The 47351-nt window shown below is 71.8% G+C and carries 42 protein-coding genes, 3 pseudogenes and 1 riboswitch; of the genes and pseudogenes, 11 read left to right on the top strand and 34 right to left on the bottom strand.

The genetic code is table 11. From position 1 onward, the window contains the following. Positions 1-104: 104 nt before the first annotated feature. The 12 genes and pseudogenes from ACWDZ4_RS30980 to ACWDZ4_RS30925 all read right to left on the bottom strand — a co-directional run bounded on the left by ACWDZ4_RS30980 (position 105) and on the right by ACWDZ4_RS30925 (position 8978). Positions 105-881: a DUF3159 domain-containing protein gene (locus ACWDZ4_RS30980; protein ID WP_451511700.1), complete on the bottom strand. Its 777-nt coding sequence runs from the start codon at positions 879-881 to the stop codon at positions 105-107. Between the two features lie 3 nt (positions 882-884). Then, positions 885-1283: an OB-fold nucleic acid binding domain-containing protein gene (locus ACWDZ4_RS30975; RefSeq protein WP_451511699.1), complete on the bottom strand. Its 399-nt coding sequence runs from the start codon at positions 1281-1283 to the stop codon at positions 885-887. A 97-nt stretch (positions 1284-1380) separates the two neighbouring features. Further along, positions 1381-2067: a response regulator gene (locus ACWDZ4_RS30970; protein WP_451511698.1), complete on the bottom strand. Its 687-nt coding sequence runs from the start codon at positions 2065-2067 to the stop codon at positions 1381-1383. A 49-nt stretch (positions 2068-2116) separates the two neighbouring features. Continuing rightward, positions 2117-4660, bottom strand: coding sequence for an ATP-binding protein (locus ACWDZ4_RS30965; protein WP_451511697.1), 2544 nt, complete (start codon positions 4658-4660; stop codon positions 2117-2119). A gap of 197 nt (positions 4661-4857) precedes the next feature. Further along, positions 4858-5577 (bottom strand): annotated as a pseudogene (locus tag ACWDZ4_RS30960) (ABC transporter ATP-binding protein); the annotation flags it as partial. 72 nt (positions 5578-5649) lie between these two features. Beyond that, a pseudogene (locus tag ACWDZ4_RS30955) lies at positions 5650-5870 on the bottom strand (potassium-transporting ATPase subunit C); the annotation flags it as partial. Beyond that, positions 5860-6734, bottom strand: a pseudogene (locus ACWDZ4_RS30950) (potassium-transporting ATPase subunit KdpA); the annotation flags it as partial. The pseudogenes ACWDZ4_RS30950 and ACWDZ4_RS30955, both read right to left, overlap by 11 nt. Before the next feature lie 8 nt (positions 6735-6742). Further along, positions 6743-6832 (bottom strand): K(+)-transporting ATPase subunit F, encoded by a 90-nt coding sequence (gene kdpF / locus ACWDZ4_RS30945; protein ID WP_063789431.1) that lies wholly within the window; start codon positions 6830-6832, stop codon positions 6743-6745. Beyond that, complete coding sequence (locus ACWDZ4_RS30940) at positions 6829-7107, bottom strand: hypothetical protein (protein ID WP_451511696.1); 279 nt, start codon at positions 7105-7107, stop codon at positions 6829-6831. The genes kdpF and ACWDZ4_RS30940 overlap by 4 nt, the downstream gene beginning before the upstream one ends. A 41-nt stretch (positions 7108-7148) precedes the next feature. Next, on the bottom strand, positions 7149-7922 hold the full coding sequence (locus tag ACWDZ4_RS30935) for a DUF3710 domain-containing protein (protein ID WP_451511695.1): 774 nt from the start codon (positions 7920-7922) through the stop codon (positions 7149-7151). Position 7923: 1 nt separating this feature from the next. Then, the gene (gene dut / locus ACWDZ4_RS30930; RefSeq protein ID WP_451511694.1) at positions 7924-8439 is read right to left on the bottom strand and encodes a dUTP diphosphatase; all 516 of its coding nucleotides are present in this window, start codon (positions 8437-8439) and stop codon (positions 7924-7926) included. After that, the gene (locus ACWDZ4_RS30925) at positions 8436-8978 is read right to left on the bottom strand and encodes a PaaI family thioesterase (protein WP_451511704.1); all 543 of its coding nucleotides are present in this window, start codon (positions 8976-8978) and stop codon (positions 8436-8438) included. Before ACWDZ4_RS30925 ends, dut begins: the two co-directional genes overlap by 4 nt. A gap of 124 nt (positions 8979-9102) precedes the next feature. Between ACWDZ4_RS30925 and ACWDZ4_RS30920 the strand changes: the two genes are divergently transcribed. After that, on the top strand, positions 9103-9561 hold the full coding sequence (locus ACWDZ4_RS30920) for a DUF3093 domain-containing protein (RefSeq protein WP_451511693.1): 459 nt from the start codon (positions 9103-9105) through the stop codon (positions 9559-9561). A gap of 9 nt (positions 9562-9570) precedes the next feature. Here ACWDZ4_RS30920 and ACWDZ4_RS30915 read toward each other — a convergent pair whose 3' ends face one another. From ACWDZ4_RS30915 to ACWDZ4_RS30900, 4 genes are all read right to left on the bottom strand, one after another. Next, the gene (locus tag ACWDZ4_RS30915; RefSeq protein ID WP_451511692.1) at positions 9571-10425 is read right to left on the bottom strand and encodes a hypothetical protein; all 855 of its coding nucleotides are present in this window, start codon (positions 10423-10425) and stop codon (positions 9571-9573) included. Positions 10426-10437: 12 nt separating this feature from the next. Next, entirely contained in the window at positions 10438-10734 is a 297-nt protein-coding gene (locus ACWDZ4_RS30910) for a DUF4193 domain-containing protein (RefSeq protein ID WP_451511691.1), read from the bottom strand. Between the two features lie 393 nt (positions 10735-11127). Beyond that, positions 11128-12366, bottom strand: coding sequence for a sensor histidine kinase (locus ACWDZ4_RS30905; RefSeq protein WP_451511690.1), 1239 nt, complete (start codon positions 12364-12366; stop codon positions 11128-11130). 6 nt (positions 12367-12372) lie between these two features. Beyond that, positions 12373-13026: a response regulator transcription factor gene (locus ACWDZ4_RS30900; protein WP_344490397.1), complete on the bottom strand. Its 654-nt coding sequence runs from the start codon at positions 13024-13026 to the stop codon at positions 12373-12375. Between the two features lie 343 nt (positions 13027-13369). Between ACWDZ4_RS30900 and ACWDZ4_RS30895 the strand changes: the two genes are divergently transcribed. Continuing rightward, on the top strand, positions 13370-13543 hold the full coding sequence (locus ACWDZ4_RS30895) for a hypothetical protein (protein WP_451511689.1): 174 nt from the start codon (positions 13370-13372) through the stop codon (positions 13541-13543). 123 nt (positions 13544-13666) lie between these two features. Here ACWDZ4_RS30895 and ACWDZ4_RS30890 read toward each other — a convergent pair whose 3' ends face one another. Together ACWDZ4_RS30890 and ACWDZ4_RS30885 are read right to left on the bottom strand one after the other, a co-directional pair. Further along, a complete protein-coding gene (locus ACWDZ4_RS30890; protein ID WP_451511688.1) occupies positions 13667-14467 on the bottom strand; it encodes an inositol monophosphatase family protein in 801 nt (266 codons plus the stop codon). Between the two features lie 33 nt (positions 14468-14500). Continuing rightward, positions 14501-15640, bottom strand: coding sequence for a ferrochelatase (locus tag ACWDZ4_RS30885; protein WP_451511687.1), 1140 nt, complete (start codon positions 15638-15640; stop codon positions 14501-14503). Between the two features lie 108 nt (positions 15641-15748). Between ACWDZ4_RS30885 and ACWDZ4_RS30880 the strand changes: the two genes are divergently transcribed. Together ACWDZ4_RS30880 and ACWDZ4_RS30875 are read left to right on the top strand one after the other, a co-directional pair. Continuing rightward, positions 15749-16993 (top strand): MFS transporter, encoded by a 1245-nt coding sequence (locus ACWDZ4_RS30880; protein ID WP_451511686.1) that lies wholly within the window; start codon positions 15749-15751, stop codon positions 16991-16993. Continuing rightward, entirely contained in the window at positions 16956-18272 is a 1317-nt protein-coding gene (locus ACWDZ4_RS30875) for a D-arabinono-1,4-lactone oxidase (protein WP_451511685.1), read from the top strand. Before ACWDZ4_RS30880 ends, ACWDZ4_RS30875 begins: the two co-directional genes overlap by 38 nt. 37 nt (positions 18273-18309) lie before the next feature. On the opposite strand, the gene ACWDZ4_RS30870 is transcribed toward ACWDZ4_RS30875, so the two are convergent. Further along, on the bottom strand, positions 18310-19251 hold the full coding sequence (locus ACWDZ4_RS30870) for a hypothetical protein (protein ID WP_451511703.1): 942 nt from the start codon (positions 19249-19251) through the stop codon (positions 18310-18312). A 439-nt stretch (positions 19252-19690) separates the two neighbouring features. On the opposite strand from ACWDZ4_RS30870, the gene sepH reads away from it, so the two are divergent. Further along, complete coding sequence (gene sepH, locus ACWDZ4_RS30865) at positions 19691-20764, top strand: septation protein SepH (protein WP_451511684.1); 1074 nt, start codon at positions 19691-19693, stop codon at positions 20762-20764. Between the two features lie 71 nt (positions 20765-20835). Here sepH and ACWDZ4_RS30860 read toward each other — a convergent pair whose 3' ends face one another. Next, the gene (locus ACWDZ4_RS30860; RefSeq protein ID WP_451511683.1) at positions 20836-21663 is read right to left on the bottom strand and encodes a sulfurtransferase; all 828 of its coding nucleotides are present in this window, start codon (positions 21661-21663) and stop codon (positions 20836-20838) included. A gap of 244 nt (positions 21664-21907) precedes the next feature. Here ACWDZ4_RS30860 and ACWDZ4_RS30855 point away from each other — a divergent pair, with 244 nt between their 5' ends. Then, positions 21908-22684: a VOC family protein gene (locus ACWDZ4_RS30855; protein WP_451511682.1), complete on the top strand. Its 777-nt coding sequence runs from the start codon at positions 21908-21910 to the stop codon at positions 22682-22684. Here the strand turns inward: ACWDZ4_RS30855 and ACWDZ4_RS30850 are convergent. From ACWDZ4_RS30850 to ACWDZ4_RS30835, 4 genes are read right to left on the bottom strand one after another with little or no spacing between them, the layout of a single operon-like run. Further along, the gene (locus tag ACWDZ4_RS30850) at positions 22659-23345 is read right to left on the bottom strand and encodes a thymidine kinase (protein ID WP_451511681.1); all 687 of its coding nucleotides are present in this window, start codon (positions 23343-23345) and stop codon (positions 22659-22661) included. The genes ACWDZ4_RS30855 and ACWDZ4_RS30850 overlap by 26 nt on opposite strands. 44 nt (positions 23346-23389) lie before the next feature. Continuing rightward, the gene (locus ACWDZ4_RS30845) at positions 23390-24577 is read right to left on the bottom strand and encodes an alkaline phosphatase family protein (protein ID WP_451511680.1); all 1188 of its coding nucleotides are present in this window, start codon (positions 24575-24577) and stop codon (positions 23390-23392) included. After that, positions 24577-25164: a DUF5998 family protein gene (locus tag ACWDZ4_RS30840; protein WP_451511679.1), complete on the bottom strand. Its 588-nt coding sequence runs from the start codon at positions 25162-25164 to the stop codon at positions 24577-24579. Before ACWDZ4_RS30840 ends, ACWDZ4_RS30845 begins: the two co-directional genes overlap by 1 nt. A 52-nt stretch (positions 25165-25216) precedes the next feature. Beyond that, complete coding sequence (locus ACWDZ4_RS30835; protein ID WP_451511678.1) at positions 25217-28129, bottom strand: bifunctional acetate--CoA ligase family protein/GNAT family N-acetyltransferase; 2913 nt, start codon at positions 28127-28129, stop codon at positions 25217-25219. Positions 28130-28278: 149 nt separating this feature from the next. On the opposite strand from ACWDZ4_RS30835, the gene ACWDZ4_RS30830 reads away from it, so the two are divergent. After that, positions 28279-28560, top strand: coding sequence for an HPr family phosphocarrier protein (locus tag ACWDZ4_RS30830; RefSeq protein WP_093803258.1), 282 nt, complete (start codon positions 28279-28281; stop codon positions 28558-28560). Positions 28561-28722: 162 nt separating this feature from the next. On the opposite strand, the gene ACWDZ4_RS30825 is transcribed toward ACWDZ4_RS30830, so the two are convergent. From ACWDZ4_RS30825 to ACWDZ4_RS30810, 4 genes are all read right to left on the bottom strand, one after another. After that, positions 28723-29412 carry a GntR family transcriptional regulator gene (locus ACWDZ4_RS30825; RefSeq protein ID WP_451511677.1) on the bottom strand — a complete coding sequence of 230 codons (690 nt, stop codon included), beginning with the start codon at positions 29410-29412 and terminating at the stop codon, positions 28723-28725. 170 nt (positions 29413-29582) lie between these two features. Next, positions 29583-30395, bottom strand: a complete 813-nt coding sequence (locus ACWDZ4_RS30820) for a M23 family metallopeptidase (RefSeq protein WP_451511676.1) — start codon at positions 30393-30395, stop codon at positions 29583-29585. A gap of 13 nt (positions 30396-30408) precedes the next feature. After that, positions 30409-30606, bottom strand: a riboswitch (cyclic di-AMP (ydaO/yuaA leader). 234 nt (positions 30607-30840) lie between these two features. Continuing rightward, the gene (locus ACWDZ4_RS30815) at positions 30841-32208 is read right to left on the bottom strand and encodes a M16 family metallopeptidase (RefSeq protein WP_451511702.1); all 1368 of its coding nucleotides are present in this window, start codon (positions 32206-32208) and stop codon (positions 30841-30843) included. Positions 32209-32228: 20 nt separating this feature from the next. Next, positions 32229-33608: a M16 family metallopeptidase gene (locus tag ACWDZ4_RS30810; RefSeq protein ID WP_451511675.1), complete on the bottom strand. Its 1380-nt coding sequence runs from the start codon at positions 33606-33608 to the stop codon at positions 32229-32231. Between the two features lie 215 nt (positions 33609-33823). Between ACWDZ4_RS30810 and ACWDZ4_RS30805 the strand changes: the two genes are divergently transcribed. Then, entirely contained in the window at positions 33824-36277 is a 2454-nt protein-coding gene (locus tag ACWDZ4_RS30805; protein ID WP_451511674.1) for a DNA gyrase/topoisomerase IV subunit A, read from the top strand. Between the two features lie 57 nt (positions 36278-36334). Here the strand turns inward: ACWDZ4_RS30805 and ACWDZ4_RS30800 are convergent, their stop codons facing one another. Further along, positions 36335-37390 carry a CobW family GTP-binding protein gene (locus ACWDZ4_RS30800; RefSeq protein ID WP_451511673.1) on the bottom strand — a complete coding sequence of 352 codons (1056 nt, stop codon included), beginning with the start codon at positions 37388-37390 and terminating at the stop codon, positions 36335-36337. Positions 37391-37529: 139 nt separating this feature from the next. Between ACWDZ4_RS30800 and ACWDZ4_RS30795 the strand changes: the two genes are divergently transcribed. Next, a complete protein-coding gene (locus tag ACWDZ4_RS30795) occupies positions 37530-39221 on the top strand; it encodes an ATP-binding protein (RefSeq protein ID WP_451511672.1) in 1692 nt (563 codons plus the stop codon). After that, the gene (locus tag ACWDZ4_RS30790) at positions 39218-39898 is read left to right on the top strand and encodes a DUF7342 family protein (protein WP_093798633.1); all 681 of its coding nucleotides are present in this window, start codon (positions 39218-39220) and stop codon (positions 39896-39898) included. The genes ACWDZ4_RS30795 and ACWDZ4_RS30790 overlap by 4 nt, the downstream gene beginning before the upstream one ends. 105 nt (positions 39899-40003) lie before the next feature. Here ACWDZ4_RS30790 and ACWDZ4_RS30785 read toward each other — a convergent pair whose 3' ends face one another. From ACWDZ4_RS30785 to ACWDZ4_RS30775, 3 genes are all read right to left on the bottom strand, one after another. Next, positions 40004-41596 carry a solute symporter family protein gene (locus tag ACWDZ4_RS30785; RefSeq protein WP_451511671.1) on the bottom strand — a complete coding sequence of 531 codons (1593 nt, stop codon included), beginning with the start codon at positions 41594-41596 and terminating at the stop codon, positions 40004-40006. Between the two features lie 56 nt (positions 41597-41652). Beyond that, complete coding sequence (locus ACWDZ4_RS30780) at positions 41653-42105, bottom strand: DUF485 domain-containing protein (protein WP_451511701.1); 453 nt, start codon at positions 42103-42105, stop codon at positions 41653-41655. Between the two features lie 977 nt (positions 42106-43082). Next, positions 43083-45203: a DNA gyrase/topoisomerase IV subunit B gene (locus tag ACWDZ4_RS30775; protein WP_451511670.1), complete on the bottom strand. Its 2121-nt coding sequence runs from the start codon at positions 45201-45203 to the stop codon at positions 43083-43085. A 433-nt stretch (positions 45204-45636) separates the two neighbouring features. On the opposite strand from ACWDZ4_RS30775, the gene ACWDZ4_RS30770 reads away from it, so the two are divergent. Next, complete coding sequence (locus ACWDZ4_RS30770; protein WP_344490462.1) at positions 45637-45867, top strand: DUF7455 domain-containing protein; 231 nt, start codon at positions 45637-45639, stop codon at positions 45865-45867. A gap of 108 nt (positions 45868-45975) precedes the next feature. On the opposite strand, the gene ACWDZ4_RS30765 is transcribed toward ACWDZ4_RS30770, so the two are convergent. Next, on the bottom strand, positions 45976-46806 hold the full coding sequence (locus ACWDZ4_RS30765; RefSeq protein ID WP_451511669.1) for a S1 family peptidase: 831 nt from the start codon (positions 46804-46806) through the stop codon (positions 45976-45978). Between the two features lie 143 nt (positions 46807-46949). Next, a partial coding sequence (locus ACWDZ4_RS30760; protein WP_355724612.1) for a sigma-70 family RNA polymerase sigma factor occupies positions 46950-47351 on the bottom strand: 402 nt, incomplete at its 5' end.

The raw sequence follows: 47351 nt of genomic DNA, 5'->3' as shown, positions 1-47351 counted from the left end.
CGGGTACTTCCTCACCCACTCGATGAGCGGCCTGCTCGACACCGACGAGGGCGGCGGCATCTACCACGCCCTGCTCGGCACCCTGGAGCAGGTCGCCGGGGCGATCAGGTCTCGCGCCGCGCCGCGGCGGCCGCGGCAGCCTTGCGCTCCTTCTCGGTCTTCTCCTGCGCCTCCATCTCGGCGAACACGTCGATGGGCGGCGGCGCCTTCGCCAGGAAGACCCAGGTCAGGTAGACCGCGAGCAGGAACGGCGGGATCTTCAGCGCGACCAGGACCCAGCCGAGCTGGGTGGTGTCCGCCCACCAGTACAGCGGGAAGAGGATCGCGCACTTGCCGAGCAGGATCAGGCCCCAGGCCCAGCTCGCCTTGGCGTACGCCTTCTTGCGCCCGGGGTTGCGCGTCCGCCAGGAGAGGTTCTCCTTGAAGATCGGGCCGAGGATCAGGCCGATCAGCGGGACACCCGCGAGCGTGGTCACGATGTACGCGAGGGCCAGGCCCAAGGTGTAGATCATGCCCGGCAGGTAGAAGTCCTTGGCGTTGCCGGTCATCATCGCGAAGACGACGCCGAAGGCGACTCCGAAGACCCCGCTGAAGGCGTGCTTGACGGTGTCCCGGCGGATCAGCCGTACGGCGACGAGCAGCAAGGACACCGCGAGGGCGGCGATGGCCGAGACGTGCAGGTCCTTGTTGATCGTGAAGATGGTCACGAACAGCAGACCGGGGAGCACGGTCTCCGCCATGCCCCTGAGGCCGCCGAAGGCCTCGAAGAGGGCGGCCTCCGTGACGGCCTTCGCGTCCTGGGCGCTCTGGGCGCTCTGGACGTCCTGAGCGGCTGCTGCGCTGTCGTGATCCGTCGCGGTCGGCTTGTCGAGAGACGTCACCGGCTACTCCTGTCCGAGCGGTCGGAGTTCGTATTTGGGATTGAAGAGCACCCGGCGGCCGTGGCTCATGGAGATCCGGCCCGAGGCGATGAGCCTGCGGCCCGGTTCTATGCCCACGATGGAACGGCGGCCCAGCCACACCACGTCCAGCGGCGCGGTGCCGTCGAACAGCTCCGCCTCCAGGGCGGGCACACCGGCCCGGGGACGCAGGGTGACCGTGCGCAGGGTACCGGTCACCTTCACCACCTGGCGGTCGTCGCAGTCGCAGATGCGTGAGCACCCCGCGGCCTGGGCGTCCTCCTGGAGCTCCGCGGAGTGCAGGTCCTCCTGCGAGGTGGACAGCCGGTCGAGCATCCGGCGGAACCGGCCGGCGGGCTTCTCCGAACGTGATACGGCACTCATACCCGAAGGGTACCGGGGAGCGGGCCCGCCCGGATCACACCGGAACAGCCCCGCATCACACCGGAACAGCCCCGCATCGCACCGGCCCGGCCCCGGATCACCGCTCGAAGCGGTATCCCATGCCGGGCTCGGTGACGAAGTGCCGGGGGTGCGAGGGGTCCGCCTCCAGTTTGCGGCGCAGCTGCGCCATGTAGACCCGCAGGTAGTTGGTCTCGGTGCCGTACGAAGGGCCCCAGACCTCCTGGAGGAGCTGCTTCTGGCTGACCAGGCGGCCCGTGTTCCGTACGAGCACTTCCAGGAGGTGCCATTCGGTGGGCGTCAGCCGTACGTCCCTGCCGTCGCGGTGCACCTTCTTCGCGGCCAGGTCGACGGTGAAGTCGCCGCCCGCGTCGACGAGCACGTCGTCCCCGGCGGCGCCGGCCGGCTCGGCCCTGCGGACCGCGGCGCGGAGCCTGGCCAGGAGTTCGTCCATGCCGAAGGGCTTGGTGACGTAGTCGTCGGCCCCGGCGTCCAGCGCCTCGACCTTCTCGTCGGAGGTGTGGCGGGCGGAGAGCACCAGGATCGGTACGCGGGTCCAGCCGCGCAGCCCCTTGATCACCTCCACGCCGTCCATGTCGGGCAGACCGAGGTCCAGGACGACCACGTCGGGTTGGCGCGCGGCGGCGAGCCGGAGCGCGGTGGCTCCGTCCGGGGCCGCGTCCACCTCGTACTTGCGCGCCTTCAGGTTGATCACGAGGGCGCGTACGATCTGCGGCTCGTCGTCGACCACGAGCACCCGGGTCATGTGGTGCCTGCCTTTCTGCGGGACGTACGGAACAACACGGGCGCCCGGGTCATGAGGTGACCCGGGCGGAAAGACCGGGGCGTGCCGGGGCGTGTCCCGGGACCGCCTTGAGGGTGAGGACCATCGTCATGCCGCCCCCGGGCGTGTCCTCGGCGGTCAGCGTGCCGCCCATGGACTCGACGAAGCCGCGGGCGACGGCGAGGCCGAGGCCGACTCCGGCGCCGCGCGGGGCGTCGCCGTACCGCTGGAACGGCTCGAAGATCCGCTCCTTGCCGTCGTCCGGCACGCCGGGTCCGCGGTCCGCGACGCGCAGCTCGACGCGGTCGCCGAGCGCGCTCGCGGCGACGGAGACGGGGGCGTCGCCGGGACTGTACTTGACGGCGTTCTCGACGATGTTGGCGACGGCGCGTTCGAGGAGTCCCCGGTCGACGGCCACCATCGGCAGGGTCTCCGGGATGTCGAGGCCGACGCTCTCGGCCGGTACGCCGACGAGGGCCATCGGGACGACCTCGTCGAGGTCGGTCTCGCGGATGAGCGGGGTGACGGTGCCGGTCTGGAGCCTGGACATGTCGAGGAGGTTGCCGACGAGGTGGTCGAGGCGGTCCGCGCCGTCCTCGATAGCCGCGAGCAGTTCCGCCTCGTCGGCCTGCGACCAGGCCACGTCGTCGGAGCGCAGGGACGACACGGCGGCCTTGATGGCGGCCAGCGGTGTACGCAGGTCGTGGCTGACGGCGGCGAGCAGGGCGGTGCGGATGCGGTTGCCCTCGGCGAGCTTGCGCGCCCCCTCGGCCTCCCCGACCAGGCGCTGCCGGTCCAGTACGACGGCGGCCTGGGCGGCGAAGGCACCGAGCACCCGGCGGTCCTCGGCGGGCAGCACGCGGCCGGAGAGGGCGAGCGCCATGTGGTCGCCGATGGGCATGTCCACGTCGGCGTCCTCGGGGCGGCCGAGCGGCCTGGGTCCGACGCCGGCGGCGCAGGTCCAGGGGTCGACGTCGCTCGCGCGCTCCAGCAGCGCCACCGAGTCCATGGCGAAGGTCTCCCGTACCCGCTCCAGGAGGGCGTCCAGGGTCGTCTCGCCGCGCAGGACGCTGCCCGCGAGGAAGGAGAGGATCTCGGACTCGGCGCGCAGCCGGGCGGCCTGGTGGGTGCGGCGGGCGGCCAGGTCGACCACGGAGGCGACCGCGACGGCCACCGCGAAGAAGATCACTATGGCGACGATGTTCTTCGGATTGCTGACCGTCAGGGTGTGGGTGGGCGGCGTGAAGTAGTAGTTCAGCAGGAGCGAGCCGACGGCGGCCGACGCGAGCCCGGGCAGCAGTCCGCCGAGCAGGGCGGCGACGACGGTGAGGAAGAGGAAGAGCAGGACGTCGTTGGCGAGCCCGGGACCGTTCTCCATGCTGGTGAGCAGCAGCGAGAGCAGGACGGGCGCGGCGGCGCCGACCAGCCAGCCGGAGACGATCCGGGCCCGGCCGAGGCGGGCGCCGCGGGCGACGGGCAGGCCCCGGCCCTTGGCGACGTGGTCGTGGGTGACGATGTGGACGTCCAGGTCGGGCCCGGACTCGCGGGCCACGGTGGCGCCGACGCCGGGGCCGAAGACGTACTGCCAGGTCTTGCGGCGGCTGGAGCCGAGCACGATCTGGGTGGCGTTGACGCCGCGGGCGAACTCCAGCAGCGAGGAAGGGACGTCGTCGCCTATGACGTGGTGGAAGGTGCCGCCGAGGTCCTCGACGAGGGTGCGCTGTACGGCGAGTTCCTTGGGCGAGGCCGAGGTCAGCCCGTCGCTGCGGGCGACGTAGACGGCGAGGATCTCGCCGCCGGAGCCCTTGGCCGCCATGCGCGAGGCGCGGCGGATGAGCGTACGGCCCTCGGGTCCGCCGGTGAGGCCCACGACGATGCGCTCGCGCGCCTGCCAGGTGGAGCGGATGTTGTGCTCGCCGCGGTACTGCTGGAGGTACTCGTCGACGCGGTCGGCGACCCACAGGAGGGCCAGTTCTCGCAGCGCGGTGAGGTTGCCGGGGCGGAAGTAGTGGGACAGGGCGGCGTCGAGCTTGTCCGGCTTGTATATGTTGCCGTGGGCCATGCGGCGGCGCAGCGCCTGGGGCGACATGTCGACCAGCTCGATCTGGTCGGCGCGGCGGACGACCTCGTCGGGTACGGTCTCCCGCTGCCGTACGCCGGTTATCGACTCGACGACGTCGCCGAGGGACTCCAGGTGCTGGATGTTGACCGTGGAGATGACGTCGACGCCCGCCTGGAGCAGTTCCTCGACGTCCTGCCAGCGCTTGGCGTTGCGCGATCCGGGGACGTTGGTGTGGGCGAGTTCGTCGACGAGGGCGACGGCGGGACGGCGTTCGAGGACCGCGTCGACGTCCATCTCGGCGAAGACCGTGGAGCGGTACTCGATCGCGCGGCGCGGGATGTCCTCCAGGCCGTGCAGCATCACTTCGGTGCGCGGCCGGTCGTGGTGCTCGACGAAGGCGACGACGCAGTCGGTGCCGCGCTCGACCCGGCGGTGGGCCTCGGAGAGCATGGCGTACGTCTTGCCGACACCCGGCGCCGCGCCGAGGTAGATCCGAAGCTTGCCGCGTCCCATGGCCCCATTGTCTTCCAGCGAGGTGCTGCGGCCCGGTGGGCCGGCTCTGGTGAAGCTACAGCCCTGGAATGCGGCAAAACGGGCGAGGGGCGGGGATCAGAGGTGCGTATTGACACAACTCTGACGCCCGTCGGCGCCCCTCCGACTCGGACGCGCCGGACTCGGACGCGCCGGACTCGGACGTGCCGGACTCGGACGTGCTCGACGAGGTGGCCGTCGCCGAGTTCGAGCACCCGGTCGGCGAGGCCCAGGAGCTGGGCGTCGTGCGTGGCGGCCAGCGCGGTGACGCCTTCGCTCCGTACGGCCGCCCGCAGCAGCTCCATCACGGCGAGACCGGTCTCCGCGTCGAGCTGTCCGGTGGGCTCGTCCGCGATCAGCAGCGCCGGCTTGTTGGCGAGCGCGCGGGTGATGGCGACACGCTGCCGCTGGCCGCCGGAGAGCTCGCCGGGACGCTGCGCCGCGTGGTCGGCGAGGGCCGGCAGCGGCTCGACGCGCTCCTCGCGCACCTTGGGGTCGGTCCTGCGCAGCCGCATGGGTACGCCGACGTTCTCGGCGGCGGTGGGGACGGGGATCAGGCCGAAGGGCTGGAAGACGAAGCCGATGCGGTCGCGGCGCAGTGCGAGCGGGCCGTCCTCGCCGAGGCCCGCCGGTTCCGTGCCGTCGACGACGATGCGGCCCCGGTCGGCGGTGTCGAGGCCGCCGACCAGGTTGAGCAGGGTCGTCTTGCCGGAGCCCGACCGGCCCTTGAGCGTGACGAGCTCACCGCGCGGCACGCTGAAGGAGACGCCGCGCAGCGCGTGGACGGCCGCCGCCCCCGTGCCGTAGGAGCGGTGCAGATCCGTCACCTCGACCATGGGCCCCGCGGCCGGGCCGGCGGCCACGGCCGTGCCGGTGCTGCCCCTGGTGCTCTCGCTCATACGTGCTCCCCGTGCGGTGGTCCGGCCGGGCGTCAGTACGGTCACGGCGCGCCCGGCCCCGCAACGGTCACGTCAGCCCCTGGCCGCTGCCCCGGCCACGAGCTCCTTGAGTGCGATGTCGAGCCCGAGGACGTTCACCGGGGCTCCCCCATGAAGCCGAGGGTCCGCCCTTCGGTGTGATCCTCGGCCAGCTTCTCCACCCGCCCGGCGTCCAGGCCGTTCCTCTCGGCGACGCGGGGCGCCCGGAGGGCGGCGTACTGGGGAGAGATGTGCGGGTCCAGTCCCGAGCCGGACGGCCGCCATCGCGGCGAGGATCGCGTAGCTCTGACGCGGGTTCCCGGCCCTGCGGCCGAAGGTGCGGGTGAGCGCGAACGGGACGACGAGGATCAGGAGGATCTCGAAGAGGTTCGAGAAGGGGGTCGGGTTCTCGAAGGGGTGGGCGGAGTTGGCGTTGAAGCAACCGCCGCCGTTGGTGCCCAGCTCCTTGATGACCTCCTGCGAGGCGGCGGCGCCGCCGTTCCACTGCCGGCTGCCGCCCATGAACTGCCCGACCTCATGGATCCCGGCGAAGTTCTGGATGACGCCGCACGCCACCAGCACGAGCGCGCCGACCACCGAGAGGGGCAGCAGGATGCGCACCACTCCGCGCACGAGATCGGCCCAGAAGTTGCCGATCTCCCCGGTGCGGAACCGGTGAAGCCTCGTACGAGAGCCACCGCGACGGCCATGCCGACCGCCGCGGAGACGAAGTTCTGCACGGCGAGGCCGCCGGTCTGCACGACGTGGCCCATGGCCTGCTCGCCGGAGTACGACTGCCAGTCGGTGTTGGTGACGAAGGACGCGGCGGTGTTGAACGCCTGGTCCGGGTCGATGGAGGAGAAGCCGAGCGAGCCGGGGAGCAGGCCCTGGACACGCTGGAGCAGGTAGCGGAAGAGGACGCTCACCGCGGAGAAGGCGAGGACCCCGCGCAGGTACGCGGGCCAGCGCATCCGCGCGGTGGGATCGGCGCCGACCGCGTGGGGGATCCACTTCTCCACCCGCAGATGGGCCGGTGCGCAGTAGACGCGGGCCATGTGGTCGCCGAGGGGCCGGTACACCAGGCCGAGCGCCACGACGAGCGCGAGGAGCTGGAGCACGCCGGCGAGGACAGGACTCATCACGGGGCTCAGAACCTCTCCGGGTACACGAGGGCGAGGACGAGGTAGCCCAGCAGGGAGACGGCCACGACCAGCCCGACGATGTTCTCGGCAGTCACAGCTTCGCCACCCCCTTGGCGACGAGTGCCACCAGCGCGAGGACCGCGGGCGTGGTGACGACGAAGGCCAGGTCGGCCATCGGGTGCTCCTGGATGCGATACGGATTCTCCGACCCCCCGAGGAAACCCCTCCCCCGCCGGGCCGGGCCGTCCGTTGACGCCTCCCCTACGGCCGGGGGCGCCGCGTTGACGAGATCCGTACGGAACGGTCCGAACGATCCGTACGGAACGCGAAAGCCGGTGGGCCGCACCCCCGATTCGGGAGTACGGCCCACCGGCCCGTCCGCTGTGGTTCAGTCTCTGCGCACCAGGACGATCAGCGCACCTCGGTGATCTCGGGACCACGCTGCAGCTGGCCCATCCCGCCGGAGAAGCGCGAGCCCTCCTGCTCCTCCTGCTGGACGCCCTCGGGCACCATCTGCGCGTCGTTCGGCAGCTTGAGGACGATCGGGTCACGCGGCGCCATCGGCCCCTCGCCCCGTACGACCACGGTGTCCTTGAAGACGTGCTCCAGCACGCCCGCGGCCTCCGGGTGCACCGCGCCCTGGCCGGAGATCACTCCGCGCAGGAACCAGCGCGGCCCGTCGACACCGACGAAGCGCACCATCTGCACGCCGCCCGTGCCGTCCGGCAGCTGTACGGGCACCTGGGCCCGCAGCTCCCAGCCCAGCGGTCCCTCGACCTCGTCGATGACGCCGCCCTGCTGGGTGATGCCCGAAGCGATCTCCTCGCGGACCTCGCCCCAGATGCCTTCCTTCTTGGGTGCCGCGAAAGCCTGGAGCTGGACGGCGCTGTCGCGCAGCACGACCGTCGCCGCGACGATCGCGTCGCCCGCGACCTCGACCCGCAGTTCCATGCCCTCGACTCCGGGCACGAACATTCCGCCCAGGTCGACCCGGCCCTCGCCGGGCTCCATGACCTCGGACACGTCCCACGGACCGTCCGGGCGGGGCGCCGGCGGCAGGTTCACCCTGCTGCGGACCGACCCGTCGCCGTCGGCGGCCTCGTCAGGCTCGACGTCGTCGACGACCTGCTCGGCCTCGCCCGCCACGTCCTGGGCGGATTCGCTCTTCTTGCGACGTCCGAACACGTCACTGTCCTTCCCGGTCGGATACGACCGATGCGTATCGATTCCCACCCGTCCGGCCGTCCACGGCGGCATGACCGCCGGTGGAACCGAAGCCCCCCTCGGCCCGCGCCGATCCGGGAAGCTCCGCGACCTCGTGGAAGCGCACCTTCTCGACCTGCTGGACGACCAGTTGGGCAATCCGGTCGAAGCGCTCGAACCGCACACTCTCGCGCGGGTCGAGATTGACCACGATCACCTTGATTTCCCCACGGTACCCGGCATCCACCGTCCCCGGGGCATTCACGAGGGCGACTCCACAGCGGGCGGCGAGACCGGAACGCGGGTGCACGAAGGCCGCGTACCCGTCGGGCAGCGCGACAGACACCCCGGTGGGGAGCACCGCGCGTTCGCCGGGGGCGAGTTCGGCGGCTTCCGTGGTGACCAGGTCGGCTCCCGCGTCACCCGGATGTCCGTACGAGGGCAGCGGTACGTCGGGGTCGACCCGGCGGATCAGCACGTCGACAGGGCTACGGGTCACGGGTTCACCTCGAAGGCGCGGGCGCGCCGGGCCTGGTCGGGGTCGGCCATCGCCGCCCGGATCTCCTCCGGGCGTCCGTTCTCGATGAAGTGGTCGACCTTGACTTCGATGAAGAGGGCGTCGGCGCGGACGGCCACGGGTCCGCCGGGGCCGCCGATCCGTCCGGTCGCCGTGGAGTAGATCTTGCGGCCGTGCACCGCGGTCACCTCGGCGTCGAGGTGCAGCACGGTGCCGACCGGCACGGGACGTACGAAATCGGTCTCCAGCCGGCCGGTCACCGCGATCACCCGCAGCAGCCAGTTCAGCGAGCCGAGCGTCTCGTCGAGCGCCGTGGCCAGTACGCCGCCGTGCGCGAGTCCGGGAGCGCCCTGGTGGGCGGCCTTGACCGTGAACTCGGCCGAGACCTGTACGCCTTCACCGGCGCGGGCCTGGAGGTGCAGCCCGTGGGGCTGGCCCCCGCCGCAGCCGAAGCAGTGCGCGTAGTGCGCGCCGAGGAGCTCTCCGGGCGGTGGTGCGTCGGGGTGCCTGACCGGGGCTATGGCGTCGGCCGGGGGGATCAGGGCCGCGGGCCCGGGGGCAGCCTCCCGGGGGTTCTCAGTACTCACAGGCGCAGACCTTACCCGCGCGGGTACGCGCAGGTCGCGCCGTGTCAAGCTTGGTTTCATGCAGCCTTCAGCCCCGCAGTACGCAGAACGCCTGACCGCACCCCGTTCCTGGTGGATCATCGCCGGGCTCCTCGGCATCGCGGGCGGACTGATGCTGCTGCCCCTGGGCGTGCTGCCGATGCTCGGCGGGCTGATCGGCGCCGGCGCGCTCGCCACCGCGGGTGTGAGCGCGTACGGCTCCCAGCGGATCCGGGTCGTCGGGGACGCGCTGATCGCGGGCGACGCCCGCATCCCGGTCTCCGCGCTCGGCGAGGCCGAGGTGCTGGACGCCGAGGAGGCCCGCGCCTGGCGGTCCCACAAGGCGGATACGCGCGCCCACATGCTGCTGCGCAGCTACATCCCGGGAGCGCTGCGCGTGGAGGTCACCGACCCGGCCGATCCGACGCCGTACCTCTACCTCTCGACCCGTGATCCCGAGGGCCTGGCCGCGGCTCTCGCGGCCGTACGGGCGGGCTGAGCGGGGCCGCTAGCCCTCCAGCTCCTTGCGGCCTCGCCCGGGCTCGACCGGGGGCTGCTCCAGGGGCGGCAGCTCGGGCAGCGCGTCCCAGGGGATCTGGGTGCGGCGCAGGTCCGCGCGGATCCGGTCGGCGAGCTTTCTGGTGTCGCGGCGGTTCATCACGGCGCCGACGGCGGCGCCGACCATGAACGGCATGAGGTTCGGCAGGTTGCGGACCATGCGCTTCATGATCTGCTGCCGCAGCTGGCGCTTCATCTGCGTGCCCAGCCCGGTGCTGTACGTGGCCGGTCTGGTCACGTCGATCCCCCGCTCCTGCGACCAGGAGTTGAGGTAGGCGATGCTGCGCTGGGCGAGAGTGCCGGGCGGCCGCATGCCGTAGACCTCGTGGAGCTCCGCGATGAGCTTCAGCTCTATCGCGGCGACGCCGGTGACCTCGGCGGCCAGCTCGGCCGGCATGGCGGGGGGTACGGGCAGCATGGCGGCCGCACCGATTCCCGCCCCCACGGTGGAGGTGCCGTTGGCCGCGCCCGCCACCAGCCTGTCGGCGATCTGTTCCGGGCCGAGACCCGGGAACTGCTTGCGCAGGGTCGGCAGGTCACGTACGGGAACGCGCGGCGCGCTCTCGATGATCCGGTCGGCGAGGAAGCCGACGACGGCCTTCGCGCTCTCGCCGCCCCTCCGTACGCCCTGCCGGACAGCCGCCAGGCGCCGGGCCCTGGCCGGGGACCCTTCCGCCACTTCGAGCGAGGCCGTCAGGCCCCGCTCGTCGTCACGTGCGCCGACGGCCGCGCTCACGTCTTGCTGCGCCTCCGGCGAGTCCTTCCTCCGGAAGCGCTTCTTCCTGGACGGTGTCGCGCCTGCCACGGCCGGCCCGACCTAGTCGCAGTCGCGGCAGATCGGCTGACCGTTCTTCTCCCTGGCCAGCTGGGAACGGTGATGCACGAGGAAGCAGCTCATGCAGGTGAACTCGTCGGCCTGCTTGGGCAGGACGCGCACGGCGAGCTCTTCGTTGGAAAGGTCGGCGCCGGGCAGTTCAAGCCCCTCCGCCGCCTCGAATTCGTCCACGTCAACGGCCGATGTCGACTTGTCGTTCCGGCGTGACTTGAGCTCTTCAAGACTGTCGGAATCCACGTCGTCGTCGGTCTTGCGTGGGGTGTCGTAATCCGTTGCCATTGTCGCTCTCCCCCTCTGGGTGGTTGCGGTGTCTCAGCGCACGTAACGCGTGAGAGGCCGGACTTGTGCCCGACCTGAGGCGGAGATTTTGCCTCACATCAAGGTCTGTTACTCAATCGACACCCAACCGATCTCCTCCGGAGTGGTCGGTTTGGATGGCGATCGGGACCGTACACGGTCCGAATGTCGCACTTCACGGGCGCCACCCCGTGTACTTCCCGTGATACCACCCCCAGGAAACCCGGACTTTTCCCTGTTTTCCGGGGGAGTTGGCGATCACGGAGTGTAGAGGGCCGGAAATTCGAGCCTGTGATCGATCACACACAGGCCCCTCCGGACCAGGTCTTGAAAATTCCGCTTAAAGCGAACGGATTCACGCCTGCGCGAAACGCCTCAGATCGGAAGAGTGACGCGCATCATGAGGCCGCCGCCCTCACGGGGCTCCGCGATGATACGGCCTCCGTGAGCCCTCGCGACGCTGCGCGCGATGGACAGGCCCAGGCCCACGCCCTTGTCGCTGCCGGTGCGCTCCGTACGCAGGCGCCTGAACGGCTCGAAGAGGTTGTCGATCTCGTACGCGGGAACCATTGGGCCCGTGTTCGAGACCACCAGGAGCGCCTGGCCGGGCCGGCTCTCGGTGGTGACCTCGACCCAGCCGTCCTCGGGGACGTTGTAGCGCACGGCGTTCTGCACCAGGTTGAGGGCGATCCGCTCCAGCAGTACGCCGTTGCCCTGGACGACGGCGGGTGCCTGCTCCCCGCGGATCTCCACGCCCTTGGCCACCGCCTCGCCGCGCGCCTGGTCGATGGCGCGCGAGGCGACCTCGGCCAGGTCCACCGGCTTGCGCTCGATGATCTGGTTCTCGCTGCGGGCGAGCAGCAGCAGACCCTCCACCAGCTGCTCGCTGCGCTCGTTGGTGGCCAGCAGCGTCTTGCCGAGCTGCTGGAGCTCGGGGGGCGCCTCCGGATCGGACAGGTGGACCTCCAGCAGCGTCCTGTTGATCGCGAGCGGTGTGCGCAGCTCGTGCGACGCGTTGCCCACGAACCGCTGCTGGGCGGTGAAGGCCCGCTCCAGGCGGTCGAGCATCTCGTCGAAGGTGTCGGCGAGCTCCTTCAGCTCGTCGTCGGGGCCGTCCAGCTCGATCCGCCGGGTCAGGTCCGTGCCGGCCACCCTGCGGGCCGTACGCGTGATCCTGCCGAGCGGCGACAGGACGCGTCCCGCCATCGCGTAACCGAAGGCGAAGGCGATGATGCTGAGCCCGAGCAGGGCGAGCAGCGAGCGGCTGAGCAGCTCGTCGAGCGCCTGCTGGCGCTGGTGGTTGACACAGGCGTTCATGGCCGCGTTGAACTGCTCGGGCGGGGCGTTGTCGGGCAGGCCCAGACCGCACACCGCGCTCTCGACCTTGCCGCTCACGATCTTGAAGGGGAGCTCGCTGCCCACCGCGAGGGCCTGGGCCGCCAGCAGGTAGATGATCGAGAGCAGCAGGATGCCGGCGATCAGGAACATGCCGCCGTACAGCAGAGTGAGCCGTATCCGGATCGTGGGGCGCAGCCAGGGGAAGGAGGGCTCGTGCTCCCTCGGGTCCCAGGTCGGTTTCGGCGGCGCCGCGGGCGGCGCCGGAGTCGGTGCCATCGCGCGTCAGATCCGGTAGCCGGAGCCGGGCACCGTCACGATGACCGGTGGCTCGCCGAGCTTGCGGCGCAGGGTCATCACCGTGACGCGCACGACATTGGTGAACGGGTCGGTGTTCTCGTCCCAGGCCTTCTCCAGCAGCTGCTCGGCCGACACGACGGCGCCCTCGCTGCGCATCAGCACCTCCAGCACCGCGAACTCCTTCGGCGCCAGCTGGATCTCCTGGCCGTCGCGGAATACCTCGCGGCGGTTCGGGTCGAGCTTGATGCCGGAGCGCTCCAGGACGGGCGGTAGCGCGACCGTCGTACGGCGCCCGAGGGCCCGTACCCGCGCGGTCAGCTCGCTGAAGGCGAAGGGCTTGGGGAGGTAGTCGTCCGCGCCGATCTCCAGGCCCTCGACGCGGTCGCTGACGTCACCGGAGGCGGTGAGCATCAGCACACGGGTGGGCATGCCGAGCTCGACGACTCTCCGGCAGACGTCGTCACCGTGGACCAGCGGGAGGTCACGGTCGAGCACGACGACGTCGTAGTCGTTCACCCCGATACGTTCCAGAGCGGCCGCGCCGTCGTACACGACGTCGACGGCCATGGCCTCCCGGCGCAGTCCGGTGGCCACCGCATCGGCGAGCAGCTGCTCGTCCTCGACGACGAGTACGCGCACGTCGCATTCCTTCCGCTGACTGCCCATGCGGGCAGGGGTGTGTCCCATCGACTGTGTGCTGCCATCCTGCCCCTTTCGGCCATAAACCGGCGGTAAGGCGGTACACCGGGGAAGGGGCCCGGGAGCCCGCACGAGCGAACCCGGTCAGGCATGCGTGGGGATTTCCATGATTCCTGGGCCAGTTGAGGTTTTCCCGGGGCGGCCGATGGGGAGGACGACTGCACACCCGCGATCACGCCCTGTATGTGGCATGCCACACCCCGCTCTGTCCCTCTGACGGAGAGTGATCACCCCACCCTCGGCACACCCCCGTGCCACCGACCCATGACGAGGGGGCGCACCCATGGACGCTTTCACCGCAGGCCTGCTGCAGCGCATAAAGGCCACGGAAACAGACCTCACGATGGCTCTCGAAACGGGCGACGACTTCCTGGCGGAGGTGGAGCAGGCGGAACTCGAGGACCTGCGCCGCCTCGCCGCGGAGCACGGCGTGCAGCTGGACGCCGTGAGCGCCTGACCCGTCGGCCGACCGTACGGAGCGCGTGGAAGGGCCCCGGCGCCAGAGGACTGCGCCGGGGCCCTTCCACGCCCTGCCGGGGCCCCCGCCGCTCCCTGGTCGTGGCCCCCTGGTCGCGGCTCCCTAGTCGTGCCAGGCGCCGAAGTCCTCCAGCAGGGCCTGGAGCGGCTCGAAAACGCCCGGTGAAGCCGCGATCGCCAGCTCCCCGGACGGGCGCTCACCGGGCCGTCCACCCGTCAGCGCGCCCGCCTCCCGGGCGATCAGGTCGCCCGCCGCCAGGTCCCACGGGCTGAGACCGCGCTCGTAGTAGCCGTCCAGACGTCCCGCCGCCACATCGCTCAGGTCGATCGCGGCCGACCCGCCGCGACGGATGTCCCGCACCCTGGGGATCAGCCGCTGGGCGATGTCCGCCTGGTGGCTGCGGACCGTGGCGACGTAGTTGAAGCCCGTCGAGACCAGGGCCTGGTCGAGCGGCGGCGCGGGCCGCACGCGCAGTGCGGCGCCGTCGGCGTACGCGCCGCCTCCGAGCACCGCGTGGTACGTCTCGCGGCGCATCGGCGCCTCCACGACGCCCACCAGCGTCTCGCCGTCGCGTTCGGCCGCGATGGACACCGCCCAAGTGGGCAGCCCGTACAGGTAGTTGACCGTGCCGTCGAGCGGGTCGATCACCCAGCGCACCCCGCTCGTACCCTCGCTGCTCGCGCCCTCCTCGCCCAGGATCCCGTCCTCGGGACGGTGCTCGGTGAGGAAGTCGGTGATCAGCTTCTCGGCGGCGACGTCCATCTCCGTGACGACGTCGACGGGGCTGGACTTGGTGGCGGCGACGCCCAGATCCGCGGGCCGCCCGTCCCGCAGCAGTGCGCCGGCGCGCCGGGCGGCCTCCAGGGCGAGTTCGAGCAGCTCGGACGTGAGGGGATCGGTCACGGCTCTCCTTTGTGCGCAGGGGTGCGGCAGGGGTTACGCGTACGGACTGTCGGCGCCCGCGGCGGCGGGCTTGGGGGACCTGGCCGGGCAGCAGCCGACCGGACAGAGGTCGTGGCTGGGGCCCAGGGTCCCCAGCGCGCACCGCCGCACCGTGAGCCCCCGCTCGGCGGCCGCCCGCTCCAGTACCAGCTCGCGCACCGCTGCGGCGAAGCGCGGATCGGCGCCGACGGTCGCGGACCGCCGCACCGGCAGACCGAGTTCGGCGGCCTTGGCGGTGGCCTCGGTGTCGAGGTCGTACAGGACCTCCATATGGTCCGAGACGAAGCCGATCGGGACCATCACGACGGCGGGCACGCCCGCGGCGTGCCGCTCCTCCAGGTGGTCGCAGATGTCCGGCTCCAGCCACGGGATGTGCGGCGCCCCGCTGCGCGACTGGTAGACGAGCTGCCAGGGGTGCGCGACGCCGGTCTCCTCCCGCACCGCCTCGGCGATCACCCGCGCGACGTCCAGGTGCTCGGCGACGTACGCGCCGCCGTCGCCGTGGCCCTCCACCGGGCCCGACGTGTCCGCCGCGGCGGTCGGGATGGAGTGCGTCGTGAAGGCGAGGTGGGCTCCCGCCCGTACGCTCTCGTCCAGCTCCGCGAGGGACTTGACGACCCCGTCGACCATGGGACGTACGAAACCCGGGTGGTTGAAGTAGTGGCGCAGCTTGTCGACGCGCGGCGGCTCGATCCCCTCGGCCTCCAGGGTCGCGAGCGCCTCGGCGAGGTTCTCGCGGTACTGGCGGCAGCCCGAGTACGAGGCGTACGCGCTCGTGGCGAGCACGGCGATGCGGCGGCGTCCGTCCGCGGCCATCTCGCGCAGGGTGTCGACGAGGTACGGCGCCCAGTTGCGGTTGCCCCAGTAGACCGGCAGGCCGTCCGGGCCGCCCATCGCCTGCTCGGCGAAGTCCTTGCGCAGGGCGTCGAGGAGGGAACGGTTCTGCTCGTTGATCGGGCTGACGCCGCCGAACAGGAAGTAGTGCTGTCCCACCTCCTTGAGCCTCTCCTTGGGGATGCCCCGGCCGCGGGTGACGTTCTCCAGGAACGGGACCACGTCGTCCGGGCCTTCGGGGCCGCCGAAGGAGAGGAGCAGCAGGGCGTCGTAAGGGGCGGGATCGCGCTGATCGGGCATGGGTCCGATCCTGCCACCCGTACGCGACGACGGTGAAACCGCCGTGCGGTGCGCCGCCCGGCGGACGTAAGCTGTGAATCCCATTTGTACGCCTTACCGGAGCATCCCTTGTCCAGTCCGTACCGCGCGATTTTCGCCGCCCCAGGCACCAAGGCGTTCTCCGCCGCCGGCTTCTTCGGCCGGATGCCGCTGTCCATGATGGGCATCGGGATCGTCACCATGATCTCCCAGCTCACGGGGGAGTACGGGCTCGCGGGCGCCCTCACCGCCGTCCTCGCGACGGCGGCCGCCGTCCTGGGTCCGCAGATCTCCCGTCTCGTGGACCGGTACGGACAGCGCCGCGTCCTGCGCCCCGCCACCCTGGTCTCGGTCGCGGCGGTCGCCGGGCTGCTGGTCTGCGCCCAGCAGGGCGCCCCCGAATGGACGCTGTTCGTGTTCGCGGCCGGCGCCGGCTGCGTGCCGAGCGTCGGCTCGATGGTCAGGGCGCGCTGGGCCGAGATCTACCGCGGCTCCCCGCGCGAACTCCACACGGCGTACTCCTGGGAGTCGATCGTCGACGAGGTCTGCTTCATCTTCGGCCCGATCGTCTCCATCGGGCTCTCGACCGCGTGGTTCCCCGAGGCCGGCCCGCTGCTCGCCGCCGGCTTCCTGGTCGTCGGCGTCTTCTGGCTGACCGCCCAGCGCGCCACCGAGCCCGTCCCGCACCCGCGCGACGAGCACACCGGCGGCTCCGCTCTGCGCTCCCCCGGGCTCCAGGTCCTGGTGGCCACCTTCGTGGCGACCGGCGCGATCTTCGGGTCGGTCGACGTGGTGACGGTGGCGTTCGCGGAGGAGCAGGGCCACAAGGCCGCGGCCAGCCTCGTCCTCGCCGTGTACGCGCTCGGTTCCTGCCTCGCGGGAGCGGTTTTCGGGCTGCTGCACCTCAAGGGCGCGGCGTCCACCCGGTGGCTGGTGGGAGTCTGCGCGATGGCCGTGAGTATGATCCCCCTCCTACTGGCCGGGAGCCTGCCGTTCCTGGCCGTGGCGCTCTTTGTTGCGGGCCTTGCCATCGCGCCGACGATGGTGACCACCATGGCTCTCATCGAGCAGCACGTACCGCGCGCCAAACTGACCGAGGGCATGACCTGGACGGGAACCGGGCTCGCCGTCGGCATCGCTCTCGGTTCCTCGGCCGCAGGCTGGGTGGTCGACGCGGCGGGGGCGGAGTCGGGGTACGCGGTGCCCGTCGCGGCGGGAGCGCTCGCGGCCGTGGTGGCGTTCCTGGGGTTCCGCCGGCTCCGCAGGCCGGCACAGACTCGGGGAGGGTACGGGGCAGATGGCCACCACATCCAGAACGACGAGCACGTGGCGTAACTGGGCCGGGAACGTCACCGCCCGTCCCGCACGGGAAGTGACCCCCGCCTCGGCCGGGGAGCTCGCCGAAGCCGTACGCCGGGCCGCCGAGGACGGCCTGAAGGTGAAGCCGGTCGGCACGGGCCACTCGTTCACGGCGGCCGCCGCGACCGACGGTGTGCTGATCCGCCCCGACCTGCTGACCGGCATCCGCGACGTCGACCGCGCGGCCGGGACCGTGACCGTGGAGGCCGGCACCCCGCTCAAGCGTCTGAACGTGGCACTGGCCAGGGAGGGCCTGTCGCTCACGAACATGGGCGACATCATGGAGCAGACCGTGGCCGGTGCGACCAGCACCGGCACGCACGGCACCGGCCGCGACTCCGCCTCGACGTCCGCGCAGATCCGCGCCCTGGAACTCGTCACGGCCGACGGCTCGTTGCTGACGTGCTCCGCGCAGGAGAACGCCGACGTCTTCGCGGCCGCCAGGCTCGGGCTCGGCGCGCTGGGCGTCGTCACCGCGATCACTTTCGCCGTGGAGCCCCTCTTCCTGCTGAGGGCCCGCGAGGAACCGATGACCTTCGACCGGGTCACCGCCGACTTCGAAGCGCTGCACGCCGAGAACGAGCACTTCGAGTTCTACTGGTTCCCGCACACCGGCAACTGCAACACCAAGCGCAACAACCGCAGCGCGGGCCCCGCGGCCCCGCCCGGCAGGGTCAGCGGCTGGGTCGAGGACGAGCTCCTGTCCAACGGCGCCTTCCAGGTGGCCTGTTCGGTCGGCCGGGCCGTTCCCGCGGCCATACCCGCGATCGCCAGGCTCTCCAGCCGCGCGCTCTCCGCCCGTACGTACACGGACATCCCCTACAAGGTCTTCACCAGCCCGCGCCGCGTGCGCTTCATGGAGATGGAGTACGCCGTTCCACGCGAGGCGGCGGTGGAGGCGCTGCGCGAGGTGAAGGCACTGGTCGAGCGTTCGCCGCTGCGCGTGAGCTTCCCGGTGGAGGTACGGACGGCCCCGGCGGACGACATCACGCTGTCCACGGCGTCCGGCAGGGAGACGGCGTACATCGCGGTGCACCTGTACCGGGGCACCCCGTACCAGGCGTACTTCACCGCGGTCGAGCGGATCATGACCGCGCACGGCGGCCGGCCGCACTGGGGCAAGGTGCACACGCGCGACGCCGCGTACCTGGCCGGGGCATACCCGCGCTTCGCCGAGTTCACGGCGGTGCGCGACCGGCTGGACCCGCAGCGGCTCTTCACCAACGGCTACCTGCGGCGGGTCCTGGGCGACTAGGGGGCCGGCCCCGCGGGGGCCTTGCCCCCGCCCCGCCCTACGGGGCCGGGGTACCGGCCTGCTCGCCGTTGTCGCTGCTGCTGCCGTTGTCGCCGTCGCCGCCCGTGGCCGGGTCCTCATCGGCGTCGGCGCCCGTGTCGCCGCCCTCACCACCGGTGGTTCCGGACGGCGTCGGGGTCGGAGTGGGCGTCGGGGTCGCTTCGCCCGTCTCACCCGTCGAGCCGCCGTCCGTCGTCGTGGGTGGCGTGCTGCTGGGGTCGGGCGAGGCGCCGCCCTCCCCTGTGCCGGTGCCGGAGTCCTGGCCGGGGCTCTGTCCGCCGCCGGTCCCGGTGCCGGGCGTCGTGGAGCCGCTGCCCGGCGTCTCCCCGGGGGCCTGCGACGGCGGGGTCTCCTTCTGGCGCTGATGCTGCTCTCCGCCGCGGAAGACGGTGCCCACGGTGCTGCCCTTGCCGCCGCCGAGGCCGTCGCCCGTGATCAGCTCGTACGCCGTGATGCCGCCCATCGCCACGACGAAGACGACGACGGCCGCGACGACGGAACGCTTCCAGCCCCGCACCCGCGTGCCGTGCGTGGTGGCCTCGCTGAACTCCTCGTCCGGGAGGCCGGCGTTCGAGAGGTCCGTCGGCACCATGACGGTGCGCAGCACCCGGGTCCGCGTCGCGTCTCCGTCCTCCCGGCCCTCCTGCCCGTACCCGCGCGGCTCATGCACCGGCACCTGACGGGCCTTCGGTTTCGCGTGGACCGTGACCTCGCGGAGCTGCTCCCCGGTGCGCCGGAAGAGATGCTGGAAGACCGTGCCGCCGCTGGTCGCGACGACACTGACCACTCCCGCGCCGATGATCGTCCCGTACACACCGAGCTGGGAAGCCAGCACCGCCGCCACGACTGCGGCCACCGCGCTTCCCGCCACCTGAGCGACACTCAGGTCCAGTCGCGGATTCTTCGGTTCTTCTACGTGGTTTTCCGGCTTACCGCCCATGCCCAGCCTCTGATTGCCTATCTCACCCATCTGGTCCACCTTGCAACATGGAGGGACATTTGGGCGAAGTGGATAGTTCCGTTTCAAAAGATTCTGTGAAACAGACCACTACAGAGGCCCTGCGGCGACGGGCCGCCGCCCTCAACTCCCGCACGCGTGGAGAACTTCGGCGGCGCGCCGGTCCACCCTCATGGTCCGAATGGAGTACTGTGGCGAGCCCTGGGTCCGGCCTCCATCACGGGCGCCGAATGCTCACAGTGACGAGTCGGTCACTATGAGTGGCGAAATGGCAACCGTGCCATACCGGCGATCCAGGGCTGATGCCCGACACGCCGGGCAACTGGGCAAGGTTGTGGCAGGCTGCACCCGGGCAGGCCACACTCGACTAGCGGAAGCAGCGACGCACGTGACGTCGGCAGGCACCACCCGGGAGGTTCCCATGCCCGAACTGCGTGTCGTGGCCGTCTCGAATGACGGCACACGACTGGTGCTGAAGGCTGCTGACAGCACGGAGTACACACTTCCGATCGACGAGCGGCTGCGTGCGGCGGTCCGCAACGACCGCGCCCGCCTCGGTCAGATCGAGATCGAGGTGGAGAGCCACCTCCGTCCTCGCGACATCCAGGCCCGGATACGGGCCGGTGCCTCCGCCGAGGAGGTCGCTCAGCACGCGGGCATCCCGGTGGACCGGGTCCGCCGCTTCGAAGGCCCCGTACTGGCCGAACGCGCCTTCATGGCCGAGCGCGCCCGGAAGACCCCGGTGCGCCGCCCCGGCGAGAACACCGGGACCGGACCCCAGCTCGGCGAGGCGGTGCAGGAGCGGCTGCTGCTGCGCGGCGCCGACAAGGAAACCCTTCTGTGGGACTCCTGGCGGCGCGACGACGGCACATGGGAAGTGCTGCTGGTCTACCGCGTCGCGGGCGAACCCCACTCCGCGAGCTGGACGTACGACCCGCCCCGGCGGCTCGTACAGGCCGTGGACGACGAGGCGCGCGCGCTGATCGGCGAGACGGACGACACCACCATGGTGGCCGCGCCCGAGCCGAGCTTCCCCTTCGTACCGCGGATCGCGCGGCTGCCCCGGGACCGGCCGCTGGACCGTGCGCTCGACCGGCAGCTGGAGCGGCCCGCCGTGCCGTTGCCCGCGTCCGAGCCGCAGCAGGAGGGCGCCGGCGGTGAGCGGGATTCGCTGACCAGCCTGCTGGAGGCGGTGCCGAGCTTCCGGGGCGACATGGTGGTGCCCGAGCGGCCCGCGCAGCCTCCGGAGCCGCCGACGACCGAACCCGGCGCGCAGGAACCGGAGGCCGAGGAGACCGCCGCGTCCGCCGCCTCCGGAGCCGGTGCGGCGTACGCCGATGTCCTCATGCCGCGCGCCGTCGCCGGGCACCGGGACCGGCTCACCGGTACGACGGACCGTCAGGCCGAGGCCGACGGGGTCCGCCCCGGACGGCGGGCGGCCGTACCCAGCTGGGACGAGATCGTCTTCGGTACGCGCCGCAAGAAGCAGGAGTAGACGCCGGACGCCTGGGGCGAGGGGCCCGTACGGATCGCACGGATCGCGTACGGGCCCCTCGCCCCGCGCGGTTACCGGGGGTCGGGTCCGGTGGCCACCGGACGGGACGCGTCGGCGCACCACTCGGACCACGACCCCACGTACAGCGCCGCCGGAATGCCCGCGACCTCCAGGGCCAGCACCTGCTGGGCCGCGGAGACGCCCGAGCCGCAGTAGACGCCGACCGCCCGCGCTTCGCCGGCGCCCAGCGACGTGAAGCGGGCGGCCAGTTCGGGGGCGGGGAGAAGGCGGCCGTCGGGGCCGACGTTCTCCATGGTCGGGGCGGAGACCGCGCCCGGGATGTGGCCGGCGACCGGGTCGATCGGCTCCACCTCGCCCCGGTAGCGTTCGGCCGCCCGCGCGTCGAGCAGCAGACCGGTGCGGGCGAGCTCGGCGGCGCCGTCGGCGTCGAGGAGCACCGCGGCGCCGGGGGCCGGGCGGAAATCACCGGCGGCTGGGGCCGGGACCTCCGATTCGACCGGGCCCCGCCACGCCGCGAGGCCGCCGTCCAGCACCCTGACGTCCGGGTGGCCCGCCCAGCGCAGCATCCACCAGGCGCGCGCCGCGGCCCAGCCCTGCCCGCCGTCGTACACCACGACCGGGGTGTCGTGACGGACGCCCGTGCGGCGCATGACCGCGCCGAAGTCCTCGACGTCCGGGAGCGGATGGCGGCCGCCGGAGCCGGGCGGGCCGGCGAGTTCCGCCTCCAGGTCGACGAAGACGGCTCCGGGGATGTGTCCCGCCTCGTACGCGGCGCGACCGTGCGGCCCGCCCAACTGGTAACGGACGTCCAGGAGGACGGGCGGCCGCTCTCCCGTCGACTCGCTCGCGAGTCCGGCTGCGGTGATGATGGCATTCATAGGTGCCATCCTCGCGCAGCCTTCGGTACGACCGACACCGTACGGTGACCACACCGAAACGGACGGGAAATGCCAAATCGGGCATTCTCGTGCGGGAACCCGTAGAAAGCGGCGCGGCCGGGACGCGCCGCACGCCAGGTGGTGCAAGCATCTGCACGGGCGCGTCCCTTCAGCACTCCACCGCTTCGCAACGGGGCGCCCGTTCCCGCACGACCACCACCGATGGTCCGAGGAGAGAGTGACGATGACGGAGGCAGTGACCGGGCGGCACATGCCCGGTGCGCCCTGCTGGGTGAGCCTGATGGTGCACGGCCTGGCCACCACCCAGGAATTCTACGGAACGCTGTTCGGCTGGGAGTTCCGGCCAGGACCGCAGCAGCTCGGCCCGTACGTACGGGCCGTGCTCGACGGCAGGGAGATCGCGGGCGTCGGACAACTGCCGCCCGACCGGCATCTGCCCATCGCCTGGACGCCGTACCTCGCCACCGACGACGCCGGTGTCACGGCCGAGTCCGTCAGGAGCCACGGCGGCACGGTCGGGGTCGGCCCGATCGACGCGGGCGACGCCGGCCGGATGGCGATCTGCTCCGACCCCACCGGCGCGGTCTTCGGCATCTGGCAGGCCGCGGCCCATCCGGGCACGGCCCTGGCCGGCACCCATGGCATCCCGGTCTGGAACGAGCTGGTGACGCGCGAGACGTCGGTGGTCGGCAAGTTCTACGCGGCGGTCTTCGGCCACGAGGTGGAGACGGACGTCTCCGCCGACCTCGACCGGCTCACGCTGCACCTCGAAGGCCGTCCGGTGGCGTCCGTGCGCGGCGTGGGCACCGCCCTGCCGCGCGACCGGGGCCCGCACTGGATGACGTACTTCGAGGTCGAGGACGCCGACGAGTCGGCCCGTCTGCTGGCGGAGCTCGGCGGGCATGTGCTGCAGCCGCCCCGGGACGACGCGCGGGGGAGGTCGGCGGTCGTCTCGGACCCGGAGGGCGCGGTGTTCACGATCGTGACGACGGCCGGCTGACGGAGTCGCCGAGGGAGGGGTCGACGGGCAGCACGTCGGGCGACAGGGCCGCGGCGTGCGCGACCGCGGCCGTCGTCCGGCGCCTGTGGTGGCGGCGGCACAGCACCTCGTAACCGACCTCGTCCGGCGACTGGTTGACGTCGCCGACGACGACCTGGGCGCCCTCGACGACCATCTCGCCGCCGATCGTACGGGCGTTGTGCGTGGCCCTCGCGCCGCACCAGCAGAGCGCCTCGACCTGGAGCACCTCCACCCGGTCGGCGAGTTCGACCAGACGCTGCGAGCCGGGGAAGAGCTTGGAGCGGAAGTCGGTGGTGATCCCGAAGGCGAAGACGTCGAGCTCCAGGTCGTCGACGACGCGGGCCAGTTGGTCGATCTGCTCGCCGGCGAGGAACTGGGCCTCGTCCACGATCACGTAGTCGGCGCGGTTGCCCTGGGAGAGGTGGGCGACGAGGTACGCGTAGAAGTCGAAGCCCTCGGCGGCCTCGACGGCGTCGGTGACCAGGCCGAGGCGGGAGGAGAGCTTGCCCTCGCCCGCCCGGTCGTCGCGCGTGAAGATCATGCCCTGGAGGCCGCGCGCGGACCGGTTGTGCTCGATCTGAAGAGCCAGGGTGCTCTTTCCGCAGTCCATCGTTCCGGAGAAGAACACCAGCTCGGGCATGAGGGGGTGAGGGCCTTTCAGGTCAGGGCGTGGGGGTGCGGGGGTTACGAGCGGACTTCGAGGAGCGGGACGAGCTGCTCGGCGGGCGTCATGGAGCCGTGCATGCCCACCATCGCGGACTCGTGCGGCTCGCGGCGCGACGCGGTGACCACGACGTCGTCGTGGGCCGCGGCGACGACGTCGCCGATGCGTCCGTAGACCCGCTCGTCGACCGCCGGGCCGAACCAGCCGGCCGCGATCGCCTCGTCCCTGCTCGCCACCCAGAACTGTTCGCCGAGCACCTCGCGCCAGACGGTGAGCACGTCGCTCTCGGCACCCGGAACGGCGTACACATGCCGGGCCCGGCCCTCGCCGCCCAGCAGAGCGACACCGGCGCCCAGTTCCCAGTCCTCGTCGAAGTCGATGCGCGACTCCTCGTCGAAGGGGATGTCGATCATGCCATGGTCGGCGGTGACGTACAGCGCCGCGCGGGGCGGCAGCTGTTCGGCGAGGCGCTGGGCGAGCCGGTCGACGTACATCAGCTGGCCGCGCCAGGCGTCGGAGTCCATGCCGAAGCGGTGGCCCTTGCCGTCGACCTCGCTGTAGTACGTGTAGACCAGCGAACGGTCGCCCGCCGCCAGCTGCTCGGCGGCGAGGTCCATGCGCTCCTCGCCGGTGAGCTTGCCGCGGAACGTGCCGCCGCTCAGCGCGATCTTGGTGAGCGGGGTGTGCTGGAAGTCCGGGGACGAGACCTGCGCGGTGTGCACGCCCGCGGCGTCGGCGAGCTGGAAGACCGTGGGGTACGGCTGCCAGACGTGCGGGTCGGTCCACGGCTTCCAGCGCAGCTGGTTCATCAGCGCGCCGGTGTCCGGGTCGCGGACGGTATAACCGGGCAGGCCGTGCGCGCCGGGCGGCAGGCCGGTGCCGACCGAGGCGAGCGAGGTCGCGGTGGTGGCGGGGAAGCCTGCCGTGAGCGGGCGGCCGGTGCCGCCGCGCGAGCTGCCGAGGAGGGAGTGGAGGTACGGGGCCTCGTCCGGGTGGGCCTTGATCTGCTCCCAGCCGAGACCGTCGATCAGGAACACGCAGTTCCGGTCGGCGGGGGTGAGCTCGGGGATCGTGGCGGTCGCCCCGGGTACGTCCATTCCCGCCGCGAGGGTCGGCAGGAGGTCGGCGAGCGAGCCGCTGCCGTACTCGGGGACGGGCGCGGTGCCCAGGGCGAGCGGAACCGGGTCGGACCAGACGGGCTGCGCCATCAGCGGTCGGCCGCGGCGGTCGCTTCGGAGAGCGCCTGGGCGAACGCGAGCGTCTGGCGGACGGTGTCCGGTCCGTCGCCGGCCTCGCTGACGCGCAGGCTGAGGTCGTCGGCGGTGGTGCTGCCGGTGTAGCCGTGATCCGCGTCGCAGTTGGGATCGCCGCAGGCGGCGGGCTCCAGGTCGATGCGGGAGACCGCGCCCCAGCCGATGGTCAGGACGACCTCGCGGGGCAGGGTGCCCGGGACGTACTTCTCCGGGTTGGCGACGACGCGGCTGACCACGACCGACGAGATCCGGTCGAGCTTGACCGACTCGGTGGAGGTGGTGGCGTACGGCGCCGGGGAGGTGGCATCGGCGGCCTGCTCGTCGGTGTGGCTGACGATGAAGCGGTTGCCGGTCAGGACGAGCACCGTGACATGGCGGCGGACCTCGTTGGAGTCGAAGGTCGTCTCCTGGTGCACCAGGTATGAGGAGACCGGCTCGCCGCCGACAGCGGCCTCCACCGCTTCGGCCACGAGGGCCGGGTAGTAGCCGCTGCGCTCGATGGCCGCGCGCAGCCCCTTGGTCGTCGTACCGGTCTTCGCCATGCCCTCCATCCTACGGGGCTCCGGGGGGCGCGATGCCGGGCCTGTGGACGGCTCAGTAGCTCGGGAGGCGGCGGGGGCCGAGGTCGTCGCGGGCGGGCGGGGACGCGAGGCGCACGGACGCGCCGAGCACGGACAGGCCGTGCGGGGCGACGACCACGGGTTCCAGGGCGACCCCGACCACCTCGGGGTGATCGTCGACCAGGCGCGAGACGCGCAGCAGCAGCTCTTCGAGCGCGGCGGTGTCGACGGGGTCCGAGCCGCGCCAGCCGAAGAGGAGCGGGGCGGTGCGGATCGACCTGATGAGTTCGGCGGCGTCCCGGTCGGTTGCCGGTACCAGCCGGTGTCCGATGTCACCGAGCAGCTCGGAGGCGGCTCCGGCCAGCCCGAAGGAGAGCACGGCGCCGGCCGCGGCGTCGATGGAGGCCCGTACGACGGTGTCCACGCCCCGGGGGGCCATGGCCTGGACGACGGGCTGGAGCTCCTCGGGCCTGCCGAGCGCCTCGGTCAGCTCGCCGTAGGCCCGGCGCAGTTCCTGCTCGTCACCGAGGTCGAGGCGTACGCCGCCGAGGTCGGGGCGGTGGCGCAGGTGCGGGGCGGTGGTCTTGAGGGCGACGGGGTAGCCGAGCCGCCGGGCCGCCGCGACGGCGGCGTCGGGCCCCGGCGCGGGCAGGGCCGGCCGTACGTCGATGCCGTACCGCGCGAGGAGTTCCCGGGCGGCGTCGTCCCTGAGGGACATCCCGCCGGGGGCGGCGCCGCCCCCGCTCAGCAGCGCGGCGATCCGGGCGGCGGCCCCGGCCTCGTCGATGTCGTCGTACTCGGGCACCCGCCCGGGCTCGGCGGCCTGCCGCCGCCACTGCGCGTACTTGACGGCCTCGGCGAGTGCGCGCACGGCGCGTTCGGCGGCGGGGTAGGCGGGAATCCGCCGTCCGTCGCCCGCACCGCCTGCCTCCGGGCGCCCTTCGGGCGTGTCCTCGAACGCCGGACGGGCTTGGTTCTCCCGCGCGGCGGCCCCCGCTCCCGCCCCCGGGCCGTCCGAAGACGCCGGAACCGGGACCGGCTCCGGCGCCGGGCGGGCCGTGCTCGTCGCCGCAGCGAGCGCGTCGGCCAGGGCGCCCATCTCCACGTGCACGACCGCCACCGGCTTCGCCGGCCCCGTCGCCGCCGCCTCCCGCAGCGCCGCCGCCAGGACCTCCCCGTCACCGGATTCCGTGGCGCCGTTCTCGCCGACCCACGGGATCGCCGTGACCACGACCGCGTCGCACGTCCCGTCCGCCAGCGCCCGGGCCAGCGCCGCGCGGAAGTCCGCCGGGGTCGCGGCCGTCGTCAGGTCGAGCGGCGGCAGCGGCCGCAGCCCCTCGGCCAGGCAGGCGTCGTACGTCAGGAGGCCCAGGGACTCGGAATTGCCGAGGATGGCGACGCGCGGCCCGGCCGGCAGCGGCTGCCCGGCGAGCAGCAGTCCCGCGTCGACGAGTTCGGTGACGGTGTCGACGCGGACGACCCCCGCCTGCCGCAGCAGCGCGGAGACCGTCGCGTCGGGGATGCGCGTGGCGGGCACCGCGTGGCCCGGTGGCGTACTGCCGCTGTGGCGGGCGCCCTTGACCACGACGACCGGCTTCGCCGCCGCCGTGCGCCGGGCGAGGCGGGTGAACTTGCGCGGGTTGCCGATGGACTCCAGGTAGAGGAGGACGACGTCGGTGTCGGGGTCCTCGTAGCCGTACTGGAGGAAGTCGTTGCCGGACACGTCCGCCCGGTTGCCGGCCGAGATGAACGAGGACAGCCCGGCGCCCCGCCGGTAGAGCCCCGACAGCAGCGCGATGCCGATCGCTCCGGACTGGGTGAACAGGCCGATGCGGCCGCGCGCGGGCGGTTCCGGCGCGAGGGAGGCGTTGAGGCGTACCGCCTCGGAGGTGTTGATGATCCCGAAGGCGTTGGGCCCGATGATGCGCATGCCGTACGAGCGGGCCCGGCGCACCAGTTCGCGCTGGCGCGCCCGGCCCGCGGCCCCGCTCTCGGCGTATCCGGCGGAGAGGACGACCAGCCCCTGCACGCCGCTCTCGCCGCAGTCCGCGATCACCTCCGGCACCCGCTCGGCCGGTACGGCGACGACGGCGAGGTCGACGGCCTCACCGATCCCGGCGACGGAGCGGTGCGCGGGCACGCCGTCCAGCTCGGTGAGGTCCTCGGGGAAGGCCCGGTTCACGGCGAACGTACGGCCCGTGTATCCGGCGGCGAGCAGATTGCGCAGGACGGTGCGCCCCACCCCGCCCGGCGCGCGCCCGGTCCCGACGACCGCGACGGAGCCGGGGGCGAGGAGGCGCTGCACGGAGCGGGACTCCGCGCGGTGCTCGCGGGCGCGCTGGACGGCGACGGAGCGGTCGGTCGGCTCCAGGCCGAATTCGAGGTGGACGACGCCGTCCTCGAAGCTGCGCTCCTGGGTGTAGCCGGCGTCCGTGAAGACTTTGATCATCTTGGAGTTGGCGGGCAGCACCTCCGCCACGAAGCGCCGGATGCCGCGCTCGCGGGCGACCGCGCCGATGTGTTCGAGGAGGGCGGAGGCGACCCCGCGCCCCTGGTGGGCGTCCTGGACCAGGAAGGCGACTTCGGCCAGGTCGGCACCGGGGCCGGACGAGGGGCGCCCCTGCGCATTGATGCGGTCGTACCGGACGGTGGCGATGAACTCGCCGCCCACCGTCGCCGCGAGACCTACCCTGTCCACGTAGTCGTGGTGGGTGAAGCGGCGGACGTCCTTGTCGGAGAGGCGCGGGTACGGCGCGAAGAAGCGGTAGTACTTCGACTCGTCCGACACCTGCTCGTAGAAGCTGACCAGGCGCTGCGCGTCGTCGGGAGTGATGGGGCGGATCCGCGCCGTACCTCCGTCGCGCAGCACCACGTCGGCTTCCCAGTGGGCCGGGTACGCGTGGTGCCCGTCGCGGTCCGGCGGGGTCTGCTCCATCGGAGGCTGCATGAAGGAAGCCTACGGGTCGCGGGCCCGCCAGGGACGAGGCAGGCTGGGGCCGCCGCGGGCGGCCGGCCGGCCCGGGGTCGCGGGCACGGCTTCCCCGAGCGACATGAGAGACTGGTCTAGACAACCGTTAGAACATGAAGGGCAACACCATGGTTGAGCGCCGTGTCACCGTCGGCTGGGCCGAAGGCCTGCACGCCCGGCCCGCCTCCATCTTCGTTCGCGCAGCGACCGCCTCGGGTGTTCCCGTGACGATCGCCAAGGCCGACGGCAAGCCGGTCAACGCGGCCTCCATGCTCGCGGTGCTCGGCCTGGGCGCGCAGGGCGGCGAAGAGATCGTGCTCGCTTCCGAGGCCGACGGTTCCGATGCCGCCCTCGACCGCCTGGCGAAGCTGGTCTCCGAGGGCCTCGACGAGCTTCCCGAGACCGTCTGACCACTCGTACGGGCGCATTCTCACGAGGGAGCCGCGACATCCCGGATTCGGGACGTCGCGGCTCCTTCGCTTTTGCGCGGAGACAGCTGAGATATACGTCAGGAATTCCGGGCAGCAGAAAAAGCCCCCGCCCATTCGCTTTCTTTGTATACGGCGCATCTGTTAATTGCGGCCGCCCCCGGTGTGTACGGCATGTTGCGAAGTCCTCACGCGTTCCGGCCGTGGGTCGGGGCGCCGCAGCCGGTACGCGGCCACCGCCCGTTCGGCGTGCAGGGCCGTCAGCGCCCGGGCCCGCTGCGCGTCGCCGCGCGCCACGGCGTCCACGATCGTGCCGTGTTCGGCCCAGGACTCGACGGGGCGGGCGGGCTGCTCGACGGCGTACATCCAGGTGATCTTGTGCCTGAGCTGGGTGAGCAGGGCCGTGAGGCCGGGGCTGCCGGACGCCTGGGCGAGCGTCTCGTGGAACCAGCCGCCCAGGGGGCTCAGGCCCTCGCCCTCGCCCCGGCGGGCCCGCTCCTGACCGAGCCTGACCAGGCCGCGCAACACCTTGAGGTGCGCCTCGGTGCGCCGCTGGGCGGCGCGGGCCGCCGCCAGCGGCTCCAGCAGCATTCTGACCTCCAGGAGGTCGGCGGCCTCCTGCGCGGTGGGTTCGGCCACGCAGGCGCCCGCGTGCCGGCGGGTGGTGACGAACCCCTCGGACTCCAGCGTGCGCAGGGCCTCGCGCACCGGGACGCGCGAGACGCCGTAACGGCGCGCCAGCAGCTCTTCGGTGAGCCGGCTGCCCCGCTCGAAGACGCCGGAGACGATGTCGTCACGGATCGCCGTGCATACCGATTGCGCGGGAATGCGCATGAGCGGACCTCCGCCTTGATCCTCGCGAAACGCGGTCGAATGACGCCTGTTCGGCGACTCTATTGCAGCGGCGCGCGATTTCCGACGGGCGGCAGGAATTCATGGATATATTTTGGCCAACGCCGAAGGCCCCGGCGGTAAGCCGGGGCCTTCGGGAAAACCGGGGTGCGTCAGACGTTCACGCCGTGCGCGCGCAGGTACGCGACCGGGTCCATGTCGGAGCCGTACTCGGGAGACGTACGGACCTCGAAGTGCAGGTGCGGGCCCGTCGAGTTGCCGGTCGAACCCGAGAGACCTATCTGCCGGCCCGGGGTGACGGCCTGCCCGACGGAGACGCCGATGGACGACAGGTGGCCGTACTGCGTGTACGTGCCGTCGTTCATCCTGATGACGATGTTGTTGCCGTACGCCCCGCCCCAGCCGGCCTCGACGACGGTGCCCGCACCGACGGCCACGACGGAACTGCCGGACGCGGCCCGGAAGTCGACGCCGGAGTGGCTGCCGGAGGACCAGAGCGAGCCGCCGCTCCGGTAGCCGGTGGTCACGGCGGAACCGGCGACCGGAAGGGTGTAGGCGGTGAGGCGCTCGCGCTCCGCCGCACGGGCGGCGCGCTCCTCGGCCTCGCGCTTCGCACGCTCCTTCTCGGCCCTGGCTTCCGCCTTGCGCCTGGCCTCGGCCTTGCGCGCCGCCTCGGCCCTGCGCTCGGCCTCCGCCTTGTCGGCGGCGTGCTGCTGCGCCTCGGCCTGGGCGGCGATCCGGTCGGCGAGGGAGTCGCCGACGACGAGGGCCTGGGTCAGGCCGGTCGCCTCGACGGAGTGGGCCGCGTCGGCGCTGGTGCCGGCGGCGAGGGCCGGAGAGGCCAGGCTCCCGACGGCGCCGGTCGTCGCGAGGGTGGCAACGCCCGCGAGGCTCGCGCTCCTGCGCGTCAGACGGCCCGGACGGCTCGGACGACGGTGCTTCCCGGTGGCACGGGTGAACGCCATGGAGTGGCTGGTCCTTTCCTTCCTTCTCGCCTACCGGGTTAGCTGACGGGTTCGGAGCAGGAAGGTCTCCTACGGACCCCTTCCGTACGTACGCACGGAAGGACGTCCGATTCACCCCAGGGACTGGGCTCCTCCAGCCGCGAAGACGGCAGGAGGGTGGGTCCCCGGCTCCCCAGGCTCGCGCCTGACGGGGACTCGGCGATGACTGCCCGGTGCCGCGGATGCGGCTCACTGCTGACGGACAGCCGGACCGACGCTAAACGGGACATCTTTCAATCACCAAAAAGACCCCGCACTTTGTAACGCACCCCACAGGTCAGAAAGGCAACCTCCGCAACAAAACGGACATACGCCAAGGACCCCGGCAGCCTGTCGGCCACCGGGGTCCCTCCACCTCCCGTGGTGAGGGAGTTGCGCAATCGGCTCGGCTCGAACGGACGGACCGTCAGCCGGCGACCACCGTCACGTCACCGATGCCGAGCGCCCTGACGGGCTCCTCGATCTGCGACGCGTCCCCGACGAGGACCGTGACCAGACGGTCCTCGGGGAAGGCGCTGACGACCGCCGCAGTGGCCTCCACCGTGCCCGTCTCAACGAGGCGGGCGTACAGCTGGGCCTGGAAGTCGTCCGGCAGGTGCTGCTCGACCTGGTCGGCGAGCGTGCCGGCGACGGCCGCCGCCGTCTCGTACTTGAGCGGTGCGACACCCACCAGGTTCTGCACGGCGACGTCGCGCTCGGCGTCGGTGAGGCCCTCGGCCGCGAGGGTGCGCAGCACCTTCCACAGGTCTTCGAGCGCCGGGCCCGTGGACTCCGTGTCCACCGAGCCGCTGATCGCCAGCATCGCGGCGCCCGATCCGTCGGGAGCGGAGCGCAGCACCTGGCCGAAGGCGCGCACGCCGTACGTGTAGCCCTTCTCCTCGCGCAGGACGCGGTCCAGGCGGGAGGTGAGCGTGCCGCCCAGGCAGTACGTGCCGAGGACCTGGGCCGGCCAGACGCGGTCGTGCCGGTCGGGGCCGATCCGGCCGATGAGCAGCTGCGTCTGGACCGCGCCGGGGCGGTCCACGATGACCACACGGCCGGTGTCGTCGGCCGTCACCGGCGGTACGGGGCGGGGCTCGGCGGTGTCGCCCTTCCACGCCCCCAGGGTGTCGGCCAGTACGGCGTCCAGGTCGGTGCCGTCGAGGTCGCCGACGATCACGGCGGTGGCGGTCGCGGGACGCACGTGCGCCGCGTAGAAGCCCTTCACGGCGGCGGAGTCGATGCGCTTGACCGTCTCCTCGGAGCCCTGGCGCGGACGCGACATGCGCGAGGTCGCCGGGAACAGCTCCTTGGAGAGCTGCTTGGCGGCGCGGCGGGACGGGTTGGCCGTCTCGTGCGGGATCTCGTCGAGCCGGTTGGCCACCAGCCGCTCGATCTCGCCGTCCGCGAAGGCGGGCGCGCGCAGCGCGTCGGCGAGCAGGCCGAGCGCCTTGGGCAGCCGGGAGACCGGGACCTCCAGGGAGACCCGGACGCCCGGGTGGTCGGCGTACGCGTCGAGCGTGGCGCCGCAGCGCTCCAGCTCGGCGGCGAACTCCTCGGCGGAGTGCTTGTCGGTGCCCTCGGAGAGGGCCCGCGACATGATCGTGGCCACACCGTCGAGGCCCTCGGGCTCGGCCTCCAGGGGGGCGGCGAGGAAGACCTCGACGGCCATGACCTGCTGGCCGGGGCGGTGGCAGCGCAGGACGGTCAGGCCGTTGGGCAGGGAGCCGCGCTCGGGGGCGGGGAACGCCCACGGCGTGGGGGTGCCCGCCTGCGGCTGGGGGTGGAATTCCATGCTCACGGCTGCGGTGTCGGTCACTTGTCCGCCCCTTCCTGCGTACCGGCCGCACCGGCGGCGTCTGCGGTGTCGTCGGCTGCGGCTGCGTCCGCCGCGGGTGTCGGCTCGTACACCAGGACCGCGCGGTTGTCCGGGCGCAGGCGGGCCTCGGCGGCCGCCTGGACCTCCTCCGCCGTGATGTCCAGGACGCGCTGGACGGCGGTCAGCGCGAGCTGGGGGTCGCCGAACAGGACGGCGTACCGGCAGAGTTCGTCGGCGCGGCCCGCGACCGTACCGAGCCGGTCGAGCCACTCGCGCTCCAGCTGGGCCTGCGCGCGCTCCATCTCCTCGGGCGTGGGGCCCTCGGCGGCGAAGCGGGCCAGCTCCTCGTCGACCGCGCGCTCGATGTCGGGCACCTCGACGCCGGCCGACGTCTTGACGTCCAGCCAGCCCAGCGAGGGGGCTCCGGCGAGGCGCAGCAGCCCGAAACCGGCGGCGACGGCCGTCCGGTCGCGGCGGACCAGGCGGTTGTGCAGCCGGGAGGACTCGCCGCCGCCGAGGACGGTGAGGGCCAGGTCGGCGGCGTCGGCCTCGCGGGTGCCGTCCTGCGGCAGCCGGTAGGCGGCCATCAGCGCGCGGGCCGGGACCTCTTCGTGGATCTCCTCGCGGAGCTCCTCGCCGATGATGTCGGGCAGCGTCCCGTCGCGCGGCGGCTGCTTGCCGTCGTGGGACGGGATGGAGCCGAAGTACTTCTCGATCCAGGCGAGGGTCTGCTCCGGGTCGATGTCGCCGACGACCGAGAGCACCGCGTTGTTGGGCGCGTAGTACGTACGGAAGAAGGCGCGCGCGTCCTCGAGGGTCGCGGCGTCCAGGTCGGCCATCGAACCGATCGGCGTGTGGTGGTACGGGTGGCCCTCCGGGTAGGAGAGGGCGGTCAGCTTCTCGAACGCGGTGCCGTACGGAACGTTGTCGTACCGCTGGCGGCGCTCGTTCTTGACGACGTCGCGCTGGTTCTCCATGGACTCCTCGTCGAGCGCGGAGAGCAGCGAGCCCATCCGGTCGGCTTCCAGCCACAGAGCCAGCTCCACCTGGTGGGCGGGCATCGTCTCGAAGTAGTTGGTGCGCTCGAAGCTGGTCGTGCCGTTGAGCGAACCGCCCGCACCCTGCACCAGCTCGAAGTGGCCGTTGCCCTTGACCTGTGCCGAGCCCTGGAACATCAGGTGCTCGAAAAGGTGAGCAAGACCGGTACGGCCCTTGACCTCGTGGCGTGAGCCCACGTCGTACCAGAGGCAGACCGCGGCGACCGGGGTCAGGTGGTCCTCGGAGAGCACCACGCGCAGGCCATTGGCCAGCCGGTGCTCGGTCGCTGTCAGGCCGCCGGAACCGGCCTGCGCTGTGGCCGTGTGACCCATGGGCATGTACGTCCCTTCGATCGCGATATGGAGAAGTCCTGCCACTGTATGCAAGCGCACTGACGCCTGGCGAAGTTCCCGGCCGGTGTACGCCCTCAGGGAACGCCCGAGCAGGCGCTACGGACGGGTCGGGGTCGGCGTTGTCAGTGGACCGGTCCACAATGGTCGGCATCAGACCCAAGAATCCACCCCGACAGAACCGCGAAGGAGCCGCAGCCGCGATGGCCCGCCGCAGCACGAAGACCCCGCCGCCGGACGATGCGTTCGAGGAGAAGATCCTCGATGTCGACGTCGTCGACGAAATGCAGGGCTCCTTCCTCGAGTACGCGTACTCGGTGATCTACTCGCGAGCGCTGCCCGACGCCCGCGACGGCATGAAGCCGGTGCACCGACGCATCGTCTACCAGATGAACGAGATGGGGCTGCGGCCCGACCGCGGCTATGTGAAGTGCGCCCGCGTCGTCGGCGAGGTGATGGGCAAGCTGCACCCGCACGGCGACGCTTCGATCTACGACGCGCTCGTACGGATGGCCCAGCCCTTCTCCATGCGCCTGCCCCTGGTCGACGGGCACGGCAACTTCGGCTCCCTCGGCAACGACGACCCGCCGGCCGCCATGCGGTACACCGAGTGCCGGATGGCCGACGCCACGTCGCTGATGACGGAGTCCATCGACGAGGACACGGTCGACTTCAACCCGAACTACGACGGGCAGGAGCGGGAGCCGGTCGCACTTCCCGCGGCGTATCCGAACCTGCTGGTCAACGGCGCCTCCGGAATCGCCGTCGGCATGGCGACGAACATGCCGCCGCACAACCTGGGCGAGGTCGTCGCCGCCGCCCGGCACCTGATCAGGCACCCCGGCGCGGACCTTGAGACGCTGATGCGTTTCGTGCCCGGGCCCGACCTGCCGACCGGCGGCCGCATCGTCGGCCTCGGCGGCATCAAGGACGCGTACGAGAAGGGGCGCGGCACCTTCAAGATCCGCGCGACGGCCACCGTGGAGAACGTGACCGCGCGCCGCAAGGGCCTGGTCGTCACCGAACTGCCGTTCACGGTCGGCCCGGAGAAGGTGATCGCCAAGATCAAGGACCTGGTCTCGTCGAAGAAGCTCCAGGGCATCGCGGACGTCAAGGACCTCACGGACCGCATGCACGGTCTGCGTCTGGTCATCGAGGTCAAGAACGGCTTCGTCCCCGAGGCCGTCCTGGAGCAGCTCTACAAGCTGACGCCGATGGAGGAGACCTTCGGCATCAACAACGTGGCGCTGGTCGACGGCCAGCCGCTGACGCTGGGGCTCAAGGAGCTGCTGGAGGTCTATCTCGACCACCGTTTCGAGGTCGTGCGCCGCCGCAGCGAGTTCCGCCGCACCAAGCGGCGCGACCGGCTGCACCTGGTCGAGGGCCTGCTCGTCGCGCTGCTCGACATCGACGAGGTCATCCGCCTCATCCGCTCCAGCGACAACTCGGGGCAGGCGAAGGAGCGGCTGATCGAGCGCTTCTCGCTGAGCGAGATCCAGACGCAGTACATCCTGGACACGCCGCTGCGCCGGCTCACCAGGTTCGACCGGATCGAGCTGGAGAGCGAGCGCGACCGGCTGAACGGCGAGATCGACGAGCTGACCGGGATCCTGGAGTCGGACGCAGAGCTGCGCAAGCTGGTCTCGGCGGAACTGGCGGCGGTGGCGAAGAAGTTCGGCACCGACCGGCGCACCGTGCTGCTGGAGTCCGGAAGTTCGCCGGTCGCCGCGGTGCCGCTGGAGGTCGCGGACGACCCCTGCCGCATCCTCCTGTCCTCGACCGGACTGCTGGCCCGTACGGCCAGTGGCGAGCCTCTCGCCCTGGACGACGCCCGGCGCGCCAAGCACGACGTGATCGTCTCCGCGGTGCCCGCGACGGCGCGCGGTGACGTGGGCGCGGTGACCTCGGCCGGGCGGCTGCTGCGGCTGTCGGTGATCGACCTGCCCCAGCTGCCGGACACGGCGTCCGCGCCGAACCTCTCGGGCGGCGCGCCGGTCGCGGAGTTCCTGTCCCTGGAAGCGGGCGAGTCGCTGATCTGCCTCACCACGCTCGACGAGTCCTCGCCGGGGCTCGCGCTCGGCACCGAGCAGGGCGTGGTGAAGCGGGTCGTCCCGGACTACCCGGCGAACAAGGACGAGCTGGAGGTCATCACCCTCAGGGACGGTGACCGGATCGTCGGCGGGGCCGAGCTGCGCACCGGCGAGGAGGACCTGGTCTTCATCACGGACGACGCCCAGCTGCTGCGCTATCCGGCGGGGCAGGTGCGGCCGCAGGGCCGCGCCGCGGGCGGTATGACGGGCATCAAGCTCGCCGACGGCGCCAAGGTGATCTCCTTCACCGCGGTGGACCCGGCGGCGGACGCCGTGGTCTTCACGGTGGCCGGCGCGGCCGGCACGCTGCTCGGCGACTCCGAGACGTCGGCGAAGCTGACGCCGTTCGACCAGTACCCGCGCAAGGGCCGGGCCACGGGCGGCGTGCGCTGCCAGCGGTTCCTCAAGGGCGAGGACACGCTGATCCTGGCCTGGGCGGGCGCGGCTCCGGCGCGCGCGGCGGCGAAGAACGGCACACCGGTGGAGCTGCCCGAGCAGGACCCGCGCCGCGACGGCTCGGGCACACCGCTGACGACGGCGGTGGCGGCTCTGGCAGGCCCGGTCTAGCGCCTGGCCGCCGGGTCTCCTGGCGGCCGGCCCTGGCCCGGGGCCCGGCTCCCCCGGTCAGCCCTCGCCCTGTACGTACCGCAGGACGCCCCACATGCTGTGCTCGTCGGCAGCGGCGAGGGCGTCCCGCGGGCCGTCCGCCCGGCAGGACGCCAGTTCCTTGCCCAGCGCCCCGGCGTCCGTCCCGGATCCGATGAGGACCAGCTGGGTGCGTCTCGGCTCCTCGCGTCCCCAGGGCTCGGGGTAGAAGCGCAGGAACCGGCCGACGGCATGCACCGCGTACCGGTTGCGGGCGTCGGCCGCACCGAAGTCGACGTACCCCTTGATCCGGTAGAGCCCCTCCGGCCTGCTGTCGAGGAACTCCATGAGCCGGCGCGGGTCCATGGGCACGTCGGAGGTGAAGGAGACGCTCTCGTACGCGGCGTGCAGATGATCGTCGTGGCGGTCCTCGGGGTCCTCGCTCCGCAGGTCGTCGAACGACAGCTGCCGCGCCTTCTCCTCGGCGTCCGGCCGTGCCGCCGGGTCGAAGAGCAGCTGCGGATCGATCCGCCCGTACGACGCGCGGACCACGGCGGCGGAGCCGCTGAGAGCCCGGACGGTGTCGAGGACGCTCGCGAGCCGCTCCTCCCCCACCCGGTCCGTCTTGTTCAGGACGACGAGGTCGGCGAGGGCGAGGTGGCGGTCGATCTCGGGGTGGCGCTCCCGGGTCGCGTCGAACTCGGCGGCGTCGACGACCTCGGCGAGCCCTCCGTACACGATCCGCTCGTTCTCACTGGCCAGGATCATCCGGACGAGCTCCTGCGGCTCGGCGAGACCGCTCGCCTCGATGACGATCACATCGAGACGGGCGGCGGGGCGGGTCAGCCTCTCCAGGTACGCGTCGAGCTCGCTGGCGTCGACGGCGCAGCACAGACAGCCGTTGCCGAGCGAAACGGTGGAGTCCCCGAGCTGCCCGGCGACCGCCATGGCATCGATCTCGATGGCCCCGAAGTCATTGACGATCGCACCGATCCTGGTGCCTCTGCTCCGCCTCAGCAGATGGTTGAGCAAGGTGGTCTTGCCGGATCCCAGGAAGCCCGTGAGGACGATGACCGGGATCTGCTTCTTGCTCACCAGGTGGCCTTTCTCGTAGCGCGGGAAGCGGCCGCACCAGGATATTGGCGCTCCGGCCGGTCGTACGAGCCGCAGGGAGGGCGAGGGGGTGAGCACGGGATTTCGGAAAGGCGAGCCCGGCGCTCTACCGTTCGTAGACATGAGCGCCGCACCGACCGCCCCCGCCAGACGTTTCCGTCTGGGCTGGCCCCAGCGCGTCTTCTCGCAGGTCCTCCTGATGCAGCTGGCCATCGCCGGCGGTGTCACCGTGCTCGCCACCGGCCTCTTCCTCGCCCCGCTCAGCGATCAGCTGGACCACGAGGCGATGCGGCGCGCGCTCGCGATCGCGCAGACCACCGCGGCCCAGCCGCAGCTGGCCGACGCGCTCGCCGGCTCCCGGCCCGCCGCCGGAGGGCCCGTACAGGCCGGGGCCGACCGCATCAGGCGCTCCACCGGCGCCGAGTACGTCGTGGTCATGGACGAGCGCGGCGTCCGCTGGTCCCACACCGACACCGGCCAGATCGGCAAGGTCGTCTCCACCGACCCCAGCGAAGCGCTCGCCGGCCACGAGGTCATGGAGATCGACGAGGGTACGCTCGGCCGCTCCGCCCGCGGCAAGGTCCCGCTGCGCGACGCCGGCGGTGAGATCGTCGGCGCGGTGTCGGTCGGTATCGAGTACGACAGCGTCCGCGCCCGGCTGCTGGGGGCGATCCCCGGGCTGCTGGCGTACGCGGGCGGGGCCCTGGCCGTCGGCGCGGTGGCGGCGTACCTCATCTCCCGCAGGCTCCAGCGGCAGACCCATGACCTCGCCTTCTCCGACATCTCCGCGCTGCTGGCCGAGCGCGAGGCGATGCTGCACGGCATTCGCGAAGGTGTCGTCGCCCTCGACGCCGAGGGCAGGATCCGGCTGATGAACGACGAGGCCCAGCGGCTGCTCGGGCTCGGCGCCGAGGTCACCGGACGGCCGCTCGACGAGGCCCTGGGCGAGGGGCGTACCGCGGATGTGCTGGCGGGGCGGGTGACCGGCGAGGACCTGCTGACCGTACGCGGCCAGCGCGTGCTGGTCACCAACCGGATGCCGACGGACGACGGGGGCGCCGTGGCGACCCTGCGCGACCGTACGGAGCTGGAGCGGCTCGGCCGCGAGCTGGATTCGACCCGCGGCCTGATCGACGCCCTGCGCGCCCAGGACCACGAGCACGCCAACCGGATGCATACGCTCCTGGGACTGCTGGAACTGGGCATGCACGAGGAGGCGGTGGAGTTCGTGACGGAGGTCGCAGCGGTGCACCGCGCCACCGCCGAGCAGATCACCGAGAAGATCCACGATCCGCTGCTGGCGGCGCTGCTGGTCGGCAAGGCCACGGTCGCCGCGGAGCGCGGGGTCGCGCTGCGGCTCTCGGACGCGACGCTGCTGCCCGACCGCCTGGTGGACCCGCGCGGTCTGGTCACGGTGGTCGGCAACCTGGTGGACAACGCACTGGACGCCTCGGCCGGTTCCCCGGACGCCCGCATCGAGGTCGAGCTGCGGGCGCGGGGGCGTACGGCCGTGCTGCGGGTGGCCGACAGCGGGCCCGGTGTTCCCGCCGGGCAGCGGGAGCTGATCTTCACGGAGGGGTGGTCGACCAAGGAGCTCCCGGCCCACGGCAAGCGCGGCCTCGGCCTCGCGATGGTGCGCAGGCTCGCGGAGCGGCAGGGCGGCAGCGCCCGGGCCGGCGAGGGGGCGGAGGGGGGCGCCGCATTCACCGTCGTACTGCCGGAGGCGCTGACGGATGCCGGACCGGCCGACGGCGGGCCGGCCGATGCGGAAGTGACCACGGCGGCGCTGGACACGGCGGGAGAGACGCGATGATCGACGTACTAGTGGTGGACGACGACGTCCGGGTCGCGGAGATCAACGCCGCGTACGTGGCCAAGGTGGCGGGCTTCCGCGTCGTCGGCCGGGCGCACTCCGCCGCCGACGCCCTGGCACAGCTGCGCGCGCACCACGTCGACCTGGTGCTCCTGGACCACTATCTGCCGGACGGGAACGGGCTCGCGCTCGTACGGGAGCTGCGCGGGCTCGGCCTCCAGACCGACGTGATCATGGTGACGGCGGCGCGCGACATCGGGACCGTGCAGGCGGCGATGCGTCAGGGAGCCCTCCAGTACCTGGTGAAACCCTTCAACTTCGCCGGGCTGCGCACCAAGCTGGAGGCGTACGCCGGGCTGCGCCGGACCCTCGACGGGGGCGGCGAGGCGGAACAGGCCGAGGTCGACCGTATCTTCGGGGCACTGTCCGTGACCGGCTCCCCCGACCTTCCCAAGGGGCACTCGCCGACCACCGCGGAGCTGGTCCGCCAGGTGCTGCTGGCCGCCGGGGGCCCGCTGTCCGCCCAGGAGATCGCGGAGCGGGCGGGCATGAGCCGGCAGACCGCGCAGCGCTATCTGAAACTGCTGGAGAGGTCGGGGCGGGTACGCCTCAGCCTCAAGTACGGCGAGACGGGCCGCCCGGAGCACCGGTACGCGTGGACGGCCGGCAGCCGCTGAGCACGTGCGGCCCCCGTCGCCGCGCCCACTTCCCGCTCGCAGCCTCCCGCCGCCGCGCCTACTCCCCGCTCGCCGCCTCCCGCCGCCCCTCCCGACGCCGCCCGGTCAGGCCGCGCCCGCGCCCGTCAGTGAGCGCACCTCTGCCTCCGCGTGCCTGGCCGCGTCCGGTGGTCCGGGCGACAGCGCCGTACCGGCCCAGCCCGCGAGGAAGCCCAGCGGGATCGAGACCAGGCCCGGATTCTGCAACGGGAAGAGCTGGAAGTCGACGCCCGGGAAGAGCGCTTCGGGACTGCCGGAGACAACCGGCGAGAACAGCACGAGCAGTACGGCCGGGACCAGGCCGCCGTACACCGACCAGACCGCGCCGCGAGTGGTGAACTTCCGCCAGAACAGCGAGTAGAGCAGCACCGGCAGATTGGCGGACGCGGCGACCGCGAAGGCCAGGCCGACAAGGAAGGCGACGTTCAGGTCGCGGGCGAGCAGGCCGAGGCCGATGGCCACGGCCCCGACACCGGCCGCCGCGACACGGGCCACCGCGACCTCGCTGTGCTGCCTGGCGTGGCGGCGCCTGAGCGAGGCGTACAGATCATGGGCGACGGAGGCGGAGGACGCCAGCGTGATGCCGGCCACGACCGCGAGGATGGTGGCGAAGGCGACGGCCGCCACGACGGCGAAGAGAACCGTTCCTCCGGTGGAGCCGGCGCCGCCGCCCAGGTCGAGCGCCAGCAGGGGAACCGCCGTGTTCCCGGCGGCGTTCGACGCCCGGACCTCGTCGGATCCGACCACCGCCGCCGCGCCGAAGCCGAGCACGATCGTCATCAGGTAGAAGCTGCCGATGAGGCCGACGGACCAGACGACCGAGCGGCGGGCGGCGCGCGCGGTCGGCACGGTGTAGAAGCGGGACAGGATGTGCGGCAGCCCGGCCGTACCGAGGACGAGCGCGAGGCCGAGGCTGACGAAGTCGAAGCGGGCGGTCCAGTCGCCGCCGTACCGCAGACCGGGTGCCAGGAAGTCCCTGCCGTGGCCGCTGCGCTCCGCGGCGGAGAGCAGCAGCTGGTTGAAGTCGCCGTGGAAGCGCACCAGGACGAGCACGGTGAGCACGACCGTACCCGCCATCAGCAGCACTGCCTTGACGATCTGGATCCAGGTGGTGGCCCGCATCCCTCCCAGCGACACATAGATCACCATCAGCGCGCCCACGCCGATGACCGTCCAGGAACGCGCGGCCTCGCTGTCCCCGCCCAGCAGCAGCGCGACCAGGCTGCCCGCCCCCACCATCTGCGCCACCAGGTAGAGAACGGACACGGTGACCGAGGAAGTTCCCGCCGCGATACGGACGGGGCGCTCGCTCATCCGCGCGGCGATGACATCGGCGAGGGTGAACCGGCCGCAGTTGCGGACGAGTTCGGCGACGAGCAGCAGGACGACGAGCCACGCCACGAGGAAGCCCACGGAGTAGAGCATGCCGTCGTAGCCGTAGAGGGCGATCAGTCCGGAGATGCCGAGGAAGGACGCGGCGGACATGTAGTCGCCCGCGATGGCGAAACCATTCTCCATGGGGGAGAACAGCCGTCCTCCCGCATAGAACTCCTCGGCGGAGCCGTGCCGGTTGCGGCTCACCCAGGTCGTGATCGCCAGCGTGACCGCGATGAACGCGCAGAACAGCAGCAGCGCGAGGGTCTGGTGCTGCGTGGTCATGGCCGGGCCTGCCATGGCCGGGCCTGCCATCGCTGAGCCCGTCATCGCTGAGTCCGTCATCGCTCGGCCCCCCGCGTCATTTCCTGGGTGTCCCAGCGGAGGTCGAGCGCCGCGCGGTCCCTGCGCAGCCGCGCGTGACGCGCGTACGCCCAGGTCAGCAGGAAGGTGCTGAGGAACTGTCCGAGCCCGGCGACCATCGCGACGTTCACCGCGCCCACGACGGGGCGGGCCATCAGGTCGTGCGCGGTGGTCGCCGCGACGACGTAGACGAGGTACCAGGTGAGGAACGCGAGGGACGCGGGGACGACGAACCGCCGGTAGCGGCCGCGCACCTCCTGGAAGGCGGCGCTGCGCTGCACCTCCAGGTAGATCTCGGCCGCGCTGTGGCCGGGCCGCGGACCGCCGGGACCGCCGGGCGCGGGCGGCGCGACAGGCGCGGGGGCGCCCGTACCGTCCAGTTCGCCCCACCCGGAGGCGAGCGCGTCGTACCAGGGGTCGTCGAACCGCACCGCTGCGGTCTCGCGCCCTTCGTGCTTCTCCACCGAACAGTTCTCCTTGTCCGCGCACGGATCGTCCGCGTGCCAAGGATGGACAGAGTGGGAAGATCCAGGACTCTTCAATCCCTTCAACTTCACCCCTTCAGGTGACGGATGTCCCGGGCGGCCGTGCGAGTCCGTGCCGGTGGACGTACCGCACCGCCTGCGCCCGGTCACGCACCCCCGCCTTGGCGAAGAGGTTGCTGATGCGGGCCGCGGAGAGGCTGTGTGCCAGGACGTCGTGGATTCCCGGGCGATACGGGTCCGCTCGGCCAGGGCCGCGGACCGGGCCTCCGTCGCCCGGGCCGCCCGTTCCTGTGCGGGCAGCCGGAAGCCGGCGCCGCGGGCCTCCGCGTCGAGACGCAGGGAGTAGCCGACGAGCACGATCCCCAGCCCGAGCAGGACGGGCTCCAGGGTCCGGTCGTCGTTGGCGACACCATGCGTACCCAGGACGGCCGCGGCCACGGGCAGCGCGGCGGCCAGGAGCAGCCGTTCCATGGCCTGTACGGCGCAGACGCTCCAGAGGATGGACGCGGGTGTCCGCGCCCCGGCGGCGCAGGAGCCCGCCCCGACGAGGGCCACCACGGCGAGCGTTCCGACGGAAGGCAGCAGCCGGTTGCGCGCGGTGAGCCGGTCGTACGCATAGGCGGCAGCCGCGCACAGGGCCAGTCCGGCCGCCGGGGCGACGGCCGCGACGCCCCGGAAGACTTCCGTGCCGTACGCCGTCCAGAGGGTCCAGGTGGCGGTCGCGGCCCGGACCAGGACGTCGATGACCGTACGCACGGGTGGCACCCCGAGCCGTGACAGGGCCTCCGGGGACGGCCACGCGGTCCAGCCGTCGCTCGCCCGCGATGTCATGGAACGACCCTACGGACCGCAGGCCCGCAGGGGATCGGAGCGTGGGTGGAGCGGTGCGCTCCACCCACGGGTGGACTCCGTCCGGCGTCGGCTCAGGCGTCGATGCGCGAGCGGTCCAGGGTCGCCGCCGAGCTGGTGATGAACTCCTTGCGGGGCGCGACCTCGTTGCCCATCAGCAGGTCGAATACCTGCTCGGAGGATTCCAGGTCACCGATGTTGATCCGGCGCAGCGTGCGGTGGCGCGGGTCCATCGTGGTCTCCGCCAGCTGGTCGGCGTCCATCTCGCCCAGGCCCTTGTAGCGCTGGATGGAGTCCTTGAAGCGCACGTTCTTGCGCTGGAACTCCAGCAGCTTCTGCCGCAGCTCGCTGTCCGAGTACGTGTAGACGTACTTGTCCTGGCCCTTCTTCGGCTGGACGAGCTCGATCCGGTGCAGCGGCGGCACGGCGGCGAAGACGCGTCCCGCCTCCACCATCGGCCGCATGTAGCGCTGGAAGAGCGTCAGCAGCAGGCAGCGGATGTGCGCGCCGTCGACATCGGCGTCCACGAGCAGCACGATCTTGCCGTAGCGCGCGGCGTCCAGGTCGAAGGTCCGCCCGGAGCCCGCTCCTATGACCTGGATGATGGCGCCGCACTCGGCGTTCTTGAGCATGTCCGAGACGGACGACTTCTGGACGTTGAGGATCTTGCCCCGGATCGGCAGCAGCGCCTGGAACTCGGAGTTCCGGGCGAGCTTGGCCGTACCGAGCGCGGAGTCCCCCTCGACGATGAAGAGCTCGCTGCGCTCCACGTCGTCACTGCGGCAGTCGGCGAGCTTGGCCGGCAGCGAGGAGGTCTCCAGCGCGGTCTTGCGGCGCTGCGCCTCCTTGTGCTGGCGGGCCGCGATGCGCGTCCGCGCGGCGGCGACGGCCTTCTCCATGATCGAGCGCGCCTGCTGCTTGGCATCCCGCTTGGTGGAGGTCAGGAACGTCTTGAGTTCCCTGGCGACGACGTTGCCGACGATCCGCGCGGCCGCCGACGTACCGAGGATCTCCTTCGTCTGACCCTCGAACTGCGGCTCCGCCAGCCGCACCGTGACGACCGCGGTGAGGCCCTCCATGACGTCGTCCTTGACGACGTCGTCCTCGGCGACGCGCAGCAGCTTGGCCGAGCGCAGCGCCTCGTTGACGGTCTTGGTGAGGGACCGCTCGAAGCCGGAGATGTGGGTGCCGCCCTTGGGAGTGGCGATGATGTTGACGAAGGACCTGACGGTGGTGTCGTACCCCGTGCCCCAGCGCAGCGCGATGTCCACGCCGAGCTCGCGGGTGACCTCGGTGGCCGTCATGTGCCCGCGGTCGTCGAGGACCGGCACGGTCTCCTTGAAGGTGCCCTGCCCGGACAGCCGCAGAACGTCGCAGATGGCCTTGTCCTGCGCGAGGTACTCGCAGAACTCGCTGATGCCGCCGTCGAAGCGGAAGATCTCCTCGGTCTTGCCCTCGCCCTCCAGGGCGCGCTCGTCGCGTACGACGATGGTCAGGCCGGGGACGAGGAAGGCCGTCTGGCGGGCGCGCTGGTACAGCGTCTCCAGGCCGAGCTTGGCGTCCTTGAGGAAGATCTGCTGGTCGGCCCAGTAGCGCACGCGCGTGCCGGTGCGCGTCTTGGGGATCCGCTTGGCCTTGCGCAGCCCGTTGGCCGGGTCGAAGGGGGAGTCGGGGCCCGGCCCGGCGAACGCGCCGGGGACGCCCCGCCGGAAGCTGATGGCGTGCGTCGAGCTGCTGCGGTCGACCTCGACGTCCAGGCGGGCGGAGAGGGCGTTGACGACGGAGGCGCCGACGCCGTGCAGACCGCCGGAGGCCGCGTACGAACCGCCGCCGAACTTGCCGCCGGCGTGCAGCTTGGTCATCACGACCTCGACGCCGGACAGGCCCGTCTTGGGCTCGACGTCGACCGGGATGCCGCGGCCGTTGTCCTGGACCTCCACCGAGCCGTCCTCGTGGAGGATGACCTCGATGTGGTCGCAGTAACCGCCGAGGGCTTCGTCGACGGAGTTGTCGATGATCTCCCAGAGGCAGTGCATGAGGCCGCGGCTGTCGGTGGAACCGATGTACATGCCAGGGCGCTTGCGGACGGCCTCGAGCCCTTCGAGTACGAGCAGGTGCCGCGCGGTGTAGTTGGAGCCGTCACGGTCTGCACCGGTCAGAAGCGCAGTGGACGGCACGGACGTCTCGGCGGTCACGCGGTTCGCTCCTCGCTGAATTTCAAATGTGTCCCGATGGGGTACGGGCCCGGCGTGGGTCGCCGGTCAGAGGGTACCGAGGCCTGGTAGAGCCGATGTAACGCCACCCTCAGGAAAACTCATGCTAGTCCAGAGTCGTATGCACGTTCGATCCCTCGAAGGGGTGACGTGGACATCACGTTCCCTTCGAGGCATGAACCATTTAGGCTCCGGGCACGTCCTCATGAACAACCGGCAAGCCAGCCGGGAGGGCAGACCACCAATAACCGACGCGAAACCGTAGAGCGACGCAATACGGCTCCTTCGCTGCTAACCGGCGGCAGACAGCCACCTTCGGAAGAATTTTCAAGGAAAAGCCACGAGCGGGAACGTTTTCGGCCTGGTTGGATGTTGACCCTGGTACGACAGCTCGTCGAGCTAGAGAAGAGGCGACGTGACTACTGTTCTGACCCCCGCGACCCCCCTGACGGCCGCTGACCGATGCGACCGATGCGGCGCCCAGGCCTACCTGCGCGTTGTCCTGGCCAGCGGCGGCGAACTGCTCTTCTGCGCCCACCACGGTCGCAAGTTCGAGCCGGAACTCAAGAAGATCGCCGCGGAAATACAGGACGAGACAGACCGGCTGACCCCCGTGCCGCCGTCCCCGGAAGACGAGGAACGCTGATTACCTCGCCATTACGACGAGCCAAGGGCCGGTTACAGACCGGTCGACGGGCGGTCTTCCCCGGAAACCCCGGAGAAGGCCGCCCGTTCTCATACGCTGTAAGCGTAATCAGCCTCTGATCGCCCACGTTCCGGGGGCCGCCGAGAGGCGGGCGTACACCCCGGGGCTCTGGGCCTGACCGCAGCCGCCTCCCCAGGAGACGAGCCCGATCAGCCGGCCGTCGGCCACCAGCGGCCCGCCGCTGTCCCCCTGGCACGCGTCGTGACCCCCCTTCGGGTCCCCGGCGCACAGCATCGTGTCCGCGCTGTACGTCCCGTAGATGCTTTTCGGGTAGGCGATCTCACAGGTGCTGTCGGGCAGCACCTCCACCGGCGCGGCATGCAGCTCGGACGCGTAGGTCCCGGTGCCGGTCGTGTCCCCCCAGCCGTAGACGACCGCGCTCGTACCCGGCGTGTACGCCGCGTCTCCCGGCCCCGCGGCCTTGATGGCGTGATGCGCGGGAAGCGAGGTGGACAGCGTGAGCATCGCGAAGTCCCCCGCGTTCGTCCCGGCGTCGTACTCCGGACCGATCCGCACCTCACTCACCGTGACCTCCTGGCCCCCCGTACCCGCCAGCTCGCTGCGGCCGGTGACGACCTTCAGGTCGCGCACCTGGCCGATCGGTACGCCGAGGACGTCCTTGCTCACGCAGTGGGCCGCCGTCATCACCTTGTCCGGCGCCACCAGCACTCCCCCGCAGAATTGCCCCGCCCGCGTACCCCCGAACCGGTCACGGCTGGCCAGTGCCACCACCCAGGGCGTCTCGGAGACCTGTACCGGACGGCCCCCGATCACCACGGCGTCGGCGGCGGCGGTACCGCCCGAGGCTTGCGGCGTTATAACGGCCGCGGCCGCCAGGGCCACCGCCCCTGTCAGAGATCCGGTAGAAGAGCGACGCATTCGGCCTCCTGGTTCGGCGCTGCAATGACATCCCCAGCGTCGACCGGGCGGCGGCGCGCCGCACCCGTGGAAGCGCGGGGGCCCGGAGTCTCGCGTACGAGGCTCCGGGCCCTCGGTCCGGGCGGTGGACGACCGGGTACGGCCTAGTCGAGGTAGTCGCGCAGGACCTGCGAGCGCGACGGGTGGCGCAGCTTCGACATCGTCTTCGACTCGATCTGGCGGATGCGCTCACGCGTCACGCCGTAGACCTTGCCGATCTCGTCCAGCGTCTTGGGCTGGCCGTCGGTGAGGCCGAAGCGCATGGACACGACGCCCGCCTCGCGCTCCGAGAGGGTGTCCAGGACCGAGTGCAGCTGCTCCTGCAGGAGTGTGAAGGAGACCGCGTCGGCCGGGACGACCGCCTCGGAGTCCTCGATGAGGTCACCGAACTCGCTGTCGCCGTCCTCCCCGAGCGGGGTGTGCAGCGAGATGGGCTCGCGGCCGTACTTCTGGACCTCGATGACCTTCTCGGGGGTCATGTCGAGTTCCTTGGCCAGCTCCTCCGG

It is taken from the genome of Streptomyces sp. NPDC003016, from assembly GCF_053591455.1.
The sequence above is the reverse complement of the archived record's forward strand: the minus strand, read 5'-3'. Positions and strand labels throughout refer to the sequence as shown.

Bases quoted from the DNA above. Each gene is read 5' to 3' on its own strand.
- ACWDZ4_RS30860 (WP_451511683.1), bottom strand. From the start codon at position 21,663: ATGAATGCCATCATCACCGCAGCCGGACTCGCGAGCGAGTCGACGGGA.
- ACWDZ4_RS30845 (WP_451511680.1), bottom strand. From the start codon at position 24,577: ATGGCGCAGCCCGTCTGGTCCGACCCGGTTCCGCTCGCCCTGGGCACC.
- ACWDZ4_RS30820 (WP_451511676.1), bottom strand. From the start codon at position 30,395: ATGGCGTTCACCCGTGCCACCGGGAAGCACCGTCGTCCGAGCCGTCCG.
- ACWDZ4_RS30905 (WP_451511690.1), bottom strand. From the start codon at position 12,366: ATGGCACCGACTCCGGCGCCGCCCGCGGCGCCGCCGAAACCGACCTGG.
- ACWDZ4_RS30830 (WP_093803258.1), top strand. From the start codon at position 28,279: ATGGTTGAGCGCCGTGTCACCGTCGGCTGGGCCGAAGGCCTGCACGCC.
- ACWDZ4_RS30805 (WP_451511674.1), top strand. From the start codon at position 33,824: ATGGCCCGCCGCAGCACGAAGACCCCGCCGCCGGACGATGCGTTCGAG.
- ACWDZ4_RS30920 (WP_451511693.1), top strand. From the start codon at position 9,103: ATGCAGCCTTCAGCCCCGCAGTACGCAGAACGCCTGACCGCACCCCGT.
- ACWDZ4_RS30975 (WP_451511699.1), bottom strand. From the start codon at position 1,283: ATGAGTGCCGTATCACGTTCGGAGAAGCCCGCCGGCCGGTTCCGCCGG.
- ACWDZ4_RS30895 (WP_451511689.1), top strand. From the start codon at position 13,370: ATGGACGCTTTCACCGCAGGCCTGCTGCAGCGCATAAAGGCCACGGAA.
- ACWDZ4_RS30810 (WP_451511675.1), bottom strand. From the start codon at position 33,608: ATGCCCATGGGTCACACGGCCACAGCGCAGGCCGGTTCCGGCGGCCTG.
- ACWDZ4_RS30855 (WP_451511682.1), top strand. From the start codon at position 21,908: ATGACGGAGGCAGTGACCGGGCGGCACATGCCCGGTGCGCCCTGCTGG.
- ACWDZ4_RS30850 (WP_451511681.1), bottom strand. From the start codon at position 23,345: ATGCCCGAGCTGGTGTTCTTCTCCGGAACGATGGACTGCGGAAAGAGC.
- ACWDZ4_RS30910 (WP_451511691.1), bottom strand. From the start codon at position 10,734: ATGGCAACGGATTACGACACCCCACGCAAGACCGACGACGACGTGGAT.
- ACWDZ4_RS30875 (WP_451511685.1), top strand. From the start codon at position 16,956: ATGGCCACCACATCCAGAACGACGAGCACGTGGCGTAACTGGGCCGGG.
- ACWDZ4_RS30965 (WP_451511697.1), bottom strand. From the start codon at position 4,660: ATGGGACGCGGCAAGCTTCGGATCTACCTCGGCGCGGCGCCGGGTGTC.
- ACWDZ4_RS30815 (WP_451511702.1), bottom strand. From the start codon at position 32,208: ATGGAATTCCACCCCCAGCCGCAGGCGGGCACCCCCACGCCGTGGGCG.
- ACWDZ4_RS30765 (WP_451511669.1), bottom strand. From the start codon at position 46,806: ATGCGTCGCTCTTCTACCGGATCTCTGACAGGGGCGGTGGCCCTGGCG.
- ACWDZ4_RS30885 (WP_451511687.1), bottom strand. From the start codon at position 15,640: ATGCCCGATCAGCGCGATCCCGCCCCTTACGACGCCCTGCTGCTCCTC.
- ACWDZ4_RS30790 (WP_093798633.1), top strand. From the start codon at position 39,218: ATGATCGACGTACTAGTGGTGGACGACGACGTCCGGGTCGCGGAGATC.
- ACWDZ4_RS30785 (WP_451511671.1), bottom strand. From the start codon at position 41,596: ATGACCACGCAGCACCAGACCCTCGCGCTGCTGCTGTTCTGCGCGTTC.
- ACWDZ4_RS30835 (WP_451511678.1), bottom strand. From the start codon at position 28,129: ATGCAGCCTCCGATGGAGCAGACCCCGCCGGACCGCGACGGGCACCAC.
- ACWDZ4_RS30825 (WP_451511677.1), bottom strand. From the start codon at position 29,412: ATGCGCATTCCCGCGCAATCGGTATGCACGGCGATCCGTGACGACATC.
- ACWDZ4_RS30970 (WP_451511698.1), bottom strand. From the start codon at position 2,067: ATGACCCGGGTGCTCGTGGTCGACGACGAGCCGCAGATCGTACGCGCC.
- ACWDZ4_RS30840 (WP_451511679.1), bottom strand. From the start codon at position 25,164: ATGGCGAAGACCGGTACGACGACCAAGGGGCTGCGCGCGGCCATCGAG.
- ACWDZ4_RS30795 (WP_451511672.1), top strand. From the start codon at position 37,530: ATGAGCGCCGCACCGACCGCCCCCGCCAGACGTTTCCGTCTGGGCTGG.
- ACWDZ4_RS30870 (WP_451511703.1), bottom strand. From the start codon at position 19,251: ATGGGCGGTAAGCCGGAAAACCACGTAGAAGAACCGAAGAATCCGCGA.
- sepH (WP_451511684.1), top strand. From the start codon at position 19,691: ATGCCCGAACTGCGTGTCGTGGCCGTCTCGAATGACGGCACACGACTG.